The organism is uncultured Sulfitobacter sp., from assembly GCF_947502895.1.
Lineage (GTDB): Bacteria > Pseudomonadota > Alphaproteobacteria > Rhodobacterales > Rhodobacteraceae > Sulfitobacter.
Genome location: NZ_CANNBM010000001.1, coordinates 115,344 through 172,412, shown reverse-complemented (window position 1 = coordinate 172,412; position 57,069 = coordinate 115,344). Strand labels below are relative to the sequence as shown.

The window sequence follows — 57,069 nt, the reverse complement described above, 5'->3', positions numbered from 1 at the left end:
AAACGACGTTTCCGAGCCGCGTGCGAACCATTTGTCCATGCTTGCAGGCTTGTTGAACGTTTCGATGATGTGGCTCATCAACGGTGGCGGCGAGGGGCTGGACGGCACAGAGGAGCCAAGTGTCCTGAACAGCGACGCGGCTGATCTGTTAAACGAGATGCGCAGCCTGCGGGTTGAGCTGTCCCAGAGCATGAAGAAGGTGGCGCGACTGGAAAAACGTATGCGCGCTGTAATGACGGTGGGCGCTGATGTTTGAAATGCCCCGCCCAGACCGCCCCGAAAACGAGCCGCGTGAAGTACGCATCAAACGCCTTGCCATGCGTTCCATGCGGCGGGGAATTAAGGAAATGGATTTGATCCTGTCGGCATATGCGGATGAGTGCCTTGGCGACATGGAGGAGGCATCGCTGGACCTCTACGATGATCTGCTCGATGAGAACGACCATGACCTTTACCAATGGGTCACTGGACAGTTCGCACCAAAACCACCCTATGTAGAATTAATAAAGTCCATCCAAGACCATATTTCTAAAGGGTAATTTGTTTGTAAGGGTTTTAACGAAATATTCTGATTTATTCTGCACTCTGACCGCAATAGCCAACCAAAAGTCGGAGAGTAGTATGAGTATTCAGGATCCCATTGGCCTGCCAGCCAATGAGAAAGCATTCCCCCCCGAAAAAGGGTTCATGACCGGATATCTGGAGGCGCTCTCACTGGTAGAGCGGCTGCATCGGTTGTTGTTGGATGTGATCAAGGACGAGTTCGAGCGTGTCGGTGTTTTGGAGATAAACGCGGTGCAGGCGCTGTTGTTGTTCAACATCGGCGATAACGAGGTAACGGCAGGCGAGTTGAAGAGCCGTGGTTACTATCAGGGCAGCAATGTGAGCTATAACCTGAAAAAGCTGGTTGAGATGGGGTATATGCACCATCAACGTTGCGAAATTGACCGTCGCTCGGTCAGGGTGCGTTTGACAGAAAACGGTCGCTATATCAGGGATGTGGTGGCCGAACTTTTTGCACGTCATGCAGGGGGTCTGGAAGACCGCGGCGTGCTGGGGCCCGAAGGTATCATCGAGATAACAGCATCGCTCAAACGGGTTGAGCGGTATTGGACCGATCAGATACGGTACATCTACTAACCGCTCATATACTTGCGCGGGGCACGAAACTGTCCCGCGTGGCTTGGGCTATCCTTCAAGGCTATCCGCTGCTTTGCTTGGCTTGCGGTCAGCATTGGCAAATGCACTAGCAGATCCCTCCACGACAACCGCAAGGGATGCCCCGCCAAGAAACCGTATGTTCTGGGGCCGCTTTTCGTGCGGAGTAAATTCGGCGCAATGCGACAGCGATCTTTGCGCTGTGGCGGTGGTCAGCTTTTATACGCGCTTTCGAAATACGTATCGCGCTTCAACTGCGCGTTATGCTGCGCGCGCATAATTGACAGGTGCCACTTCCCCGTCCGACAGTGCAAAGAACAGCTGGTTTTGGACGGGAGATCGATATGAATACGCAAACAGCCCTCGGCGCAGGGGGATTCGACATTCCCGATCCCGCGACATTACTCAGCCTCAAAGATGTGGTGAGTGATGCCGAGTGGACCTTGCGCTGTGAGCTGGCGGCGACCTATCGGTTATGCGCGATGCATGGTTGGACAGATCTTGTGTTCACTCACATCTCCGCGCGCCTTCCTGATGAAGATGGTGAAGAACGTTTCCTGATTAACCCCTATGGGGTGATGTTTGACGAGATGACAGCCTCTTGCCTCGTGAAAATTGATCTGGACGGGAACATCTGCTCCGAAACACCCTATTTCATCAATCCAGCAGGTTTCACCATTCATAGTGCCATCCATGCTAATCGCGATGACGCGGGCTGTGTAATTCACGTGCATACACCCTATGGCGTTGCTGTCTCTGTGCAAAACGGCGGGCTGCGCCGCTATACTCAGTTTGCCATGACTGTCATCAATGATCTGGCCTATCATGACTATGAGGGTATTGCCCTTGATCTTGATGAACGCGCACGCATCGTTTCGGACATTGGCACCAAAAGTCTTTTGATGCTGCGTAATCACGGCACGCTTACTGTTGGACCCAATTGCGCCATTGCTTTCCTCCGGATGTATTTTCTGGAAAACGCCTGCAAGACCCAGATTCTTGCGCAGGCTGCGGGTGAGGGCGCGCTGCATGAAGAACCACCGGAGATGGCGGACACTGTCGCAGGGCAAGCCGCTGCCGCGTTCACGCCTGGGATGGGGGACAACCTTGTCTGGCCAGGCCTCATGCGCAAACTGGCGCGCCAGAACCCCGGACATGATAGGTGAGATTGCAGGGCGCGCTGGCGTGATCTCTGTTTGAGCAGATCAGTCTGAAACACCAATAAGGACACCCCGCTGTGCGCCGCGGGCGGGCTGTCTGCTGATGCATTCGTTTTCACTTGAAACTTGCGTCCATATAACATGAACAGACTGGTTCAGCAGGCAGCGTGCCCCGTTGGATCGAATAGTAACGCCGACACCTGAGCGGTTCAGAGGTCTACTGGCAATGCGCCATATGTTTTCAGTTGTCTTAGTATGAAAATGGTTGTCGTTGTTTTTACGACCTTCAAGCCAAGCAGATCCCGCATGATAAAATGCTCTAAACCTTCGGGGTCGGTAGCGGCGACCTTTAGCAGGTAGTCAAAATCACCCGTAATTGACGCACATTCCAGCACTTGTTCATGCCTGTCGATGAAGGCTTGGAATATGCTGATCGAAGCAGGTTCATGGTCAACGAGCGACACCTGCACATGCGCAAGGGCGCGCAGACCCAGTTTCTTGCCATCAAGGATTGCCGCGTAACGGGTGATGTAGCCATCTTCTTCGAGCCGTTTGACACGGCGCCAACATGGCGAGGGGGATAACCCAACAGACTCTGACAGCGCCTGCGTGCTTGCGCGTCCGTCACGCTGCAGAACCTTCAATATCAGCTTTTCAAAAGTGTCGAGCAAGATTTTACCTGTTCCGGTGTGATTTGAGACAGAATTTACCCAGTATAGCGCATTGCAGAACAGGTTGAAAGACTTTTCACCCACCGAAGGTGGTATCGTTTCTGTAGAAATATCACAGCAAGCAACTTGCAGAAAGGGATCCCCTCAATGAGTGGCCAGAGCTATGTCTATCAATCCATTGCGCGCGCGGTGAAAGACCACGGCAGCAAAAAGATGTTCGGCCTGATGGGGGATGCCAATTTGTTTATGGTGGATAGTTTCGTGCGCGATTTTGGGGGCGATTTCATCCCTGCGGCACACGAAGGTAGCACGATCTTGATGGCGGCCGCCTACGCCCATGTCTCGGGGCATGTTGGTGTTGCCACAGTCACTCATGGTCCTGCACTGTCAAATTGTGTGACCGCCCTTACCGAAGCTGTTCGCAGTCATGCGATGGTTGTGGTGTTGGCAGGGGACACGCCAGCTGACAATCCGCGACACTTGCAGAGTATCGACCAGCGGGAATTGGTGAAGGTCACAGGCGCGGGCTTTGTTCAGCTGCGGACGCCCGCAACCGTAGGCGAGGACGTTGCGCGCGCGTTTTACCGTGCGCGGATCGAACGCCGCCCTATCGTGTTAAACATGCCAGCTGATTTCATGTGGCAACAAGCTGACTTTGCGATTCAGGTGCTGAATGTATTCACGAAACCTGGCGGGGTGGCTGAAGGCGACGCACTGGATAATGCAATCGGCATGATCGCCTCGGCGCGGCGTCCGTTGATCCTCGCAGGGGGCGGGGCTATCCATGCGCGTGATGAATTGGTGCGACTTGCCGACCGTCTGGAAGCGCCTCTTGCGACTACTCTGCGCGCCAAGGGGCTATTTAATGACCACCCCTACAACATCGACATCTTCGGCACGTTGTCCACGCCCGAGGCGTATGACCTGATTGCAAAGTCCGATTGCATAATCTGCTTTGGCACAGCCCTGCATGATTTCACGACCGACCGTGGCAAGCTGATGCAAGACAAGCGCATCGTGCAGGTAGACAGCGACCCAAAAGCGATTGGCGGCGGGTTGCATCCAGACGTCGCTTTGATCGCAGATGCCGGGTTGACCGCGAAGACAATAGTCTACTGGCTGGACGAGGCAGAGATTCAACCAAGCGGATTTACAGCTGAGTTGGATACAGCCTCGCTCACTGCGCATCTGCCGGGATCTGGCAAAGCACCGGAGGGGTATGTGAACTATGTTGAAGCCCTTGAGCGGTTGGAGACTGCTTTGCCCAAAGACCGTGTGCTGGTCACAGATGGCGGGCGCTTTATGACGGAAGTATGGTGCCGTGTCTCGGTGCCTAATCCCCAGAGTTTTATGAACAGTGTGAATTTTGGTGCTATCGGATTGGGCCTGCAAGAAGCTGTAGGCGCAGCGGTCGCAGCGCCCGATCGGCCCGTTGTGCTGTTCAGCGGTGATGGTGGTTTTATGATGGGGGGTATTAATGAGTTCAACACAGCGGTGCGCCTAGGGCTCGATTTGATCATCATTATCGCCAACGATGCCGCTTATGGTGCCGAACATATCCAGTTTGTAGACCGGCAGATGGACCCGAGCCTGACACAGTTCGCGTGGCCATCCTTTGCGGGCATTGCAAACGCTCTTGGCGGAACAGGGTTCGAAGTGCGCTCGGGTGGGGACCTTGACGAGGCGCTTGACCAGCTTGCGCGCCGTAGCGGCCCCGTTCTGATCGAGCTTCGCCTCGACCCCGCGGATGTGCCCCGTATGCGCATTTGATCGCTAGTCGTTGATCTGGCCTGTATTAATCTTGCCCCATGACACTCTGGACCATGCCATTTCATGAAGAAAATAGGCAGCAAAACCGGCAGCGGCACCAGTAAATGCAATGCCGCTGCTGGCAGCGACAGACCCCGTGAAGACGAAACCGATCAGCATCATAGTGAAGAGACCGGCAATCTGCCATGTCACTGATTTGATAAGGAGTCTGGTTTTACTATCCATTTTTGCACCGTTCTTCATGCTGGCTTGTGTTTCCAAACTGGTAAAGCTTGAGCGCGCATATGGACATTGGGTGAATTTGCTGCGCTAACTCTATTTTGTTAACTTTAATCTGCAGAGTGAATAAGAGTGGACAAACGATATCGCGCAGACATTTTTCGCAGTCGTCTCGAAGAGGCGATGTTACGTAAAGGTGTAAGCAAAAGTGCTTTGTCTAGAGCGGCGAAGGTGGACCGTTCAACCATCGGTCAACTGCTGAAGGGTGATCATCCGCGATTGCCGAATGCTCAGCTGGCAGCTGACGTTGCTGTTGCGATGGACGTAAGTACTGACTGGCTGTTGGGGCTGACAAATCGGCCAGAGACGCCTGGTGATATCGTGGCGGCAGCGCTTTCTCTTAGTCCGGCCGAGAGGACTTCAGCAGATGAACAGCTGCTTGATTGGCACCGTGAGGCAGCAGGGTACAAGGTGCGCCACGTACCTGCCACGCTGCCAGATATTCTAAAGACAAGGCGTATGTTGGAGTGGGAGTACGCAGCCGTGCAAGAGCGTCGTCTGCCCGAAGCATACAACGCCATGCAAGACCAGCTTGAATGGCTCTCCTCGGGGGTTTCCGACTATGAAATCGCCATTCCCCTCCATGAAATCGAAGCATGCGCCGCAGGAACAGCGTATTATGCTGGCGTCGACATAGGCATTCGCCAAGAACAGTTGAACTTAATCGCAGATACATGCGAACAGATGTTTCCGAGGCTGCGAATATTCTTGTTTGATGCGCACCGTGTTTTCAGCTCTCCGATCACCGTGTTTGGGCCGAACTTGGCTGTTGTATATGTCGGCCAATGTTATCTCGCGTTTCGCGAGGTCGAACGCGTGAAATCTCTTTCAAACCACTTCGACTGGCTGGTGAGAGAAGCAACTGTTGATGCGCGCAATGTGCCGTCATTTGTTCGCGCGCTGTTGTTAAAGTGATTTGATTGGGCTGTGTACCTTTGCACCAAGCGCACGACTGGAATGCGAAACTTTGGCATCCGGAATAGAGGGGATAAGTGGAGGCGAGTAGGAGAATCGAACTCCTGTACACGGATTTGCAAGACTAGGCATGAGGTTGAATTTAAACGATATCCAGTTTAGATTTGTGCAAGTATTGGCAAGAACATAGAGTGAATGTTTAGAGGTTGTTTTGCGAGAATAGCCAAATCAACGTACCTACGAATACCTGACGGACAGCATGAATGTTTGGAAAGAATGATGGGCAAAAATAGGACAACGGTGAGAAGAAATCTTGAAAAATTCTAGGTCCGCTGTTTGTGAAAAGGATGTCTAATGCCGTCAACCAAAGGCAGACGTCGCCTTTAGACAGGGCGGAAACCGGTCGTTCGCTGCACTTTGTTTGAACGTCAGCTATAGGCCCCAAAAAACTGCCGTTCGATTGAACCGGATTTGTGACGATGCGGCATTCTAAGAGCCGACATTACCGTGAAACATTTGTACTTGTTTCATAAGGCACTTTTACCCCTACATGTTCAGAAATAGCCTTTTGGAAAACGAGTAAATCCCCTAATAAATCGTTTATGAGTAAACAAAATCTGAACACTTCGCAACGACGAGCGATTTGGACCGTTCATGGTGAGCGGTGTTACCTCTGTCATGAACTCTGTGTATTCTCTGATACTGAGATTGACCACGTAATACCGGAACGTCTTGCGGAATCAGATGATCTGCCGACGATTTTAAAAGGATTCGGCCTTGATGATGCCTTTGATCTATTCTCATACGAAAATCTCCTCCCGTCTCATAGTGCCTGCAATCAACGTAAGTCCGGTCGTGCCTTCAGGCCTTCACCCATTGTCCAACACGAGATCGAACGAGCTATAGAAAAGAAGAATTTAGTCGAACAACTGATTGTGAAGACAGACCAAAAACGTAAGAAAGACAAGGTCTTTGCTGATGCTCTTATTCTGATTGAAGCAGGGGAAATTAGCCAGAAAGATATTAAGCTTTTGCAAGAAGCCGAGCTAAGCCTGCGGGAGGTTAACGCGCCGTATCGTGAACCCGAGCGAGCTAATCAACCGCTGATGCTGACACCCCAGCTACAAATCATCCACCAAGACCAGTACAGAACGATTGTGCAACACCCGTCAGGGAGAACGGGTCATACAGCTCCAATCGGTAAGGGTAGTCATTGGAGCTGGCACTGCCCCAATTGCGGTGTTACAGGTTGGTCTGGAACTATGTGTATTCAGTGCGGTATGATGAGTGACGACTGAGAAAGAAACGTATTGGCAAATGGAGGACAAAGCTGGCCTTAGCGATATTTTTCGCCAATAGCAGATTCGAGTAATCTACAAATTTATTGGTGTGGCTGAATTCACGCATTGCTAGCATTCTTTGTGCAAGCAGAAATCAACTAATTGGCGGCAAAAACATTGAACGAAAAGCAACGGTACTGGTGAAGGCAGGTTGTTGGGGGTCCTTTCTCCCATTCTCATTACTGACCTGCTGGTAATGAGCTGGGCAATTGAAGCCTTTCGAAATGGAAGAAAGGCGCTTGCGCTAGCCCATGCTTCGATTCCGGGAGAGTTGGAGGAACATAAGATCGGAGGGAGGTATTTCATCCCACCTTGGAATATTGATGCGGTTATCAATGAGCGGCTCGTTCTTGGTATTGCACCTAATCCCAGAGGTCGACCTCTTAACCTTAAGTCCTGGGGGGCAATAGCCAAACTTCTAAATACATATAATGGCCTAGCGAATATCGAAGGTGTCAAAGACTTTGACGGCAACGAGATTATAGCTGCAATGCCGCGTCTCTTCTGGCCACAGTATGACTGGCAAATGGGGTTCGAAAACTCGTTTAGGATTGCTCGGGCGTGGTATGTATATGTGACTCCAGCTGGTAAGAAGGCTTTTGCGCGGAAACACCTGATTGATCTTGAGCTCTTCTTAAGAGTTACGTTTGCAATCTATGCTTTAACCGAACAGAATCCCGCGGCTAGAGCATCAAGCCTTGAAGATGTCGGAGCTACAAAAGCAGAGATTTTTCAGATTCGAAAGATAATTGGAGAAACCCTCAGTGGGCATGTGAACTTTGCTCAATCGATAAGAAACTCGGATATTCCAAGGGACTTTAAGAGGAGCATTGTAAAGGAACGACCGCTATTTGAAATAGATGATCGAAAAGGCCGGGTTTTCTTAGTTCCATCCCGCGAGCAATTGTTACTCAGGATAACTGACGGTCTTTACTATGATATTGTCCAAGACAGCAATGCGCGGCGAGTTTCTGGCGACTACTTCGAAGACTTGTGCTTTCAACTTATTAAACACTACTGCGGGACTTCGAGCGACGTGGACCGAGAAAAGGACACCTCATACGGAAAAAGCGCTGATCTGTTCGTTATGGACAAAGCCTCTGACTTAGGAATTGTCGTTGAATGCAAGATTAGGCGGATTCCACAGAGAATCCTCACCTCTCCTGATCCTTGGCGGGACTGCAAGGACGATTTTGGCGACCTTATCAAGGGTGTAGTACAGATTTGGCGTACGAATAGCGAGCTATTCTCAACTTCAGGTAAAAGCCTTGTAGGAGTTGTTCTGTTGTATGATCCGTGGACCGTGATGGGGAATTCTTTTCTGGAAGAGATATTCGTGCGCGCGGGGCGTTTAGCGGACGATCTGTCGGTTCCAGAACGTGACCGAATTCCTGTAACTTTTGCAGGGTTAGCCGACTTTGAGATATGCTTGAGAGCTTACAGCGTCCCGGACATACATAAAGCTGTTTCTCGTTCGAATGACGACGATTTTCATGGATACCTATTGTCGGGAGTACTCAGCAGCATCGCAGAAAAGGGAAGAAGTAAGGCTAGGTTCGATTATGTGGCCCTTGCGAAATCTGCTGTTTCTTGGTGGGGTAAGTAGTGCTGACTTGCGGGCGTCAGCGAGGTTATATTGCGTTCCTATTTCTTAGAGCTATAACTACGAAAAGCTAGTAACGCGATTCCCGAGGCTAGACACTGCAATTTCCTGCAGCGAAAGATCGCTTTCCGAACATGTGTCGAACGGCCATGTCCGCTTTGGGCTGGGAGCGGTCGTTAGACGTCCAATGCACCGAGGTCCGCAATGGGCCGTTCGTGTAACTTTGCAAAGCGCCCTTTTGGGTCCAGACCTTGGCATAAAACGTGTCGGGTGAGCTTTGCCCTCTCTCAAGGCGCTAAGCATGTTCCTAACGCAATGCAACTATCTCTGAGCCGCACGTTTTATATGCACCAGCTTCGAGCAGAGGCGAACAGAGGGGCGTTTAGATCGCTTAGGTCGCCTTGTTTGTCTGGGTACCCTGCCGCCATGGCCGGCGTGCTGCCTCTTGCCGCGAATTCGTGTGCTTTGCAGCAAAAAGGCTCAGCTGTGCAGCAAGACACTTGATAGCAGCGGGAACATCAGCCTGTCACCCTCGTAGACGTAAGTATCGAAGAGGGTGAGAGGCGAGGAAATTACTCTAACTTGGTAATATATGCTTTTAGTGACACCAAATGACGAAAAACGTTCGGATACTCTAGGGAGGCGGCATTTGTTGTCACTAATCTACGACGGGCCGGTAACAATGTTCGCCCGTCCGTAAGCTCCCCAGACATATACTGCACTCAGCACGGTTTACCGTTCGATTTATCGCGCGGTGCGGGGGTCTGGGAAGACTAACGCCTCTATGTTCTAGAACAAGTTTGATCATTTATTTACCTTCCAACGCGTGGCTGGTATTTTGCATCTGACCGGATGCTTGGCCCAGAGTTCAGTCAGAGAAACCGTCACTAGGGCGGATTTCGGTAACGAATTGTTACAAAAACCTATATGCCTTTAGTGACACCATCTGAAAAAACTCTTTGCATATTTTCGCGGTTCTCTGCCTTAGCTGCTCATATCAGCAAGGATATTTGATATGTCGGCCCCAAAGATTGAACAGCGTGCACTTAATATTCTCGATGCTTTTGAGAAGTCGGGCAGGGTGGTCAGTCGCGTTACGATTGAGGGCAGAAAGATCGAACTTGTGCTATCTAAGGAGCTAATAGTGGATGAATTTGAAAGGGTGGATATGCGCCATGACAAAACGTGAGCTTCCCAAGCACGTCTACAAGCAAAGAAACGGCCTGTATTTTCAGCGGCGTGGTTGGCCTTCGCAAAAGTTCTCAAGTGAATTTCAGACACCTGAATTTTGGAAAGAATATGCCGATATTTTAAGTGGTAAAGCCCCTCCAAAGCGCGTGATTTCTCGTGATTTTGCGGCACTTATAAAGAATTATCGCGGTTCTCACCGCTACAAACGTTTAAAGCCACGCACAGCGTTGGACTATGATAAGTATCTAGAATTCTTCCTGACAATTATGGCAGGCACGAATCCAGCAAACATGAAGCGCAAGGACGTTATCCGGCTGCGCGATGCGAATGCACAAAAGCCTTACTTTGCCAATTACTCTTTGAGGGTGTTGCGAATTGTCATGGAGCATTGCGTCGATCTGGGGTGGCGTGAGACAAACCCTGCCAAAGGTGTCCCTGAGATCAAAACCGAAAAAATAGAGCGCGATCCATGGCCTCGTGAACTGCTTGAGCTGTACCGTGCGACTTGCCCCATTGGCACCCGTGAACGGCTAGTTATGGAGCTTTGTGTCGGTACCGGACAGAGGATCGGTGACGTGCTCGAAATGCGGTGGTCTGACATTCAGGACGGCGCTTTTGTTGTAAAGCAGAACAAGACCAATAAGGAACTCTGGGTTCCGATCTTGCCTGAACTGCAAACGGCCTTGAACGTCGCCAGCCGCCATTCTGTGTTTATCTTGACCAATGAGAAAGGGACGAACCGTTGGTCTTATCGTGGGGCATCTCAGGCTATCCGTAATGTGCGGCAGCAGGTTGGTGCGCTCAACTATGATATACACAGTTGGCGCTATAACGCCGCCTGCGAGCTGCTTGAGGCCGGCTGCGAAGATGATCTCATTGCAGCTGTGACAGGGCAAAGCCCCGCGATGGTGTTGCACTACACCAAGAAGGTTCGCCAGAAGCTGCGCGCCATTCAAGCGCAGCAAAAGAGAACGGAACAAAAACAGAAAGTTTAGACGAATGTTTAGACTTTACTAAACCCGACTTGGAGGTATCTCCTAAGTCATTGAAAGTAAGTGGAGGCGAGTAGGAGAATCGAACTCCTGTACACGGATTTGCAATCCGCTGCGTAACCACTCCGCCAACTCGCCAACGGTGCCCCGCTTTAAACCAGGTCTGTGAGGGCCGCAAGGGGCAAGATGGGCTGCTTTGCTGTGCGATTGCGGTTTGCTGCAAAGCGAGGGATGCGGCGTTGCTGCTGGGTGCTGGTTGTGGCACATTGGGGCAGATCAGGATTCTGTATAGACGAGCTTTCCCCATGACCGATTTTTCCCAGCGCCGCACGATGATGGTCGACACGCAGGTGCGCCCGTCAGATGTTACCAAATTTCCCATTATTGATGCGATGCTGAGTGTCGCACGCGAGGACTTTGTTCCGACCGCCCAGCGTGAGGCAGCCTATGTGGGCGAGAACCTCGATCTTGGACAGGGGCGCGTTCTGCTAGAACCGCGCACATTGGCCAAGATGTTGGATGCGCTTGCCATCGACGGTGATGAGCTGGTTCTGGATGTTGGCTGTGGGCTGGGCTACTCAACGGCGGTTATTGCGCGCATGGCGCAAGCGGTTGTCGCAGTTGAGCAGGACGAAGACATGGCCCGAGAGGCGCAAGAGGCGCTGATGACGGCGAATGCGGATAATGCGGTCGTACACCATGGCGAGCTTGTGGCCGGTGCGGCGCAACATGGTCCGTATGACGTTATCGTAGTGCAGGGCGGCGTGACGCATATTCCCGCCAGCTTGACAGACCAGCTCAAAGAGGACGGTCGCATCGTCGCGCTTTTCATGGACGGTGTGCTGGGCGAGGTTCGGTTGGGCCACAAACGGGCAGGGCAGATCAGCTGGCGCTTGGCGTTTAATGCCACTGCACCCGTTTTGCCGGGATTTGAGCGGGAAATGACGTTTACGTTTTGACGAAGGGTGGCGTGCTGCGCGCCATACTTTGATGGCACACAAAAGGTCTATCTTGGCCGGTGCATAGTTTTGGGGGCTGATGAATGGCAATTTTGGATGTGAAGCGAGCAGGCGTCGGCGCATTGCGTATGGGCGTTTTCGGGCTGGTTGCTGCTGTGGTCACAGGGGTGAGCGCGCCAGTGGCGCGGGCGGATACATTCGCAGATGCTTTGGTAAGTGCCTACAATCATTCTGGCCTGCTGGAGCAGAACCGTGCATTGCTGCGGGCTGCTGACGAAGATGTTGCCGCCGCGGGTGCTGCCCTTAAACCCGTCCTGCGCTGGACGGCTAGCCTTACGCAACGCTTTGGTCGGGCGCAGACCTCCCTCTTGGTAGGGGCCCAAGATGCTGACAGTCTCGTTGCCAACGGGTCTTTGATTGCCGATCTTTTGCTTTATGATTTTGGCGCTACTGCGCTGGGCATTGATGTGGCCAAGGAAACTGTATTGGCGACGCGTCAGGCCCTTATTAGTATCGAGCAACAAGTTCTCCAGCGCGCGGTTCAGGCCTACATGGGTGTAATCGAATCTAACGAATTTGTGGCCCTCCGTCAGAACAACTTGCGCGTTTTGACGCAAGAATTGCGTGCTGCGCGGAACCGTTTCGAAGTAGGTGAAGTTACGCGTACCGACGTCGCATTGGCCGAGGCACAATTGGCGCAAGCCCGCAGCGGTCTGGCTTCGGCACAGGGTAACCTTGCCATTGCGATAGAGGAATATCGCAACGTGATCGGACGCAAACCAGGTCGGTTGGCCCCGCCACCGCGCTTGCCCAAGTTGAGCAAGAGTGTCGATGCTGCCAAAGCGCTGGCTGTTCGTACGCACCCCGATTTGCGCGGTGTCCAGCATCAGGTAACGGCAGCAGAGTTGGCTATCAAACGGGCTGAGGCGCAAAAACGTCCCACGGTCTCTGCGCAAGGCACACTGTCGCTCAGCAAGAACCTTGATAGCAGTAATTTCAGCACAGGTGCATCCATCGGCCTGAATGCTGGTGGGACGATCTATGCAGGCGGTGCCCGATCAGCTGCGGTGCGTCGTGCGCAGGCGCAGCGTGATGCACAGCGCGGAAATTTGCATGTTGTTCGCCACAATGTGCAGCAGAATGTCGGCATCGCCTATGCACAGCTAAGTTCTGCCCGTGCTTCGTTGGAAGCGTCAGAGCGCCAGATCAGAGCGGCGCGCATCGCGTTCCGCGGTGTGCGTGAGGAAGCAACATTGGGCGCACGGACCACACTGGACGTGCTGGATGCGGAACAGGCGCTTCTGGATGCCGAAGCCGCGCGCATTTCTGCGCAGTCACAGGTCTATGTCGCGACCTATCTCGTCCTGTCGACTCAAGGGCAGCTCACAGCGCGCGATCTGCGCTTGCCGGTGCAGCAATATGACGTGACCGAGTATTACAATCTGGTAAAAGACAGCCCGACAAAGCAGTCCGAGCAAGGCGCACAACTAGACCGGGTTTTGAAGCGCTTGCAGAAAAACTAGGTGTCTAGACTTAGCAAATAGTCAGCGGGCCGTCCTCTTGGGCGGCCCGTTTTGCTGGTACTGACCGTACGCCTGCGTTAAGGCAACAGGCTAATTTTATAATTTTTAACGATTTTCGCCCCATTGTGAGAATCCCATCTACGGGTTATCTTGGCGACTGAGTAGAGAGTGGTGAACAATGTCGAAAGCTGTCACGAATGAAGAGGTTGAAGACGTGCTGTCTTCGATCCGCCGTCTGGTATCAGAAGACAAGCGTCCGCTGGCCGGCTTACGCAACCCAAAGCCAGAGCAGGTGGCTGCTACGCCTGATCCTGTGCAAAATGATGTTGCCGCAGACCGTTTGGTGCTGACCCCTGCATTGCGTGTGGCAGACGATGCGCCGCTGCCTGAAGAAGATACGCAGCCGCTTGATCTTGGGTCGGTCGCACGGGAAACTTGGGTCGCTTCGGACGAAGACGATGCAGATGACGCGCTGGATGATGATGGCCCGATGGTTCTATTCCCGTCCAACGCCGATGAGGTGGAGGAAACTAACACATTGGATGCTTTGGTGCAGAGCGCACTGAAAGACGAAGCGCAGCACACAGAAGAATTTAACGACCATTTCGATGGGCCGCAGGACTACGCAGATTCTCAGCCGTCCGAGGGCGCGCATGAAGACCAGACGCACGAAGACCAGACGCATGAAGATCATGCACAGGCTGCTGCCTTCATGTCCGATGATGATACGCTGGAAGACGGCGACTATGGTGATGAAACGTATTGGGACGTAGAAGACGCGCCACACGCCGACATGCTAGTAGAGGATGCCGAAGAGGATGATGCGCCTGTCGAAGCTGCTGATTGGGATATCGAGGACGATACTCCCGCGCAGATTGAGCCTGTCGCTGATGAGATGCACGAGGACGAAGCCGACGATACCAGTGTTCAATATGATGATACGTCAGGTCTGGATGCCGATGACAGCACGCCTGAAGAGTTCTTTTTTGAGGCAGACGGGCAGGGCGAGTCAGAGCCTGCTGCGCAGTCTTCGACCATTCCGCTGACGGCAAAACTGGCTGCACTTGAAGCTGCGGTTGGCGAGATCGCGAATGATTGGGAACCTGACGGGGACGAGATTGAGACACTCGCCGCATCCGTGGCACCTGCAATGGCATGGGAAGATGATGTTCCGCTAGACGGCACTGGTGCGCCACTGCACAATGAAACGCCGGAGCAGGTGGATGTAACCCCTGATGCGGCCGAGACGGTCACTGCTGCTGCGGCCCCTACGGGCAGTTCAGACGATCAGCTGATGGACGAAGAAACCCTGCGCGATCTGGTGAGCGAAATTGTGCGCGCCGAATTGCAAGGTGCACTGGGAGAGCGGATCACCCGCAATGTGCGGAAACTGGTCCGCCGTGAAATTCACCGTGCACTGACAGCGCAGGAAATGGAGTAACTCAGGCCGTCTGACCTGCCAGTTCGATCAGCGCATCAATGTCAAAATAACGCTCCATATGCGCGGCCAAAGCGTCGAGTGTTTCTTCCACGCCGTCATCATAAGCAATCGTTGAGGTTGCCCCAAGCGATGCAAGATAGGCGGCGCGGAAATTGTCCGAGGCAAAAAGCCCGTGCAGATAACAGCCCCAAACGCGCCTGTTCGCAGCGGTTGCACCTTCATCTGTCCCTTCCAGCTGCAAGACAGGGCGTGTGCAGTCTGCACCTACCGTTGAGCCTATATGAATCTCGTATCCGTTTATATCTGTACCACTTTCCAGATGGGTGCCGCTGCGTTGGGCAAGATGCTTGATTGGTTCAAGCACCGTATCCACCGCCAGATGACCGAGGCCTGCAACGGTGCTTGCTTCTCCCTCGACGCCTAAGGGATCGCTGATGGTTTGGCCCAACATCTGATACCCGCCGCAGAGCCCTGCAAGGTGCCCTCCGCGCCGCACATGCGCAGCGATGTCGATGTCCCACCCTTCGCTACGCAAAGCAGCCAGATCCGCGATAGTGGATTTGCTTCCGACCAGCAGAACAAGGTCGGAATCGGCAGGGATAGGGGTTCCGCGCGTGATCATCCGTAAATCTACATTAGGTTCGGCGATCAGCGGGTCCAGGTCGTCAAAATTCGAGATGCGCGGCAATTGTGGCACCGATATCACCAACCCTGCGCCGCCCGAGCGTGCGCGCGCTGGCAGGTCCATCACATCTTCGGCGGGCAGGCGGCTGGCCTGATCGAACCATGGTAACACCCCCAGCGAGGGCCAGCCCGTACGTCGAACAATATCATCCCGACCTTCGTCAAACAGGCTGCGATCGCCGCGAAACTTGTTTACGCAAAAGCCTTTGACCATAGCCCGATCATCGGCATCCAGCACCGCGTCAGTGCCAACGATTTGCGCAATTACGCCGCCACGATCAATATCGCCCATCAGGATCACAGGCACATGCGCCGCCCGCGCAAACCCCATATTGGCAATATCCCCTGCGCGCAGGTTCGTCTCGGCGGGGGATCCTGCACCCTCAACCACGATCATGTCACACTGGCTGGCAAGGCGCGAAAAGCTTTCTAGCACAGCAGGCATAAGCGTGGTTTTTTTACTGCCAAAGGCACGTGCTTCCTGATTGCCCACGACCTTGCCTTGCACAACCACCTGCGCACCTGTCGCAGTTTGCGGTTTGAGCAACACCGGGTTCATATCGGTGTGAGGGTCCACACCACATGCACGCGCCTGCAACGCCTGCGCGCGCCCGATTTCGCCGCCATCTGCGGTTACTGCGGCGTTGTTGGACATGTTTTGCGGCTTGAATGGCCGGACCTCTAGCCCGCGAATGCGCAACGCGCGCAGCAGCCCTGCCACAACCATGGATTTTCCAACATTGCTGCCCGTACCTTGTATCATGATGGCTTTTGCCATTGCGTGTCCTTGCCGAGAGAGTGAACATCCGAAGGCGGATAATGCGCGTAAAATGCCCTCAAGGAAAAGTGGAATAGATGAACACACCGGCACATTTACTGATTGGTGCAGCCGTGATGGGCAAAAAGGGTAATCGCGCAGTCATCTGGGCCGCGATGGCGGGCGCATTGGCCCCTGACTTATCCCTTTATCTTTTGGCGGGCGGGTCGCTTTATCTGCTGGGGATATCGCCGCGCGTAGTCTTCGACGAGTTATATTTTTCCGATAGCTGGCAAACCGTTTTTGCGGTCGATAACTCGTTTTTGCTGTGGGGGGCGATGCTGGCCTTTGCACTTTGGCGGCAGATGCCGCTTGTGGTTGCATTTGCGGGCGCAGGTCTCATTCATTTGTGTCTCGACTTTCCGTTGCACCATGATGACGGACGCGCGCATTTCTGGCCGTTAAGTGATTGGGTATATGAAAGCCCTTACAGCTATTGGGACCGTGGGCATGGCGCACATTTGATTGGCCCTGTTGAGGGGGCGCTGTCGGCTGCGGCAGCGGTGCGCTTGTGGCTTTGGCGGCCCGGTTTGCTGATCGCGACCACCGCCGCTATCTTATTGATGGCAGAGCTATGGATCACGTGGATCTGGATATTTGTGTTCAGCCAATAAAAAAACGCAGCCCGAAAGCTGCGTCTTTTTTCAGTACAGGGAGAAGTGCGGTTAAGCGGCTTCGGCCTGCTGGGCGGCATTGCGACGCTCTGACTCTTCGCGTGACAGGGCGACGGAAGTCCGTACACCTTTGCCGACGAAATCCATCAGACCGGTTACAACACGCTCGTTCGGGTCAATGCCCGCACAGCTGAGTACTTCACGGCCATCGCGCGAACGCGCCCAACGGGCGATCTGCTCTGGGCCATTGCCATATTTCTTGTCATCTGCGATTGCATCATCGAGTGCAGCCAGTACTACAGCTGCGAACAGTTTACGGGCGCGGTTACCTTGTTCGTTATTAAAGGCCGTGCCATCAACGAAATCTTTCAACTCGTCGTCCTTCCATTATTCTTGCTCTTGTCATTTTCGGCGTCCGCTTCTTCTGACATATCTCGAGCGATTCGGATACCCTGTTTACGCATGGCAGCTATGCCAAATTTGCATGGCTTTTGCTGCACTCGCTACTAAACACGGCTGCTTGCGCGTGGTTTCTACGCAAGATATAGGCGTTAACAAGATTTCATCAACCTTTTGCCAGAGTTTTGCCACATGCCCAAAATCAACGGAAACGAGATTCGCCCTGGAAATGTCCTTGAACACAACGGCGGCCTTTGGGCGGCTGTAAAGGTCGATCATGTAAAACCGGGCAAAGGTGGTGCATTTGCGCAAGTCGAGATGAAGAACCTGCGCAACGGTTCCAAATTGAACGAGCGTTTTCGCAGCGCGGATAAAGTCGAGCGTGTGCGTCTGGAGCAAAAGGACCAGCAGTTCTTGTATGAAGATGCAGGGATGCTGGTACTGATGGACACCGATACCTACGATCAGGTGCAACTGGCTGCCGATCTGTTGGGCGATCGCCGCCCGTTCTTGCAAGACGGAATGATGATCGTCGTCGAGTATTATGATGATGAGGCAATCAACGCCGCACTTCCCCAGAAGGTCACCTGCAAGGTCGTCGAGACAGAACCAGTGGTGAAGGGCCAAACAGCTGCGAATTCGTTCAAGCCTGCCATTCTGGACAACGGTGTAAAGGTCAGCGTACCGCCATTCGTAGGTCAGGACGAAGACATCATCGTCAATACAGAGACATTTGAATATGTTGAGCGTGCCTAGGCATCAGGACCACATGTAAAAGTCTGAGCGCGGCCCTTCAGGCCGCGTTTTTTGTTTGTCCATCACGTAACGTGTGCAACTGACAGCTTTAGGCAAGGCGGGTGACTGTCGCGTCCTGTGCCGTCATCTCGCCAGTGGCGCGGTCATAGCGCAGATAGGCCAAGGCCTGATCGCCCGACCGGCTGAGCAGGGTGCCTGCAGGCTTTTCTCCTGACAGGATCGCTGCACCAGTTTGTGCGCTGCCCTGAACTGCAACCAAGGCCAGACCTTTGCGCAGTTCGGTTTTATGCTTCATGCGCGCGGTGACCTCTTGGCCAACATAACAGCCCTTGCGAAAATCGACGCCGTTGAGCCGTTCAAACCCCATTTCCAGAATAAAGCTGTCAGGGGTCAACTCAACCCCGCTGGAAGGGATCATGTGTGTCACATGCAGAGCTGTCCAATCGGTGTTGTCGTCTGTCTGCAGGGTTTCACGATACGCCCGCCAACCCAGCGCGTCATGGCGCGGATCAGCCATAGCATCTTCGGGTATCGCGCCAGTGCCGCGGTGAACGTACAAATCAGTCTTTTTGATCGTCACGTCAGCGCGCAGCTTGTACATGGACAGGCGTTGAACCAGCATATCGGCCTGTGCGGTGTCCGCGTCCAGCAACACCGCATCGTCCTTCGCTGACAAAAAGAAATCCGCCATGTATTTACCTTGTGGCGTGAGGATTGCGGCATAGACGAGACCACTGTCGACGCCCGAAATGTCATTGGTGATCAGGCCTTGCAAAAAATCGCGTGTATCTTTGCCTGCAAGGCGCAGGATCGTACGGGCGGGTGCGTTCATCGGACTGTCCTTTTGGCGTTCTGTTTAATATAGCAATGATCGCTTCGCTTTACAGGGGGCAGATGGTGATGAGGGCAAAGATGCGCGCGCAAATTTCAGTGGTTATCCCGACATTGGATGCTGAACCGGCCCTTGGCCCGTGTCTGGGTGCGCTGATGGAAGGCTTGGATCAGGGGCTGATCCGCGAGTTGATCGTGAGTGATGGCGGATCAACCGATGCCACAGGTGCGGTTGCCCAGGCATGGGGGGCCATAGTTCTGCATGGTCCGCCGTCGCGCGGGGGGCAACTAAAACGCGGTGTGGCTGCCGCGCAAGGAGAGTGGATACTGATCCTTCATGCGGACACAGTACTGAGCGCAGGCTGGTGCGAAGCTGTCAGCGCACATCTGTCAAAGCCAGACCGTGCAGGCTGGTTTCGGCTGGCCTTTGATCGCGGCGGGATGGCGGCGCGGTTTGTTGCTGGTTGGGCAAACCTGCGCAGCCGCGCGGGGCTGCCCTACGGGGATCAGGGGTTGTTGATCCATCGCCAGCTCTATGATGCTTCAGGTGGCTATCCTGACCAGCCTTTGATGGAGGATGTGCATATTGTCCGCCGCCTGCGCGGCAAGCTGTGCGAGATGGGCGGCGTGGCTGTTACATCAGCTGTGCGGTATCAAAAACAGGGCTGGATACGACGCGGTATTCGCAATCTTTGGACGCTGCTGCGCTACTTCGCGGGGGTCTCTCCCGAGGTGTTGGCGCAGGCCTATCGGCGATAGCGCGTGCATCTTTTTGGCAGGATTGATCCAATTTTTGGCAGGATTGATCCAAATGGCACGCCTGAGGCGTGACACCGTACTGCTGCCTTTAGCAGATGTTCTCGCAAAACCCGCTGGTTAGCTTCCGAAGAAATGTTGACCGATCCGTTGTAGCAGACTGGGCTGTTGTTCAGGCTGCGGACCATCGCTGCGGTGTGACGTGCGGCCACGACGGTCTGATACGGTTTTGCCATCTTTGAATTGTAGACGGTAGAGGTCGGCGTAAATGCCGCCACGCGCCAGCAGTTCCTCATGCGTGCCTTCGTCCACAGCGCGACCACGGTCCATCACGATGATCTTGTCCGCATTGCGGATGGTGCTGAGACGGTGTGCAATCACCAGTGTTGTGCGCCCCTCGGACAAGCGATCAAGCGCGTCTTGCACCACCTGCTCTGATTGAGCATCCAGCGCGCTTGTCGCCTCGTCCAGCAGCAACACTGGTGTGTTGCGCAGGAGGGCGCGCGCAATCACTACGCGTTGGCGTTGCCCCCCCGACAGGGCAGAGCCGCGCGGCCCGACATGCGTGTCGAGGCCGTTTTCCAGCTGTGGCAAAAAGTCAGAGACAAAGGCTGCGTCAAGGGCTGCTTGCAGTGCCTCATCCGACACATCTGTTCTGCCAAGTACGATATTTTCGCGCAGGGTTTCATCGAACAAAAGCGCCTCTTGGCTGACGACAGAGAATAGCGTTCGCAGATCGGGAATTGCCATTTCGGTCGTTGTGACACCTCCAATGCGCACCGTACCCGATGTCGGGTCCAGAAGGCGGGTCAGCAGATTGAAGATCGTTGATTTACCCGCGCCTGATGCCCCGACCAACGCGGTTGTTTGGCCCGCTGGCGCCGTAAGTGACAGATCATGCAGTACTTGTGTCTCGCCAAAGGACAGATTTACGCGATCAAGGGTAATATCCGCATCGCCCAGCGGTGCTGGCACTGGCGTTTCGGGAGACGTCAGGTGCAAGGGCGCGTCCATCAGCTCTTTTATGCGCTCAAGTGCGGCAGCGGCGGTCTGCCATTGACCACTGATCGCCCCCAGACGGCGCAGTGGATTGAAGGTAAAACCCATCGCCGTAAAGAAAGTCATGAACTGGCCGATTGTCTTGTCACCCGAGATAATCTCGGAACCTCCATAAAGGATTACAGCCATGAACCCGATCCCCGAGATGATATCAATCATAGCAGGTATGGCCGAACTGCCGAAGGCTGTGCGCACTTCGGTAGAGACAAAGCGTTTCGTTATCTCGCGGTATTGGCGGGACTGATAGCTTTCCAGTGCGTTGAGCTTGATTTGCACAATGCCGTGGAATACCTCGTCCAGCCGGGTCGACAGGCTGGCGCCCAGATCGCGCGCTTCACGCGCACGGCGGCGCACGAAGCGCTGGGCAAAGGCAGCAGGCAGGACCATGACAGGGATGCCGATACAGGCCAGCAATGCCCATACCGGATCAATGGAGATGGCCACACCCAGCAGTACCAGAAGGCCGATGAAATCGCGCCCTGCACCGGTAATGATTGCGCGCCAGACATCACCGACAGCATTTACATCCGATTGCACACGCTGGATCAGAAAGCCGGGCGGGTGGGACTGATGGAACGCGCCATCTTGCTGCATCATGCGGTCCAGCAGATCAATCCGCATATCCGCCGCTGAACGTTGGGCGATACGTGTCAGCAATACCTTTTGCGCAACACCTGATATGGCGCGGACCACAAAGATACCGATCAGCACAAACCCCACGATCAACAGCCAAGACTGCTCTCCAGCTACGAAAACGCGGTCGAACATTGGCTCCATCAATTTCGCCATAGCCCCGAGGCTCGCGCCCTCCAACACCATGAACATCACCGCAATGGCGAGCTTGCCTATGTGCTTGCGCAAGTAGTCACGCCAGAGCCAGCGCATCAGCACGCCCGAGGTATAAGTCTGTCCGCTGCTGGGAGGGGTGTCGGTTTTCATCTGGGTCGCGGTGTCCTGTTGGGCTGGCCTATAGCAATAGGCGGTGCGCCGTTCGGCAGACCTTAATGCCCGCGCAGGTAAGGAGCAAGCGCGCGGCGTGATTGACGGCGGGTCGGCGCAGGCTATGGTTGCAAGAGACGCTGTGCCCGCCCGCGCGATAAATATATAGGATTCAAACGTATGTCACCCAAAGCAAACCTGTCACATGGTCGTGGATACCTTGCCATTCCTGGCCCTTCGGTAATGCCCGAAGCGGTTTTGCAGGCCATGCACCGCCCTGCGCCCAATATTTATGCGGGTGAGTTGGTGGATATGATGCCGGGCATCATGGATGATCTCAAACGTGTCGCACGCACACAGCACTATGCTGCTATTTATATCGGCAACGGTCATGCGGCATGGGAGGCGGCACTGGCCAATGTGATCGCGCCTGGCGACCGCGTGCTGGTCCCTGCGACAGGGCGCTTTGGCATCGGTTGGGGCGAGATGGCCGAAGGCATTGGTGCCGATGTTCAACTGATTGATTTTGGTAAATCATCCCCCATGGATCTAGAGGTTATCGCGCAGGCCTTGGACGATGATAAGGATCACAAGATCAAAGCCGTGCTGGCCGTGCATGTCGATACATCAAGCTCGGTTTTGAATGATATCAAGGGGGTGCACGACGTTTTGGATGCAGCGGGCCACCCCGCACTGCTTATGGCCGATTGCATCGCTTCGCTCGGATGTGACCGTTTCGAGATGGATGACTGGGGTGTCGATGTCATGGTGACGGGCTGCCAGAAAGGTCTGATGGTACCGCCCGGATGCTCCTTTGTGTTCTTTAACGACCGTGCACAAACCGTGCGCGATGCCATGCCGCGTGTCAGCCGCTATTGGGACTGGGTGCCGCGCAGCACGGCCACGGAATTCTGGCAGTATTTCAACGGGACGGCGCCCACGCACCACCTCTATGGACTGCGTGTCGCACTAGACATGATCCATGCCGAGGGGATCGAGCAGGTTTGGGCGCGGCATACTGTCTTGGCCAACGCGATCTGGGCCGCATGTGATGCATGGGGCGTGGGTGGTGATCTGCGCATGAATATCGTCGATCCCGCTTGCCGCAGCACTGCTGTCACGTCCCTGCGTCTCAACGGGAATGACGGCACCCGCTTGCGCGATTGGGTCGAGGGCCAACTGGGGCTAACGCTGGGCATCGGGCTTGGTATGGCAGAGCCGGGGGATCCGGCGCGTGATGCCTATTTCCGTTTGGGCCACATGGGCCATGTAAACGGTCAGATGATCATGGGCCTTTTGGGGGGGATGCAGGCAGGTCTGACAGCCCTCGATATTCCGCATGGCAGTGGCGCGCTGGAGGCGGCGGCAAAAGTGATTGGCGGGCGCTAGCCGCGCCGCGCTTCGATGTAGCTGATAACGCGGTTTATGCACCAACCCGTTACAGCGACCGCAATCAAGCCCCAGATGGCCCAGATCGCCACAAAGACCCATGCGATATTGACGCCAAACATGACGATACAGGCTTGTGTGAAATTGGGCGCGCTGCCTTGTGAATGACGCATCGTTTGTCTCTCTGCTTGTCCGGTACTCAGGATAGCGCAGAAATTCCTAACGTCAGCTTTTTTCTGCTGCGGCCGTGGCATCAGAAAGGGCTTGGGGCAAATGCGCTGCCAGCCTGTTCAGCATGTCCTCCGTGCCGCAGCTGATCCGGATACAACGGTTCTGCGGGGCAACAAAGGGCATCCGCACAAAGATGCCTCGCGCGATCAATCCATCCAGAACGGCCTTGGCAAAGCCTGCATCACGTCCGCAATCAAGTGTGACAAAATTTGTGGCAGAAGGCAGTGGCACCAGCCCGTTGTCGCGCGCGATCTGAGCGATACGGTTGCGGGCAGCGTCGATCTCCTGCTGGACCTGCGCCAGATAATCCTGATCGGCAAGCGCTGCCAAAGCGCCTGCTTGGGCTGCGCGGTTCATGCCGAAGTGATTGCGTACTTTGTGAAACGCCGAGATGAGATCGGGGTGGCCGATGGCATACCCCACACGCGCACCAGCCAGTCCGTAGACTTTGGAAAATGTCCGCATCCGCATCACACGCGGATCATCTGCGGGCAGGGGCAGGGCTGTGCCTTCGGGCGCACATTCGACATAGGCCTCATCAAGCACAAGCAACGTGCCAGCGGGCAAATCCGCCATTGCAGCAGCAATGTCTGCGCCTGTGTGGTGGCTGCCCATCGGGTTGTCAGGATTGGCCAGATAGACCAGCTTTGCATCTACCTCGGCTGCTTTTGCAAATAGCTGCGCAGGAGATTCGTGATCGTCCATATAGGGGACCGTGTGCAACACACCGCCAAACCCCGCGACATGATAGTTGAATGTGGGATACGCGCCCGCTGAGGTGACAACAGCATCGCCTTGCCCCACAAACAACCGTACCAGATATCCCAAAAGCCCGTCGATGCCTTCGCCAACCATAATGTTTGCGGATGTGCAGCCGTGGTGCAGAGCAAGGGCCGCACGCAGGTCATGGCTTTCGGGGTCGCCGTACATCCATTGGGGTGTCTGTGCCATGGCCTCTGTTGCGCGGGGCGAAGGGCCAAAGACATTCTCATTTGCGCCTAGCCGCGCATCAAACGCTAGCCCGCGTGCGCGCTCCTGTGTTTCCGGCCCCACAAAGGGAACGGTGGCGGGCAAGGAATGTGCAAGCGGGGTGAGGCGAAAATCTGTCATGCGCCCAGTTAAGTCGGGCGGGGTTGCGGGGGCAAGCCCTTGTAACGGATTGAAATGCTGCCTAAATGAGAATGGATCGCAAATACGGGAGGCAGATATGGCCAAACTAACAAGACGCGGGTTTATTGGCACCGCCGCTGCGGCAGGTGCGTTGCGCGGTGCGGGTGTGGCGGTAGGTAAACCGCCGATGCGCAGGATCCTGACGCTGGTGTACGACAAAAGCCTTGGAATGATGCGCGCGGTCGAACGTGTCGTACCGCGGTAAATGCCGCTACGTTTTGCTGGTGTGGTGCGGCGGCATCTGCTGATGTGGGCAAAACCCTATCGGAGGAAAGCCCATGTCCCGCGTCTCGGTCACTTATAAAGATCACATTGCCCATGTTCGCCTGACCCGCGCGGATAAGATGAATGCGGTCGATCAGGATATGATCACGGCAGTTATTGCTGCTGGTAACGAGGTTGCGGCCTCTGACGCGCGTGCAGTGGTTGTTTCCGGCGAGGGCAAAGCGTTTTGTGCTGGCATCGATATCTCGGGGCTGTCGGGGATGATCGGCAAAGACCCTGCCGAGCTGCTGATGCCGCGCACCCACGGTGATGGTACGACAAACCAGTGGCAGGAATTTGCCATGGTCTGGTCGCGGATGGATATCCCCGTGATTGCTGCGGTGCATGGTGTCTGCTTTGGTGCGGGCATTCAGTTGGCGCTGGGGGCCGACATCCGGATAGCATCGCCAGATGCGAAATTCGCGGTGATGGAGATGAAGTGGGGTATCGTGCCGGATATGGGCGGGATGGTGTTGCTGCCCCGCCTCGTGCGCTCGGACGTATTGCGGCGTATGACCTACACAGCAGAGCCTGTGGGCGCCGGGCAAGCAGAGCGCTGGGGGTTGGTGACCGAGATTGCGGACGATCCGATGGCGGCTGCGCAAGCATTGGCGGAGACCATTGCAGGCAAGAGCCCGTCTGCCATTCGTGCGGCCAAGCGGTTGATTGATGTGGCGGAAACAGCGGATGCGGTAACAGTGCTGGACGCGGAATCGCGCGAGCAGGTGGAGCTCATCGGCAAGCCGCACCAGATGGAGGTTGTCGCGGCTGCCTTTGGGAAGCGGGCGGCGGTTTTCGACTAATTGCCGGCCGTACTTTTGGTAGGTACGGGATTGAGTTTAAAGGAAAAATAAAGAAGGGCGCAGCGGGAAGGCTGCGCCCTGAATTGTTAGCCGATCTCGGCGAGGCGGTCCATTGCAGCTTGCAGCTGGTCGGCCTCTTCTTGGCGCGCAGCGAGGTTTTCCTGAGCTTCTGCTACGACCTCAGGAGGGGCAGATGCGGCAAATTTTGGGTTCTTGAGGCGACCGTTCAGACCGCCGATTTCCTTGGCGAGTTTGTCGAGGGATTTTTGCAAACGGGTCTTTTCCTCGGCGATGTCGATGATGCCTTCGAGGGGCAAGCCGAACATCGCGCCCGCAGCAGAGATAGCGACTGTGCCCTTTGGGAATTCATCCGCTTTATCAAGGGTTTCTACCCGCGCGAGGCGTTTCATCATCGTCTCGTTGTTGTCCCATGCTGCTTGGGCTGCGGCGTCCATTTCGGTGACGATCATGGGCACTTTGAGACCTGCGGGGACGTGCATCTGGGCCCTTGCGGAGCGGATGTTTTCGATGAGGGTGATGACCCAGTTCATCTCGCGATCAGCTGCCTCGTCGAGCAGGTCGGCGGTGGTGTAGCTGGGCCAGTCGGCATGGACGAGCATCTTGTCGCGGTTGGCGGTCTCGCCCCACAGCTCTTCGGTGATGAAGGGCATGATGGGGTGCAGCAGGATCAGGCATTGATCCAGCACCCAAGCCATTGTTTCGCGTGTCTCTTTTGCCAATGCGCCTTTGCCGTCATCGTCTTGAAGTAGGGGTTTGGACAGCTCTACATACCAGTCGCAAACCTTGCCCCAGACAAAGGCATAAAGGGCGCTGGCGGCGTCGTTGAAGCGGTAGGTGTCGAGGGCGGCATCAACTTCTTCGCGGACGCGGGCCGTCTCTCCGATGATCCATTTGTTGAGCGTGGCACGGGGTGCCATTGGTACACCCCCTGTACACCCCCCGTGCACCCTTTCGGCGTCGAACACGCCGTTCATTTCGGCGAATTTATGGGCGTTCCAAACCTTGGTGCCGAAGTTGCGGTAGCCTGCGATGCGCGCGGCGTCGAGCTTGAGCGCACCGCCGAGGGACGCCATGGCGGCGTTGGTGAAGCGCAGGGCGTCTGCGCCGTACTCATTGATGATCTCAAGCGGGTCGATGACGTTGCCCACGGATTTGCTCATCTTCTTGCCTTTGGCATCGCGGACGAGGCCGTGGAGGTAGACCGTGTCGAACGGGATTTTGCCCGTGGTGTCGAGCTGCATCATCATCATGCGGGCAACCCAAAAGAACAGGATGTCCTGACCTGTGATGAGATCGGAGGTGGGGAAGTATTTTTGGAGCGCCTCCGTCTCCTTGGGCCAGCCAAGGGTGCCGATGGGCCAGAGGCCGGAGGAGAACCATGTGTCTAGGACGTCGGGGTCGCGCTTTAGGCGAACTTGAAACGGCTCGTTGCCATGCCTCATGCCTACGCTCGCCGCATCAGCGAACGCAGCGATTTTATCATCATCTTCTGCGGACCATTTCCCTTTGGCATCTACAACATTAGCGGAGGAGCCATAATGTGCTTTGGCTATTTCGATTGCTTCGTTCTCAGAAGCAGCACAGAACGGTTCCCATTTACCCAATTGAATGGCGCCATTTTCGATTACTGGCCCATACCAAACCGGAATCTGATGCCCCCACCACAGCTGGCGGGAGATGCACCATGGCTCGATGTTGTCGAGCCAGTTGTAGTACACTTTCTCGCCGCTCTCGGGCATGATTTTCACGTCGCCATTGCGCACGGCGTCGAGGGCGGGGCCTACGATTTGGTCGGTGTCCACGAACCATTGGTCGGTGAGCATCGGCTCGATCACGACTTTGGAGCGGTCGCCGAAGGGCTGCATGATGGGCTTGGACTCGACGTAAGGAACGGTCTCGGTCACGTCCGATTTGTTGCCGTCCTCGTCTTTTACCGTGCGGGTCACGTCGTGCATCACGGCGAGGCCCTCGGCGGTGATGTCTGCCACGACTTTTTCGCGGGCCTCAAAACGGTCTAGGCCACGGTATTCGTCGGGGACGAGGTTCATGGCGGCGATCATGGCCTCGTCGAACTCCTGCTCGCCGTTGGCAATTTTCTGGGCCACGGCGGCTTCCTCGGCGTAGGGTTTGCCGTCGGCGCGCATGGCGGCGCGTGTGTCCATGAGGTTGTACATCGGGATGTTGTTGCGCTTGGCCACTTGGTAGTCGTTGAAGTCATGCGCGCCTGTGATCTTTACTGCGCCCGAGCCGAAATCCTTGTCGGGGTATTCGTCGGTGATGATCGGGATCAGGCGGCGGAGTGCCTTTGGGCCGACAGGAATTTCGCAGAGTTTTCCGATTATTGGGGCGTAGCGTTCATCTGATGGGTGAACGGCAACGGCACCGTCACCGAGCATGGTTTCGGGGCGGGTTGTGGCGATAGAGATATAGTCGCGAGTCTCGCGCAGGGTCTCGTTTCCGTCCTCGTCCTTCTCGATGTATTCATAGGTTGCACCACCCGCGAGCGGGTATTTGAAGTGCCACATATGACCGGGGACTTCGGTGTTCTCGACTTCGAGATCGGAGATTGCAGTCTCGAACCGAGGGTCCCAGTTTACCAGCCGTTTGCCGCGGTAAATCTTGCCCTCGTTATACATCTGTACAAAGACTTTGATGACCGCGTCGTGGAAGTTGGGGGAGTTCTCGTGACCGACGCGCGTGTCAAAGGGCGCGCCCGACATGGTGAAGGCGTTGCGCGACCAGTCGCACGAATTGCCCAGACGTTTCATCTGGCCAATGATCGTGCCTGCTGTTTCTTCTTTGTACGCCCATGCGTGTTCCAAAAACTGCTCTCGGGAGAGATCGGTGCGTTTGATCTGGCTCTCGGCGAGTTTGTTTTCCACAGCAAGTTGCAGGGCGATGCCCGCGTGGTCCTGACCCGGCTGCCAGAGCGTGTCAAAGCCGCGCATACGGTGCCAGCGCACGCGGATATCCTGCAAAACATGGTTGAAGGCGTGGCCCACGTGTAGCGAGCCGTTGACGTTGGGCGGCGGGATCATGACGCAGTATGTTTCGTCGCGCGAGGCGTTGGCGCCTGCTTTGAATGCGCCTGACTGTTCCCAAGCGGCGTAAATGCGGGCTTCGGCCTGCTGTGCGTCGAATTTTTTGTCCAGTGCCATGGTGTGGCTCCCGTCGGTTGCGTTTGGTCGTTGATGTAGCCGAGGTTGGAGCAGAGGGGAAGGGTGTGCGGCGCTGCTGCTGCCCCGCGGGCCGCAGATCGCCCCGCCCACCGTCCCCAGCCGCATTCGTGACGTTATGTGGTGACTGGACACGGGGGGCTGGGCCGCTAAGTTCTGGGCAACAGACGGACGCAACACTTTTGGGAGCAGACACATGGAAAAATTCGGCAAAAGCCAACCGATCAAGCGGGTCGAGGATGTGCGGTTTCTGACAGGTGAGGGGCGTTACGTGGATGATATCGCGCCGAAGGATGCGCTGCATGCCTATGTCTTCCGCTCGTCCGTTGCGCATGGGGATATTGCCGAGCTGGATGTGAGTGAAGCGCGCGAGGCCGAGGGAGTGCATCTGGTGTTCACCTGTGCGGATCTGGAAGCGGCGGGGGTGAACATCGCCATGAGCGGTGCGATCCTGAAGAACCGTGATGGCAGCGATGCGGCATCGCCGCTGCGGCCGATGTTGGCCAAGGGGCGTGTGCGGTATGTGGGCGAGCCTGTGGCGATGGTGGTCGCTGATACCTACGAGCAAGCGCGGGACGCAGCCGAGTTGATCATGTTCGACGTGGACGAGCTGCCCGCCAAGATCGCGCTGGAGCGTGGCGGCGAGGCGTTGCATGCGGAGGCAGGGGACAACTGTGCGTTTGACTGGGGCATGGGCGATGAGCTTGCCACGGAGGCTGCGTTCAAAAAGGCGGCGCGGACGGTGGCGCTGGAAGTGGATGACAACCGGATTATCGTCAATTCGATCGAGCCGCGCGGGTGTTACGCGGAGTGGGACGGCACACGTCTGCATCTGGCCAACAACGGGCAGGGTGTCTGGGTGCATAAGGGCAATCTTGTCAAGGCGTTCGGTCTGGACGAAGAGGACGTGCGTGTGACCAACCCTGATACAGGCGGCGCTTTCGGAATGAAGGCAATGGCCTATCCCGAGTACTACCTGATCAGCCATGCCACGCGAGAGCTTGGCCGCCCTGTGCGCTGGATGTCCGAGCGGACCGAAGCGATGCTGAGTGACAACGGGGGGCGTGATCTGGTCTCGGTCGCGGAGCTGGCGTTCGATGAGAACAACAAGATCACCGCCTACCGCGTGCGGACCAAGTGTAATCTGGGCGCATACAACAGCCAGTTCGGCCAGCCGATCCAGACCACGCTTTTCAGCCGTGTTTTGATGGGTTGCTATGACGTGCAGACGACATGGTTGCAGGTTGAGGGATACTATACCAACACAGTGCAGGTTGACGCCTACCGCGGCGCGGGGCGGCCCGAAGCGATTTATGTGCTGGAGCGCGTGATGGACCGTGCGGCACGTGAGTTGGGTGTTGATCCGTGGGAGCTGCGGCGCATCAACTTTATCAAGCCGGACCAGTTTCCCTATGCCACCGCCACGGGCGAGACCTATGACGTGGGCGATTTTGACAAGGTGCTGACGCGCGGCGCGGCCGAGGCAGATGCGGGCGGGTTTGAGGCGCGCAAGGCGCAGGATGCCAAGCGCGGGTTGCTGCGCGGACAGGGGATTTGTTACTACATCGAGAGTATTCTGGGCGATCCGACCGAGGGGGCGAAGGTCAACTTCCTTGAGGACGGGACTGTTGAAATCCTTGTGGGGACGCAATCGGGCGGGCAGGGGCATGAGACGGTCTATGCCAAATTCCTGAGCGACCAGACGGGCATTCCGCTGGAAGCGATCCGTGTGATCCAGGGCGACAGTGACCTGATCAAGACAGGTGGCGGCACGGGCGGATCCCGCTCTGTCACAACACAGAACAATGCAACGCTGGCCACGGTGAGCAAGATCAAGGAAGAGTTCACCGCGTTTCTGGCCGAGGAAATGGGTGTGCCTGCTGCCGAGATCAGCTTTGATGATGAGCGGTTCCGTGCAGATGGTTCCAACCTGACGCCTACGATGCTGGAAGTGGCAGACATGGCGCGCGAAAAAGGCCGCGACGATCTGCTGACCCAGCATGAGCGGGCAACACTGGATGGCCGCAGCTTCCCCAACGGGGTGCATATCTGCGAAGTTGTGATCGACCCCGAGACGGGGATTGTCACCACCGACCGCTACACTGTCGTTGACGATTTCGGAAACCTTATCAATCCCTTGCTGGCCGAAGGCCAAGTGCATGGTGGCGTGGTTCAGGGCATCGGGCAGGCCGTGCAGGAGCGTGTAGTCTATGACGAAGACGGTCAGCTGCTCACGGCATCGTTTATGGACTATGCCATGCCAAGGGCGGCTGATGTTCCCTATATCTCGTTCACGAGCGAGCCTGTCCCCTCTACGGCCAATATCATGGGCATGAAGGGCTGCGGCGAGGCGGGAACGGTTGGCGCGCTGGCGGCTGTCTCCAATGCTGTGCAGGACGCGTTGTGGGACAAGGGCGTGCGACAGGCGGACATGCCGTTTACGCCGCATAAGGTTTGGGAGTTGCTGCAAGGTGAGGTCATCGCTGCCGAATAAATCTGACGGGTCTTGGGTGGCGCGGCTGTTTGGCCGTCTGTGGCGGCGGCCTGACAGCGACACCACAACGCGGCGTCCGCAGGGCGGGCGCGGGCCGCAGACCCATCTGGTGATCTTGGACGGGACGATGTCCACGCTCAAACCCGGATGCGAGACGAACGCAGGCCTGACGTACCGATTGGCGCAAGAGTTGGGCAGTGCGGTTTCGATTTACTATGAACCGGGATTGCAATGGCGCGACTGGCGCAGTCTGCGCGATGTGGCCATGGGGCGCGGCATCAACCGTCAAATCAAGCGCGCCTATGGCTATCTGGCCTCGCGGTATCGTGCGGGGGATCGCATCTATCTGATGGGGTATTCGCGTGGCGCTTATGCGGTACGTTCGCTTGCGGGGATCATTGACCGCGTGGGGTTGCTGCGCAGCGATTGTGCGACCGAACGGAACATCCGCCAAGCCTACCGTCTGTATGAATGTGACCCTGACAGTGAAGTCGCGCAGGCGTTCGGGCGGCTGCATTGCCATGACGAGGTTCCGATAGAGCTGATTGGCGTTTGGGATACGGTGAAATCACTAGGGCTGAACGCGCCTGTGCTGTGGCGGCTGAGCGTGGCGCGCCATGCGTTTCACAATCACGCGCTGGGTGCTTGTGTGAAACGCGGCGCCCATGCACTGGCCCACGACGAGACGCGTGTGGCCTATAGACCTGTGCTATGGGACAGTGACCCCGACCACCCTGCGCAGATCACGCAGGTCTGGTTTCGGGGCAGTCATGGGGATGTGGGCGGACATCTGAACGGGCGGCATGCAGCGCGGCCTTTGTCCAACATTCCGCTGGTCTGGATGCTGGAGCAGGCGGCGGAGGCGGGTTTGCCGCTGCCAGTGGGCTGGGAGGGGCGATTTGTCTGTGACCCCGCTGCGCCCTCTATCGGTACATGGGCGGGCTGGGCCAAGCTGTTTGTGACACGGCGCAAGCGGGTGGTGGGGGCTGACCCGTCCGAAACGGTGCATCATACGGTGCAACAGGCACCGTCACGCAGAGCCAAGATAGCAGCCGCGTCAGTGTAACGCCCAAGTGGGTAGTCCGGAGTTTTTGAAAAATCCGGTCAGTCTGTCAGGTGATTTTCATCACGATGCATGTGGTGGAGCCTGTGGCGTAGAGCTTGCCATCCTCCACGCCTCTGATCTCGCCATGGGCGACACCTGTGGAGCGACCCACGTGATCGGCGGTGCCGATGCAATCTATCTGCATGCCCAGCGGGATGGAGCGCAGGATATTCACCTTGTATTCCAACGTCGTATAGACCGAGCCGCGCGGCACGCGTGTCATCACGGCGCAGGCCATCGCGGAATCGAGCAAGGTGCCGTACCAGCCGCCGTGCACGGTGCCCATGGGGTTGGTCACGTTGAACTGGGGCGCGCCGCGAAACACGCAGCTGCCTTCGTCAACGCTGTGGAGCGTATAGCCCATGGTGGCCCCGATGGGTGGCCCCGGATTGGTGCCGTCGAGGATTTTCTGCATGAATTCCAGCCCCGAGAGGGCCAATGCTTCGGACTGGCTGAGCAGCTCGTCGGGTGAGGTGGCGCGGCGTGGCATAGGGTGGCTCCGGCTGGGGGTGTTGGGCCAAGCCTAGAGCCAGTCAGCGCCGACGTGCAAGGTGTGACGCGGCGTTGGATTGCCACGCCACAGTGTCTGTTGAAGGAGTGGTCAGGCCACGTTGGCCAGCGAGGACTGCGGCGTGACCCCCAATGCGCGGCAGACATTTCGCGTCAGGTCGGGACGGTTAAGCGTGTAGAAATGCAGCGCATCCACGCCTTCATCCATCAAGGTGCTGCACATCTCGGCGCATAGCGCAGTCGAGAGCAATTCGGTCCTGTCATCACGCTCGGCCTTTGCATAGGCATCCTCCATCCATGCGGGGATTTTGGTGCCGCAGCGGATCGCGAATTTGCGGGCGGCGGCCCAGTTGGTGATGGGCAGGATGCCCGGAATAATCGGCTGGGTGATGCCCGCGGCGGCGCATTGATCGCGAAAGCGCAGAAAGCTCTCTGGCTCAAAGAAGAACTGGGTAATCGCCTCATCCGCGCCGGCGTCGAATTTGCGTTTGAGGTATTGGATGTTGGCGTGCTGGCTGGCCGCATCGGGGTGGCAATCGGGGTAGGCACCGACGCGGATGGTGAATTTATCCAGCAGGGCCAGCGCCTCGATCAGCTCTACCGAGTTTTTGAAGCCGTCCGGATGGGGGATAAAACGGTCGGTGCCGTCTTGGGGATCGCCGCGCAGGGCGACGATGTCGGTCACGCCTGCGGCGTGGAATTTCTCGGCCTGTTCCATCGTTTCAGCGACACTTGCGCCCACGCAAGTGAGATGCGCCGAGACAGGGAGTTTGGACGTGCGGTGCAGCACATGGGCAGCATCGTGGGTCAGATCGCGGGTGGTGCCGCCTGCGCCGTAGGTGACGGAGAAAAAGCGCGGAGCCAGCGGGGCAAGGGCCTGCGCCGTGTCCCACAGGCGGAAGGCAGCATCGACGGTTTTCGGCGGGAAGACTTCGAACGAGACGGCAGGCAGGTGCATGGTGCTGTTCCTTGTTGAATTACCCTCTTGTCGCATGGGACGCCCTGTGAGACAAATTCATAACATTCATCTTTTACATGAGGCGCGCCTCATATCGGGAGCAGCTATGCACATCGAGTTTCGGCATTTGCGAACCATTCAGGCAATTCACCGTGCGGGAGGTCTGGCACGGGCGGCAGAGATGATGAACATCACCCAGTCCGCGCTGAGCCATCAGGTAAAGGGGCTGGAGGATCAGGCGGGCGTCGAGCTGTTTGTGCGCCGCTCCAAGCCATTGAAGCTGTCTCCCGCAGGGCAGCGGCTGCTGAAACTGGCCGAGCAGGTTTTGCCTCAGGTCGCGGCCTTGCAGGAGGAGTTCAGCGGGCTGCGCGATGGCAGTGCCGGGCGGATGCATATCGCGATTGAGTGTCATGCCTGTTTCGAATGGCTTTTCCCTGTGCTGGAACAATTTCGGCGCAGCTTTGGCGAGGTGGATGTGGATATCCGCCCCGGTCTGGCGTTCGAGGCATTGCCTGCGCTGTTGCGCGAGGAGGTCGATCTGGTGATTTCAAGCGACCCTGAAGAGATCGAGGGGGTCGAGTTTATTGAACTGTTTGATTATCGCGCTGTTTTTGTGGCCTCCAGTACGCACCCGCTTGCGCAAAAAGAGTTTGTCGAGGCAGAGGATTTTCGTGGCCAGACCTTGATCACCTATCCTGTGGAGCGCACGCGGCTGGATGTGTTCAGCCAGTTGTTGATCCCCGCCAAGGTGGAGCCTGCAAGCATCCGTCAGGTTGAACTTACAGCGGTGATCTTGCTGCTGGTGGCGAGCAATCGTGGCGTTTCGGTATTGCCCGACTGGGTGGTGCGGGAGGTGAAATATTCGTCCGATTATGTCACGCGTCCCCTGACGCGCGATGGCATCACCCGCAGGCTATATGCGGCGATCCGCAAGGATGATCGCGAAAAGGCCTATATGCAGGAACTGCTGGGGCTGGCGGGTAAAGAGGCGCGCAAGCTGCAAGCGGTGTAACGGTGCGCAGTGGTATAGCCGTGAAGGCGCAAGTGCTGTCTGCATGAGCCGCCCGAGGCAGTTCGGGGGAGTAGATCTTGGGCGGGCTTTGTGCGGCGCAGTTATTTCAAGGATCACAGGTCCAGCACCAGCTTTTTGGTTTTAGAGCGTGAGCAGCATACGGTTATCTGAGTGTTCGAGGCTTTCTCAAGATCGGTCTGCACCAGATCGCGGTGATCTGGCATGCCTTCTGCCACGGCTGTCAGGCAGGTACCGCACACGCCTGATTGGCAAGAGACCCGCACGTGGATGCCGTTTTCCTGAAGTTTTTGCGAGATCGTTTCGCCCGGTTGCACATCAAAGGTTTTGCCTGATCTGCGTGCAACCACAGTAAAGGCTGCGCCATCGGTGTTCACTTCGGCGCCGAAACGCTCAAGATGGATACACCCCGCTGCCCATTGCTTATTCTCGGCTGACTGCACTATGAAATCCATAAACCCGTTAGGCCCGCAAACATAAAGGTGATGGTCGTGCGCGGGCGATGAGAGTACTGCGTTGATGTCCATTTTTTGATCATCCGGGCCAGTGTCGATATGCACCTGCACCTTGCTGCCAAACTGTGCCAGCTCATCCATAAAGGCCAGCCTGTCAGCCGTGCGCCCGCAATAGTGCATTTCCCATGACGCGCCCGACGCCTCTAGTGCGTAGGCCATATTCAGCATCGGTGTGATGCCGATCCCGCCTGCAAATAGCACCGTATGCGCCACGTGTCTGACCATGGGAAAGTTGTTGCGGGGGCGGCCGATCCTTATGCTCTGGCCTTGGGTGAAATCCGTGTGAACAGCTGTTGATCCGCCACGCGATTTCGGATCGAGCAGGATGCCGAGACGGTATTTTGATCTGTCCGCAGGATTACCTGTGAGGGAATATTGCCGGATCAGTCCGGATTTCACATAAACATCCACATGCGCGCCAGCGTCATAGGCGGGCAGGGCGCTGCCATCAGTGCCGACCAGTTCCAGCCCGATAATATCGGTGGCCACATCGGTGCGTTTTGCCACTGTCACATCCAGCCACGCAGAGGTTTCGGCTGTGGTTTCCTTTTTGTCGTCTTGCAGGATTTCCGCAGCCAGATGGACCTTTACGGGCATACTGGCGAAAGCGCGGATTGTGTTGTTCATCGCGACAACCGGCTCTGACAACATCTCGAACCGCGTGACACGGCGGCGCAGCGCCTCGATCAGCAGAATAATCTCGCGGCGGGCGAGGTGCATGCCCATGCACATATGCACACCTTGGCCGAAACCGAGGTGGTCATGCACATCACGGGTCACGTCATAACGGTCAGGGTCGGGGAATTTGCGGTGGTCGCGGTTGGCCGAGGCATAGATGACGATCACGCGCTTGCCTGCGGTTATGGTATGGCCTGCGATTGTGCTGTCCTCAACCGTGTAGCGGGTAAAGGCGCGGATCGGGGTCGCCATACGCACGGCCTCTTCGACGGCATTGGGGATAAGGCTGGCATCCTTGCGGATCAGGTCCCATTGGTCGGGATGATCGGCGAAGAATTTGATGATCTGGCCTGTGGTGGAGATGGTCGTGTCGAGCGAGGGATTGATATAGTCGCGCATCAGTTGCGCGCATGTCTCGTAGGAGATGCCGCGCTCGGGGCCGACCTCAAAGATACGTTTGGCCCAGCCGCCGTCTTTCAGTTTTTCGGGGCGGCCGTATTCGAGGAGGAAATCGCGCAGGTTTGTGAGGTCTTTGAAGGCCTGATCCGTACGGGCATTTTCGGTGCCGAACAGGTTGAAGGTGGCCGACGCCCATTTGAGCATCTGGTCGCTGTCCACGGGCAGGCCCACCAGTTCGGCCACGATGGTGACAGGCAGAAATTGGGCAAAATCCGCGATGGCGTCAAATTCGCCCCGCTGGCAGAGCGTGTCGATCAGCCCGTTGGCGGAGGAGACGAGCAGCGGTTCGATGTCCTTAAGTGCGCCAGGCAACAGTGGTTCGGAGGTCACGGCGCGGGTTTTGTCATGCTCTGGCGGGTCGGAATTGAGGGTAGAGCCGACGAGGATGTCGTTCACCTTCTGGATCGGCGACACCCCGCGCGAGCTGACAAACCGCAGGGGCTGGCGCAACACTTCGCTGACCTCGTTGTAGCGGGGCAGCGCGTACATGTCGTGTCGCGGCAGATAGACGACGGCCCCCATTTCGCGCATTTGCGCATAGACGGGGTAGGGATCAAGGATCACGTCATCGGAGTAGAAATCAATATCGAGGGAGGGCGTTTTCATGGGGCATCGTGTTGCGTAGACTGGCGAAGCACGTCCAGACCCATGGCATCGGACTGATTGAACGACCCCATGCCACCGTCAATCGCGATATCCGCACCTTTGAGCCAGTTGGCGGCGGGCGAGAGGACAAAGGCGGCGATTTGTGCGATTTCTTCGGGCGCACCGGGGCGGCCTGCGCGGGCCACGTTCCTGGCCATCTTGTCGCCGAAGGCTTTTTGGAAATCTGCCAGAATACCTGTGGCAATGCCGCCCGGACTGAGGGAATTGATGCGCAGGCCCCTGTTCACCATCGCTTCGCTTTCGGCGACGGTCCACAGGATCATCGCCTCTTTGCTCAGGTTATAGCAGCGCGTGGCGTCGATGCCTTCGGCGGCGATGAACGCAGCAAGCTGGCTTGTGCTGGTCAGTGCGCTGAGGCGTTTGACCTGTTCAACCCCTGTGGGCCAGCCATGGCCTGCGCGGCTGGCCATGTTCACAATCGACGCGCCTGCGCGCATATGCGGGACCATTGCTGCGGTAAAGGCGCGCGTCCCGAGGAAGTTGACCTGCAAAATCGCCGCTTCCAGCCCGTCGCGCGGGGGCAGGCCAGCATTGTTGCACAACCCGTCTAGAGGCGTGTCGATGGCCGCAGCCGCCGTGGCGATGCTGCTTGGGTCGCTGAGATCCAGCGGAATAAAGCGGTCTATGTTGGTTTGTGTCTTGTGGATGTCAAAACCGATGACTGTGTGGCCCTGCTCTTTCAGGATACGGGCCAGCTGCGCGCCGATGCCACTTGCCACACCTGTCACTGCGTATGTTGATAGTCTCATTTTGCGCCTCCCTTGGTCCTTGCACGACAATAGGGGCAGACGGGTGAAAATTGACAGCAATGAAAGCGCAAGGTGGGAACGCGAAGAAGGGAGCGAGAGTGGTGCTGCTCTATGCAGGCAAAGCGATCTGGGACGAGGCGGTAGCGCGGGGGGGCTGGCTGTTGTCTGGCAGGCAGGGGGGCTATGTTGCGCCAGCGCTGGGCGCAGTCCGGTGACCTGAACGCACGATCTAATCCGCCGCGTTATCATTTTGCATTCGCAATGGTGGAAATTACCATTTCAGGTATCTAAAAATTTATGAAAGATGCAACCTGCAAAGACGGGGGAACGATATGAAAACGCAGGTGGCAATTATTGGTGGTGGGCCGTCCGGCCTGCTTTTGTCGCAGCTATTACACACACGCGGCATCGACAGCGTGGTGCTGGAACGCAAGACCAAGGATTATGTTCTGGGCCGCATCCGTGCCGGCGTGTTGGAGCAGGGGCTGGTAAAGCTGATGGAGGAGGCTGGCTGTGCTGCGCGTCTACATGCGGAGGGAATCGTGCATGACGGCACGCTGGTGTCTTATGGCGACGAGATGTTCCGCGTTGATTTCACCGAACACACAGGCACACCGGTTATCGTTTATGGCCAGACCGAGGTGACGCGGGATCTGTATGATGCGCGCGAAAAAGCGGGCGGGAAGATCGAGTTTAACGTCGAGAGCGTGGTGATTGAGGGCGCGGATACGGATGCGCCGCGCATCCGCTATACAGTCGAGGGAGACGAGCGGCAGATCGAGTGCGACTATATCGCGGGGTGCGACGGCTTTCACGGGGTCAGCCGTCAGGCCATCCCGCTGGATGTGCGCAAGGAGTATGAAAAGGTTTATCCGTTTGGCTGGCTCGGTATCTTGTCGGAAACGCCACCTGTGAACCATGAATTGATCTATGCCAATTCGCCGCGCGGCTTTGCCCTATGCTCCATGCGCAACGAGAACCTGAGCCGCTATTACATACAGTGTTCGCTGAGCGACAAACCCGATGACTGGACGGACGAGGCGTTCTGGCAAGAGTTGAAACGCCGTATTCCTACCGAGCAGGCAGATGTTCTGGTCACGGGACCGAGCATCGAGAAATCCATCGCGCCGCTGCGGTCTTTTGTGACCGAACCGATGCGCTGGGGACGGTTGTTTTTATGCGGTGACGCAGCCCATATCGTGCCGCCTACGGGTGCAAAAGGGCTGAACACTGCTGCGTCTGACGTGCATTACCTGTTCAACGGCCTGTGCGATTTTTATGAAAATGACAGCACTGCGGGGATCGACAGCTATTCCGAAAGAGCACTGGCGCGCGTCTGGAAAGCCGAGAGGTTTAGCTGGTGGTTCTCGTCGCTGATGCATACCTATCCCGATCAATCGGAGTTTGATCTGAAGATGCAGTTGGCCGAGATCGAATTTTTGCGCTCCAACAAGGCAGCGCAGCAATCTATGGCCGAGAATTATGTGGGGTTGCCCTACTGATGCTGGGTTTTCATGCCTCTCATCCCGCCTATATTTTCGCGCCACTACATAAGGAGCACGCCGATGCATGACCGTTTCAAACAGGGGATGGCCACAAGGCGCGCGGTGTTGGGGGACGCGCATGTAGATCGTGCCGAGGCAGGCAAAAGCGATTTTGATGCACCTTTCCAGACGATGATAACCGAAGGGGCGTGGGGGACGCTGTGGTCTGACGATACGATCACAAAACGCGAGCGGTCGATGCTGACGCTGTCGCTGTTGGCGGCAACGGGCAATTTCGACGAAATCCCCATGCACATCCGCGCCACGGCCAATACCGGTGCTGCTCCGCAGGATGTATTGCAGGCCTTTATGCATGTTGCTGTCTATGCGGGGGTGCCAAAGGCCAACCACGCCATCAAGCTGGCCAAGCAAACCTATGCAGAAATGGGGATTGAACTATGAGCACACGCAAGACACCGTCAAGCGTGGGGGGATTTATCCCGCGGGATCGTAACTGGCAGCCTGATGCGCTGACGCCGCCCTACAAAACCAGCATCAAACGCAGCCCTCAATCGGCGCTGCTGTCGTTTCCCACTACGTTGAGCGAAGAGACATCGCCGGTGTTCGGGCAGAGCATGTTGGGGGAGCTGGACAACGACTTGATCCACAATTTCGCCCAGCCTGGCGAAAGCGCTATCGGCCCGCGTATCATCGTGCATGGACGGGTGATGGACGAAAACGGGCGCGCTGTGCCTGACGCATTGCTGGAGTTCTGGCAGGCGAACGCGGGGGGGCGCTACCGCCACAAAAAAGAGAGTTATCTGGCCCCGCTGGACCCAAATTTTGGCGGCTGCGGGCGCACGATTACGGACGGGGACGGCAATTACGAGTTTCGCACCATCCAGCCCGGCCCGTATCCGTGGCCCAATGGTATGAACGACTGGCGGCCCGCGCATATCCATTTTTCGGTTTTTGGCCACAGCTTTGCCCAGCGTCTGATCACCCAGATGTATTTCGAGGGTGATCCGCATATCAAGCTGTGTCCCATTGTGGGCGTGCTTAAAACCCAAGAGGCGATTGATGCTTTGACCGCACCGCTGGACATGAACCGCACGGTGCCGATGGACAGCCGTGCCTACAAGTTCGACATCGTGCTGCGTGGACGGCGGCAAACCTATTTCGAGAACCGTAAGGAGGGGATGTGAGCATGGCACAGAAACTGGAGTATTTGCGCGAAAGCCCAAGCCAGACAGCGGGCCCTTATGTGCATATCGGCTGCACGCCCAATTTTGCGGGGCTGGACATGTATGGCGGTGATCTGGGGGCCACGATGAAGACCGGCCCTGTGCAGGGTACTGAAATCACCCTGAAAGGGGCGGTTTTTGACGGGTTTGATACTCCGCTGCGCGATGCAATGATCGAAATCTGGCAGGCGGATGCGGCAGGGCTTTTCCCCTCTGTCAACGAAACGCGTGGCACTGCCGACCGCAATTTCACGGGCTGGGGCCGCTCGGCCGGGCATATGGACACGGGTGAATTTATGTTCGATACGGTAAAGCCCGGGGCGGTGCCTTTCCCTGATGGACGGATGCAAGCGCCCCATATTACCGCGTGGGTCGTGGCGCGGGGCATCAACATCGGCCTGCACACCCGCATCTATTTCGAGGACGAGCGCGAGGCGAATGCCGCAGACCCCATTCTGACGCGTCTTGAGCACCAAGGCCGTATCCCGACCTTGCTGGCCACGAAAGAAGCGGACGGCGTTTACCGCTTTGATATTCATCTTCAAGGTCCCAAAGAGACTGTCTTTTTCGACATGTAAATCTGAGGTGCTGATTGCATTCAGGTGAAGCCGACCTGACGGACTGTCTGTGTTGCGTGGCGCGGCAGCTGCCTGTCGTGCCTTGGGGTATGAGTCGGGCGCGCGGGCTGCAAGGGCTTGCATTCAATCCGTTGGTGATTGCGCTAAGTTATTGTCAGGGAATGTATTTTTGTAACTCCAAGGTGCCTTGAATTATAAATCCCCGCGTGTATCGTCAAGGGGTCACACAAATGATGCGGGGGCTGTCCCCAAAGCATCAAAACGACACAGCACCGATTTGGTGCATGGGAGGAACAATGAAAAAATCTATTCTCGGCGCGCTCGCCGTATCCACAATGCTGTCGCCGGTTGCGGCCATGGCGCAAACCGAAGTGCAGTTCTGGCACGCCTTCACGGGCCGTCTGGGCGAGTTGGTCAAGGCGCAGGTTGAAGAATTCAACGCAAGCCAGACCGACTATGTTGTGGTGGAAAGCCATAAGGGCAATTATTCGGAAACGCTCAACGCGGGGATCGCTGCGTTTCGTGCGGGCGAACAGCCCCAGATTTTGATGGTTTTCGAGGTCGGCACGGCCACGATGATGGCTGCTGGCGGGGCTGTGCGCCCCATGTACGAGGTCATGGCGCAAAGTGGTGCGGAATTTAATCCCGACAGCTATATCGGTGCTGTGAAGGGGTACTACACGACCACCGAAGGCGACATGCTATCGCTGCCGTTCAATGCCTCGACACCTGTGCTGTGGGTGAACCGTGATGCAATGACTGCGGCGGGAGTTGACCCCGATACCGATTTGTCCACATGGCAAAAGGTCGGCGAGACGCTGGACGCGCTAAAGGCAGGGGGCGAGGAATGTCCGCTGGTTACAGCATGGCAGAGCTGGATCCACCTTGAGAATTTCTCGGCTTACCATGATGTGCCATTTGCATCCAAAGACAACGGTTTTGCTGGTGTGGATACCGAGCTGATGCTGAATGGCGAGGCGCAGGTTGCGCACCTGACGGCCATGGGCCAATGGGCGCAGGACGGCAAATTTATCTACACAGGCCGCCGCAATGAGGGGGGTGCAAACTTCCGCTCTGGCGAATGTGCGCTGTTTACCGAAAGCTCTGCTGGCTATGCAGGGATCAAGGCCGAGGCCGAGTTCGCCTTTGATGTGCGTCCGCTTCCCTATTGGGAAGGTGTCGGAAACGCACCCCAGAATACCATCATCGGTGGTGCGTCCCTGTGGGTCATGGAGGGCCATGAAGAGGACGAATACAAAGGCGCAGGCGAATTCCTGAGCTTCCTTTCATCTTCGGATGTGCAGGCCAAATGGCATCAGGATACAGGCTATCTGCCGATCACTGCCGAAGCGGGCGAGGCCACCCGTGCTGCGGGTTTCTATGATGCGAACCCCGGAACGGACATCGCAGTGATCCAGATGACTACAAACGAGCCTACGGCAAATTCCAAAGGTCTGCGGCTTGGCTCGTTTGACCAGATCCGCGGGATCATTGACGAAGAGCTGGAAGGCATCTGGTCGGGCGACAAGACCGCCCAAGAAGCGATGGACAGCGCGAAAGAGCGCGGCGATGCCCTGCTGCGCCGTTTCGAGAGCGCCAACCGCTAAGTAACTTTGAAGGCAGGCCTGATTTCGGCCTGCCTTTTACATCAAGGGGGCAGACACATGGAAAAACGCGTCACGTTTCGCGGCTGGTTGCTGCCTTTGCTATTGATCGCGCCGCAGGTTGTAATCTCGGCTGTGTTCTTTTTCTATCCGGCAGGGCAGGCGATCTGGCAGTCGCTGTTTATCCCTGATCCGTTTGGCCTGTCCTCGCAATATGTGGGCATGGGCAATTTCGAGTTTTTGCTGGGCGACAAGTTCTACCGTGGGGCGTTTTTGACCACAGCTATATTTTCGATCCTTGTGACGTTATGCTCTATGATCCCTGCGCTGTTTCTGGCCGTGATGGCGGACAGGTTGATTAAGGGATCGGGCGTCTACCGCACCATGTTGATCTGGCCCTATGCGGTGGCCCCTGCGATTGCGGGGGTGCTGTGGCTGTTCATGTTCAACACCCGCGTGGGCGTGATATCGTGGTATCTGGGCACGCTTGGCTATGACTGGAACCATGTGCTGAACGGGGGCGAGGCGATGGGCCTTGTTGTCGTCGCCTCTGCCTGGGGGCGGATCAGCTATAACTTTTTGTTCTTCTTTGCAGCGTTACAGGCGGTGCCGAAATCGGTAATCGAGGCGGCCGCGATTGACGGCGCACGGTTCTGGCGGCGCTTCTGGACGATTGTGCTGCCGCTGCTGTCGCCGACCACGTTCTTTTTGCTGGTGGTCAATGTGGTCTATTCATTTTTCGAGACGTTTGGTGTGATCCACACGATCACGTCCGGTGGGCCGCAACAGTCAACGACGGTGCTGGTCTATAAGGTGTTTTCGGATGGTTTTGTGGGTCAGGATCTCGGCTCCTCCTCGGCGCAGTCGGTGATTTTGCTGCTTGTGGTGGGGTTGCTGACGATCATCCAGTTCAAATTCATTGAAAAGCGGGTGCATTACTGATGGCCAAAGAATTGCATGGCATGGTGGAGAAGCGTGGCTCGGGCCTGTGGCTGACACATGTGGTAATGATCTTGGGCGTGCTGGTGATTTTCTTTCCGATCTGGCTGGCCTTTGTTGCCTCGACCGTCACGCAGGCGGATATCGTAAAGCCGCCGATGCCGCTGTGGCCCGGTGACCAGTTTGTCGAGAATTACAGCCGTGCGTTGTTTGACGGAGTGAACGTACCTGTCGCCACGATGCTGTTCAACAGCATGGTGATGGCGATCGGCATTGCGGTGGGCAAGATCGCGATTTCGCTGCTGAGCGCCTTTGCCATCGTGTATTTCAGATTTCCGGGCAAGATGATTTTCTTTTGGATGATCTTTCTGACGCTGATGCTGCCTGTCGAAGTGCGGATCGTGCCGACCTACGAGGTGGTGGCGGGCTTTGGGATGCTGAACAGTTACGGCGGGCTGATCTTACCGCTTATCGCATCGGCCACGGCGACATTTCTGTTCCGTCAGTTCTTTCTCACCATACCCGATGAGCTGGCAGAGGCCGCGCGCGTGGACGGTGCCAGCCCGATGCAGTTTTTCCGCGATATCGTTGTGCCGATGAGCCGCACCAACATAGCGGCGCTGTTTGTTATCCTGTTTATCTACGGCTGGAACCAGTATCTCTGGCCGCTGCTGATCACCACGGACCCAGAGATGAACACCATCGTGATGGGCATCAAGCAGATGTTTCCGTCCGGGGATGACTTTGCCCATTGGCCCACGATCATGGCCACTTCGATTCTTGCGATGATCCCTCCGGTGATTGTCGTGGTCAGTATGCAACGGCTGTTTATCCGCGGCCTCGTCGATAGCGAGAAGTAAAATATGGCAACGGTTTCCCTGCGGGATGTGAAGAAAAGCTTTGGTGCGACGGATGTGATCCACGGGATCACTACCGATATTGCGGATGGCGAGTTTATCGTGATTGTCGGCCCGTCGGGCTGTGGGAAATCCACGCTGCTGCGCATGGTCGCTGGGCTGGAGCGGGTGAGCGCGGGCGATGTGATGATCGGTGGCGAGCGGGCCAACGACAAAGAGCCGATGGACCGTGATATCGCCATGGTGTTCCAGAACTACGCGCTCTATCCGCATATGTCGGTGCGCCAGAACATGGGGTACGGGCTGAAAATCGCGGGGCTGGCCAAGGACCAGATCAAGGCCAAGGTGGAAGAGGCGGCCAAGCTGTTACAGCTGGAGCCGCTGCTGGATCGCAAGCCGCGCGAGCTGTCGGGTGGTCAGCGCCAGCGGGTGGCCATGGGCCGTGCGATTGTGCGCGAACCTGCTGTGTTTTTGTTCGATGAGCCGCTGTCAAATCTGGATGCCAAGCTGCGGGTGCAGATGCGCCTTGAGATCAAGGAGTTGCAATCAAAGCTGGGGATTACCGCGCTGTATGTGACCCACGATCAGGTCGAGGCCATGACCATGGCGGACCGTATGATCGTGATGAACGGTGGCGTGGCCGAGCAGATAGGCACGCCGCTGGAGGTCTACGAGACGCCGCGCACGCTGTTTTCCGCGCAGTTTATCGGCAGCCCTGCGATGAACATCGTTGATGCGCAGGTGCAGGGGGGGCGTGTGATGGTGGGCGGTGTGGCTGTGGCAGATGCAGTAGGCGCTGATGGCCCCGTAAAGCTGGGCGTGCGGCCAGAACATCTGGTGTTTGACGGCGCGGGACCGATCTGTGTGAATGTCGCGATGGCAGAGCCGCTGGGCGCCAACACGCTTCTGCATGGCAAACTGGACGGTACGGACGAGAGCTTTACCGCCAGTATGCAAGGCGTGCATCTGCTGAGCGATGACACACGCGTGCTGCGGTTCGGCATCCAGCCCGGCAAGGCGCATCTGTTTGATGCGGCAACAGGGCTGCGCCGAACAGGCTAGCCGCGCTTAGGCAGGGCGCTGGAAGTCGGGGATGATCTGGACATAGGTCACATCTGCCGCCGTCAGGTCAGGTACGCCTTGGACGACTGCCACGACTGCATCGTCGATCACAACTTCGGAGGCCGTGCCATCAATGGTATTGCGCACGATCAGGGCGTCATTGTCAGGCAATGTACCAGGGACGGCCAGCGCGAGGATGAAGTCTTCGCTGGGGTCATAGTCTGTAATCAGGGCAGGGGCGAACAGACCTGCCTCACGGCTGTCCTGTATTGCAAAGATATCGGCCCCTTCGCCGCCTGTCAGTTCACCTGCGCGGGCAAGGGTCAGATCATCATCGCCTGCGCCGCCAATGAGCGTGTCAGGCTCTGGCGTGATCCGTTCAAACCGGTTGCCGTCTGAGTCCAGATCATCGGTATCGGAGATGAAGTAGTCTCCGCCCACGGCGATCAGGGTATCGTTGCCTTCGCCGCCCACCAGACTGTCACTGCCGCCAAAGGTGCCGTCGATCCGGTCGGCACCATCGCTGCCGATGATCGTATCGTCGCCGTAACTGCCCAATACATCCGTGCCGATGCCGCTGGCGCTGTTGCCGATGGTATAGGTGTTGGCGTAGTTTTCGGACTGGTTGTCGTTGTATTCCAGCGAGATATTCAGCTCAAAATCATCCAGTGTGACAGGGCTGTTGCCCAGAAACTCGACGATTAGATCGTCCCCCAAGAACAGATTGCTGCCCTGACCGTCACTGCGGGGCTGTAGGGTTATCTCGCCGCCATCGCCATTACCTGCGGTCAAATCTATGCGCAGGGTATCGACGGTCGGGTCAAAATCGGTGATCTGTGCGACAAGATCGTCGGTAATGCTTTCCTCAAGCTGCATGGTATCTGCACCAAGGCCGCCCGTCAGGGTGCTGCCACTATCTGCGCGCAAGCTGTCGTCGCCTGCGCCGCCGTCCAGCAGATCATTGTTGGGGCCTTGTTCCGCGCCTGCGATCGGGCGGAAGTTCAGCACATCATCGCCATCGCCGCCCAGCAGCGTGTCGGAGCCGCGCCCGCCATTCAGGCTGTCTTCGCCTGCGCCGCCGTCGAGCAGATCATCACCTTCCATGGCGCGCAGGGTATCGTTTCCTTCCCAGCCCAAGAGCGTGTCATTGCCAAAGTCAGCCCAAATGATGTCATTTCCGATACCGCCATCAAGGCTGTCGTCGCTGTTAAAGCCGCGCAGATAATCATCGCCTGCACCGCCCAGGATGGTATCTGCATCTTCAAAATCGGTTGCGCTGCTACTTTCAAAGCCACTGCCGTGCAGGCTGTCATCCCCTGCGCCGCCCTCGATCAGATCTGCGTCGCCGCCCGCTGTGATGCTGTCATCGCCGTTCTGGCCCAGAATGGTATCCGCGCCGCCGTTGCCAAAGATGGTGTCATTGCCATCGCCGCCCTCGATCCGTTCGGCCTGCGCGGTGCCGAGGTAATCGTCATTGGCGCCGTCCAGAATGATAGGGCCTGTTACCGGCGGTGTCGGGGGGGCAGGTGGTTCTGGTGTGAGCGGCGTTTCATCTACGGGCAGGCTGGGCGTTTCTGGTTCGGGGACCTCGGGATCGACAGGAACCTCGGGATCGACGGGCGTATCGGGATCGACGGGCATATCGGGCGCGTCGTCGGTATCACCGCCAGAGGCAAAGGCCGCAATCATGCCTACGCCAGCGAGCAAAAGGATCAGTTCCATGGCACTATGCCCCCCAGCAGGAAGTTTTGGTTTTTAAAACCTTATCTTAGCAGGGGGGCGGAGTCGAATGGCACAAATGGAAACAGTTTGTTTCCAGATATCAGTCGCGGGTTCCGGCAAAGCGCGCGGCCCATTCATCGCGCTGGTCGTCGGTGATTTTGGCAAACAACACCTCTGGCACCTCGAACACATGGCCTGCGGGCAATTGCGCCACCGCTGCTGCTACATCATTGGGCCAGCCTGCATCGGCGATCTTCATACCTGCCAGCATTTTTGCCGCCGCATCAGGAATAAACGGGGCTGCCAGCGTCGCGTAAAGCGGGATGAGGTTGAGCGCGAGGCGCGTCTGCGCCGCTGCGCGGTCAGGGTCTGTTTTGAAGGTGGTCCATGGTGCTTGGGCTTGTAAATATTCGTTGCCTGCCGCCCAGATCGCGCGCAGCTCGGCGGCGGATTTGCGGACCTCCATCGCGTCCATATGATCCGCGTATTTGGCCACGCGGGCGGTCAGATCGGCGATAAGGGCGTGTTCAGCCTCGCCGTATTCGCCAGCACTTGGCACCGCCTCGCCGAATTTGGAGCGGCAGAATTTTGTGATGCGGCTGACAAAGTTGCCCAAGACATCGGCAAGGTCCTTGTTGGCGGAGGATTGGAAGTTTTCCCACGTGAATTCTGCATCCGATGTCTCGGGCGCGTGGGACAGCAGCCACCAGCGCCAGTAGTCGGCGGGCAGGATTTCCAGCGCCTGATCCATAAACACACCGCGCCCGCGCGAGGTCGAGAACTGGCCGCCGTCATAGTTGAGGTAGTTGAAGGACTTGATGTAATCGACCAGCTTCCACGGCTCGTTTGACCCCATGATCGTGGCGGGAAAGCTGAGTGTGTGGAAGGGCACGTTGTCTTTGCCCATGAACTGGGTGTAGCGGACATCGTCCGCGCCCTTGTCGGTGCGCCACCAGCGTTCCCAGTTTTCCCCTTTGCCCGCATCGACCCATTCCTGCGCGCAGGCGATGTATTCGATGGGGGCGTCGAACCAGACATAAAAGACCTTGCCTTCCATCCCCGGCCACGGTGCGTCACCGCGTTTGACGGGGACGCCCCATTTGAGGTCACGGGTAATGCCGCGATCCTGCAAGCCGTCGCCATCATGCAGCCATTTTTTCGCGATGGAAGTGGTGAGAACAGGCCAGTCGGTTTTGCTCTCGATCCAGTCGTTCAGGCGGTCTTTCATCTTGGATTGTTTGAGAAAGAGATGTTTTGTGGCGCGCATTTCCAGATCGGTTGCCCCTGACACGGTGGAGCGGGGGTTGATAAGATCTTCGGGGTCAAGCTGTTTGGTGCAGTTGTCGCATTGATCGCCGCGCGCGTCCTCGAATCCGCAGTTGGGGCAGGTGCCTTCGACATAACGGTCTGGCAGGAAGCGGCCATCGGTCTGAGAATAAATCTGGCTTTGCTCGATTTCCTCGATCAATCCCTCATCGGCCAGCGCACCTGCGAAATGCTGGGTAAGGCGCTTGTTCTGCTCGGACGACGAGCGGCCGAAGTGATCGAACGACAGGCCGAAGTCTGCCGCGATCTTGGCTTGCACCGCGTACATCTCGGCGCAATATTCCTCAACGGGTTTGCCTGCCTTGGCCGCGGCCAGCTCGGCGGGGGTGCCGTGTTCGTCCGTGGCGCAAAGAAACAGAACCTCGTAGCCTCTGCCGCGCAGGTAGCGGGCATAGAGATCGGCAGGCAGCTGGCTGCCCACCAGATTGCCGAGGTGCTTGATCCCGTTGATGTAGGGAATGGCGGAGGTGATGAGGTGACGGGTCATAAAGGGTATTCCTTGCGGTGTTCCCCCTCCCATAGCTGCATGCGCTGTGAGGATCAATCAGTGCAGTAGAACGGTGACCGATTTGCGCAGGTCTGCATAGGCTTCGGACGGCAGGCTGCCTTGCCAGTTTGCGACGAAAACACTGCCATTTGTTCCCATGACAAACAGCGCGCCGATGCGCCGCGCGGGTGTTTTGCTGCGCCACAGGCCCGAGTGGTTCAAAGTATGCGTGCCTTTGCCGGTGCGGTGGAAGACGCCAAGGCCAGCGCCGCTGTCGGGATTATAGGCGAAATCGGCGGGACGCTGCATCCAGGGGCGCGCAGGGGCGTACCAGTGCATCGCGAAACGCGCGTAATCTGCGGCAGATATGGACCAGCCACCAAAGCCTGCGGTGGCCCACATGCGCCCTGCGACCTGTGCAGTTCTGGCATCTGCGGGAGCCATAACTGCCGCTTGGCAATAATCGCCATAGGACTGGCCCGTAAAGCCTTCGATGATCTGACCCAGCAAGGCAAAATTCACGTTTGAATAGAGATGCCCGCGGCTTGCGGGCAGGTGGGCCGGATCGCGCAGGGCGGCGCGGGCAAAATTGGCTTGGGTATACATATTGCGCCCTTCGCCAGCGGTGCCGTCCGACCCGATGTTTTTGGGCAGGCCACTGGTGTGCGTGACAAGGGCGCTGAGCGGTAGCTTTGCCAGTTCTGCGTGGGGCGCCATGCCAAGTGTGTTCCAGACGGGCGTCAATTCCGACAGGGGGGTATCCCAGCTGTGATCGCTCTGTGCGAGAATTGTGTTTAGGCACATGGCGGTGACGGCTTTGGACAGGCTGGCGACAGGATAGGCCTGATCGGACGTGCGGCCTTGGCCAGCGCCTGTAATTATGGCGCCGTTCATACCGATCGCGATTGCGCTTGTGTCGACGCCGTGGCGGGTCATCCATGCGCGCCATGCGGTTTCAATTGCTGTGGTGTCGGGTACGGACGTTTGTGCCAAGGGGATCGGAGCGGAGACAGCAGGCGGTGCGGTCAATAGCGGGTTTGCAGCTGCCGTTTGCGCATGTTCCTTGGCATTGGGTGCAGACTGCAATGCTGACGTGCTTTGCGGCAGCATCGTAGAGAGTGCGACAAGACCGAAAAGTGCAAACAGGCCACCCGCAGCCAGCTGTATGATCCGCATCTTTTGATCTCCTATGTCCCGTAACTGTCTCTGGATGCAGGGAAAGGAGGGCAGGATTAGGGCTTTTTGTGGTATTTCTCGCGGTCACGACGAAACAGGCGGCCAACCAGAAAGGAGGTGCGGGGGGCATAGACATATGCGGTGCGGCGTTCGGCGATGCGGCCAACGCCGATACGGGCGACGCCGAATACGATCAGGGCGGCGTGGCCTGTGGCCAGCATGATGAACAGGGCTTGGGGGCCGTAGTTTTCAATGAGGATGGATGCGCCGTAGGGGGCGGCGATAGCGCCCATGGCGAACCAGAACATCAGCGCCGCTGAAAGCTCGACCCGCTCTTCCGAGCTGGCAAAGTCATGGGCGTGGGCGGCGGCGACGGAATAGATCGGGAAGGTCGTGAGACCAAAAAGGCCTGCCGACAGCAATATACCCGTTACGCCCCATTCGGCGGTGGACATGGTCACGCCGCAGCTGCCGATGGCAGCGACCGAGAGCCAGATCAGCACCTTGCGGCGATCGAACCTGTCTGCCAGCCAGCCGATGGGCAGTTGTGCCAACGCGCCGCCGATCACAAACGCCGAGAGAAACCAAGCGATCTGTCCTGCGCTCAGGCCCAGCTCTTGGCCGTAGATCGGGCCGACCATCCGGAAGGAGGCGCTGGAGAGCGCCGCGACAATTACCCCCGCGACCGCCAGCGGTGAACGAACGTAGGCCAGCATCGGGCGCAGGCGCGGGGATTTGGGGGTATCGGGCTGCGATGCTGTTGTGAGGGTGATGGGAAGCAAGGCGGCACAGCACAGGATTGCAAGGATGTTGTAGGAGATATAATCAGCAGGGGCGAGAATGCCGATGATACCCTGCGCCGCGAGGCTGCCTGTCATGTCGACCATCCGGTAGGTGCCCATGGCGCGGCCGCGCGTCTCGTTGGTGACTTTGGCTTGCAACCATGCCTCGACCACCGTGTAACAGCCTGCCACGCACAGCCCAGAGGCCACCCGCATCAACGCCCATGCGTAGGGATTGATTACCATCATATGAGCGATCAGGCCGATGCTGCCTGCGGCTGTGAACGCGGCAAAAGCACGGCTGTGCCCGACCGATCCCAGAAGCCGTGGCGCAAACCAGCAGCCGATGAAAAACCCCACAAAATGCGCCGAGCCGAGCATGCCGATTTCTTGCCGTGTAAACCCCAGCGCCGTGCCGGAAAGCACATCAAGCGGGCCAACCCCGCCCGACGAGAGCTGTAGCAAGACGACCGAGAAAAACAGCGCCGCAAAGGAAATCATCATACGCATAGGTTCTGAATGATCCTGTTAGGCGCAGAAATATAGAGAAATCCGACAATTCAGGTCTGTTTGCGGCGGAATTTATCGTTGCAAGGCCACCGCGTGTACTGAAAACGGTTGCGACCGCGCGGCGGGTGGCTAGGGTCTGGCGCAGGAAAACGCGGGAGCATGCCATGCAGATGACGAAACTGGGCCGCACGGATATCGAGGTCTCAAAATTCTGTCTGGGGTCGATGACCTGGGGCACACAGAACACCACAGCCGAGGGCCACGCGCAGATTGAGTGCGCACTGGACGCAGGGATAAACTTTGTCGACACGGCCGAGATGTATCCCGTCAATCCGCTGAGCGCGGAGACACAGGGGCGCACCGAGGAGGTGATTGGCGACTGGTTTGCGGCGACGGGGCGGCGCAACGACATGGTGCTGGCAACAAAGCATTCGGGCGAGGGGATCGCATATGTGCGAGATGGCGGTCCCATCACGGCGGCGTCCATTCCGCAGGCCATCGACGGATCACTGGCGCGGCTCAAGACTGACTACATCGACCTGTATCAGTTCCACTGGCCCAATCGCGGCAGCTATATGTTCCGCAAGAACTGGCTATATGATCCGTCCGCGCAGGACCGCGCCGAAACGATCCAGAACATCGAGGATTGTTTGGGCGCCCTGCAGATCGAGGTGGATCGGGGGCGTATCCGCGCCTTTGGCATGAGCAATGACAGTGCGTGGGGGCTTACCCAATGGGCCAATGCGGCCGAGCGTGTGGGCGGGCCGCGCATCGCCACTGTACAAAACGAATATTCGCTGATGTGTCGCATGGCCGATACGGATGTGGCCGAAGCCTGCCATAACGAAGACATCGGAATGCTGTCATTCTCGCCGCTGGCTACAGGGCTGTTGACGGGCAAGTATCAGGGCGGGGCGGTGCCGGATGGATCGCGTCTATCGCTCTCGCCTGAATTGGGCGGGCGCAAGACGCCGCGCGCATTCGAGGCGGTGGCGGCTTATCTGGGGGTCGCGGAAAAGCACGGGCTTGATCCGGTGCATATGGCCATGGCCTTTGTGCGCGACCGCCCCTTTATGGCCAGTGCAATTTTTGGTGCAACGACCATGGCCCAACTGACCCATATCATCGCGGGTGCCGATCTGGTGCTGTCGGAGGCGGTGATGGCAGATATCGACACGGCACACCGCGCCCACCCCATGCCCTATTAGGACCAAACACGACACGGACAGGACGTTTTCGAGGGTGGAAACACAGGCCCGCAAGCGTAGTACCGTGTCAGAATATCAAAGGAGAGACACATGCCATTAGCCATGAACCGCGAGGTTTTCATTACCTGCGCTGTCACCGGATCGGGCGCCACACAAGACCGCAGCCATCATGTGCCACGGTCACCAGAGCAGATCGCCGATAGCGCCATACAAGCGGCCAAGGCTGGGGCGGCTGTGGTGCATTGCCATGTGCGCGACCCCGAGACAGGCGCGCCGAGCCGTGATCTCGCCCTGTACCGCGAAGTGACTGACCGTATCCGCGACAGTGATACAGATGTAGTGTTGAACCTGACAGCGGGCATGGGGGGCGATATTGTTTTTGGCAGTGTCGAAAACCCGATGGACCTGAACGAGGCCGCCACCGATATGGCGGGTGCGACCGAGCGGATGGCCCATATAACCGAATGTCTGCCCGAGATTTGCACGCTGGATTGCGGCACGATGAATTTTGCCGAGGCCGACTATGTCATGACCAACACCCCCGGCATGTTGGTGGCGATGGGGCAGATGATGACCGATCTGGGCGTAAAGCCCGAGATCGAGGCCTTTGACACAGGCCACCTGTGGTACGCCAAGGAGTTGGTTGCACAAGGCGTGCTGGACAGCCCCGCGCTTGTACAGCTTTGCATGGGTGTGAAATGGGGCGCACCTGACGACCTCAATACCTTTATGGCGATGGCCAATAACGTGCCTGACGACTGGACGTTCTCGGCTTTTGGTCTGGGGCGGAACCAGATGGCCTATGTGGCAGCATCCGTACTGGCGGGCGGCCATGTGCGGGTGGGGCTGGAGGACAATCTGTGGCTCGACAAGGGGGTCTTGGCCGAGAACCACCAGCTTGTCACCCGTGCGCGCGGCATCATCGAAGGAATGGGCGCCACGCTGATCGGGCCTGCGCAAGTGCGCGAAAAGCTGGGCCTGCAAAAGCGGATGCCGCGGTGATCCGTAGCCTTGCCCTTGCGGCTCTGTTGGCGCTGGGCGGATGTGTGGCTGCGCCACCTGCGCCCGTGCCGCTTGGCCCTACATACCGTGATGCTGATGCGCTGATCGGCGTGACATCGCGGTATGACGCGCAGAAATTTGCAGGCGTCTGGTACATCCGTGCGGGCTTTGACCCTGCGTTGGGGCGCATGGCGTTTCGCATGATCGACACACCCAAGGGCCGCGTGATGCGGCTGGGTGCGTTTGTCTGTGATCCTGCGGGCATTTGTGGTGACTTTTCCGAGGACTTGCCAGTGACCCGCTTGGGCAAGGGGCAGTTCCGCGTGACAATGCCTGATGGTGGTACCCGCGACTTTTGGGTGCTGTGGGTGGATGAAGGTTTCCGGACTGCGGTGCTGGGCAACAAGCAGGGCGATTTTGGCTGGATCGTGGACCGCAGCACAAAGGGCGGGGCAGACCGGATCAAGGCAGCCCGCGAGATATTGGATTTTAATGGCTACGATGTGAGCCGACTTAAGGTGATACGATGAAGACAGCGGCGATTATTGGCGGTGGTGTAATTGGCGGCGGTTGGGCCGCACGGTTCATGCTCAACGGGTGGGATGTTCGGATATTCGACCCTGATCCGGAGGCCGAGCGCAAGATCGGCGAAGTGATCGACAATGCGCGCCGCGCCTTGCCTGGATTGACCGACATTGTGCTGCCCGCCGAGGGGGCAGTGACATTTTGCGACAGCATCGCAACTGCCGCGCAGGATGCCGCGTTCATCGTGGAAGCAGTGCCGGAGCGTGTCGAGATCAAGCACAGAGTCTATTCCGAGATCGAGGCGGTGAATACAAAAGGGCTGATCGCGTCCTCAACCTCGGGGATCATGCCAACGGATTTGCAGGCTGGCATGGCGCACCCTGAACGCCTGATCGTGGGGCATCCGTTTAATCCGGTTTATCTGCTGCCGCTGGTCGAGTTGGTGGCAGGGAAACAGACTGATCCGGCCCATATCGAAACGGCGCGTGGCATCTATGCCTCGCTGGGAATGCACCCGCTGCACTGCCGCGTCGAGATTGAGGGGTTTCTGTCGGACCGTTTGCAAGAGGCGCTATGGCGCGAGGCGCTTTGGCTGCTCAAAGACGGGGTGGCCACGGCGGAAGAACTGGATGCGGCGATTGCCTATGGTCCCGGTTTGCGCTGGGCGCAGATGGGCACCATGCAGACCTTTCATCTGGCAGGTGGCGAGGGCGGCATGCGCGCGATGCTGGCGATGTTTGGCCCCTGCCTGAAATGGCCGTGGACCAAGCTGATGGATGTGCCAGAGCTGACAGATGATTTCGTGGAAATGGTAGGCGATCAGTGTGATACGCAGTCGGGCGATCTGACGCCGCGCGCATTGGAGCATATTCGCGACGACAATCTTGTAGGCATTCTGCGCAGTCTCAAGGCGAATGGTTGGGGTGCAGGAGCCACACTACAATCGCATGAAGCTGTGCTGCGCAAAGATACTGTGCATGGTGCAGAGGCTGCTGATCTGGCTGCGGATGCATTGGTAGAGACTGCGCAACGCACCGTGCCGCTGGATTGGACAGATTATAACGGCCACATGACGGAATCGCGTTATTTGCATGCCTTTGCCGATGCGACCGACCGCTTCATGCAGATCATCGGTTGCGACGCGGCGTATATCAAATCGGGTGGCAGCTATTTCACCGCCGAGACACATATCCGCCATATCGACGAAGTCCATGCTGGGGCGACCATCACCATACGCACCCGTGTGGTGATGGGGGAGGGCAAGAAGATGCATTTGTTCCACGAGATGTACGAGGGCGGGCGCTTGTTGGCGACGGGCGAGCATTTCTTGCTGCATGTGAGCCTCGAGACACGCAAACCCACGCCGCCAGCGCCGCATATCGAAGCGGCATTGGTGCGCTTTGCCACGGGCCACGCGGGCCTGCCTGCGCCAGAGGGGGTTGGCCGTGCCATCGGCGCGCCGCGTTGAGGAAGGTCCTGATTACGGCGGGGGCTTCTGGCATCGGCCGCGCCATGGGCGAGGCGTTTGCCGCTGAAGGCTGCGAGGTCTGGGTGACAGATGTGGATGCCGAGGCGCTGGCGTGTTTGCCAGACGCTTGGCAGAGCCATCACGCCGATGCGGTAGACGAGGTGGCGATGGCGGCGGTGATTGCGCAGATGGGGCAAATTGACGTGCTCTGTGCCAATGCAGGCATTGCCGGACCAACAGCACTGGTCGAGGATATCGCGCTGGATGACTGGCGCGCCTGTGTGAGCGTTAATCTGGAGGGGGCCTTTGTTGCGGTTAAGTACGCGGCCCCTTTGATGAAGGCTGCGGGGGCCGGTGCGATCATCCTTACCTCCTCTACTGCTGGCATCTACGGCTATCCGAACCGTGCGCCTTATGCGGCGGCGAAATGGGCGGTGATCGGCCTGATGAAAACCCTCGCAATGGAGTTGGGGCCGCATGGCATTCGCGCAAATGCCATATGCCCCGGTGCGGTAGAGGGCGCGCGGATGGAGGGTGTTCTGGAGCGCGAGGCGGCGGCCAAGGGCATGACACGCGATCAGGTCTATGAGGGCTATGCGGTAGGCACATCCATGCGCAGATTTGTCGAGGCGCAAGATGTTGCGAATATGGCTGTTTTCCTCGGCTCTGACGCGGCGCGGCTTGTATCGGGGCAGGTGATTGCGGTGGACGGTCATACCGAAAACCCCGATCCGAAGGTGTGATTGGCGCGCGTTTGCGCACCTAGGCCCAAAATTCTGGCTTCATGTCGTTTTGAGAACAGGCAGCGCGGTGTTTTAGCGCTATCGGTTGGGTATATGTAACAGCGCCGAGACCCTTTTCTGCATGCAACCTTCCCCAGCTGACCCCCGAGAGGCCGCGCAGCCTTTGACGCGCGTGTGCTGGCCTACGGTCCTGCTGATTTTGGCGTTCGGGGGGGTATGGGCTGGTGCCTTGATGCTGCCCACGGGCTGGGGTCCGATCGCCTTTGTGCTTCTGGTT

General features: G+C 57.3%; 53 protein-coding genes and 1 tRNA gene (2 of these 54 running past the window's edge). 36 read left to right on the top strand and 18 right to left on the bottom strand.

The window, feature by feature from the left end; all coding sequences use genetic code 11:
* The 4 genes from Q0903_RS00795 to Q0903_RS00780 all read left to right on the top strand — a co-directional run.
* Positions 1-256 carry the 3' portion of a helix-turn-helix domain-containing protein gene (locus Q0903_RS00795; protein WP_299024122.1) on the top strand. Its footprint begins 161 nt before the window's first position, so only the last 256 of its 417 coding nucleotides appear in the window; its start codon lies off the left edge, out of view; its stop codon occupies positions 254-256.
* On the top strand, positions 249-539 hold the full coding sequence (locus Q0903_RS00790) for a succinate dehydrogenase assembly factor 2 (protein ID WP_299024120.1): 291 nt from the start codon (positions 249-251) through the stop codon (positions 537-539). Before Q0903_RS00795 ends, Q0903_RS00790 begins: the two co-directional genes overlap by 8 nt.
* An 82-nt stretch (positions 540-621) precedes the next feature.
* Positions 622-1,140: a winged helix DNA-binding protein gene (locus Q0903_RS00785; protein ID WP_299024118.1), complete on the top strand. Its 519-nt coding sequence runs from the start codon at positions 622-624 to the stop codon at positions 1,138-1,140.
* 362 nt (positions 1,141-1,502) lie between these two features.
* Positions 1,503-2,324, top strand: coding sequence for a class II aldolase/adducin family protein (locus Q0903_RS00780; protein ID WP_299411943.1), 822 nt, complete (start codon positions 1,503-1,505; stop codon positions 2,322-2,324).
* A 203-nt stretch (positions 2,325-2,527) separates the two neighbouring features.
* Here Q0903_RS00780 and Q0903_RS00775 read toward each other — a convergent pair whose 3' ends face one another.
* Positions 2,528-2,989 (bottom strand): Lrp/AsnC family transcriptional regulator, encoded by a 462-nt coding sequence (locus Q0903_RS00775; protein WP_299411940.1) that lies wholly within the window; start codon positions 2,987-2,989, stop codon positions 2,528-2,530.
* Positions 2,990-3,136: 147 nt separating this feature from the next.
* Here Q0903_RS00775 and Q0903_RS00770 point away from each other — a divergent pair, with 147 nt between their 5' ends.
* Positions 3,137-4,759, top strand: coding sequence for a thiamine pyrophosphate-binding protein (locus tag Q0903_RS00770; RefSeq protein WP_299411938.1), 1,623 nt, complete (start codon positions 3,137-3,139; stop codon positions 4,757-4,759).
* A gap of 3 nt (positions 4,760-4,762) precedes the next feature.
* On the opposite strand, the gene Q0903_RS00765 is transcribed toward Q0903_RS00770, so the two are convergent.
* A complete protein-coding gene (locus Q0903_RS00765; protein ID WP_299411936.1) occupies positions 4,763-5,020 on the bottom strand; it encodes a DUF2061 domain-containing protein in 258 nt (85 codons plus the stop codon).
* 90 nt (positions 5,021-5,110) lie between these two features.
* On the opposite strand from Q0903_RS00765, the gene Q0903_RS00760 reads away from it, so the two are divergent.
* The 5 genes from Q0903_RS00760 to Q0903_RS00740 all read left to right on the top strand — a co-directional run bounded on the left by Q0903_RS00760 (position 5,111) and on the right by Q0903_RS00740 (position 11,082).
* Positions 5,111-5,953: a helix-turn-helix transcriptional regulator gene (locus Q0903_RS00760; RefSeq protein WP_299411933.1), complete on the top strand. Its 843-nt coding sequence runs from the start codon at positions 5,111-5,113 to the stop codon at positions 5,951-5,953.
* 602 nt (positions 5,954-6,555) lie between these two features.
* Positions 6,556-7,251, top strand: coding sequence for an HNH endonuclease signature motif containing protein (locus Q0903_RS00755; protein WP_299411931.1), 696 nt, complete (start codon positions 6,556-6,558; stop codon positions 7,249-7,251).
* Positions 7,252-7,489: 238 nt separating this feature from the next.
* Positions 7,490-8,899, top strand: a complete 1,410-nt coding sequence (locus tag Q0903_RS00750) for a hypothetical protein (protein WP_299411928.1) — start codon at positions 7,490-7,492, stop codon at positions 8,897-8,899.
* A 1,012-nt stretch (positions 8,900-9,911) separates the two neighbouring features.
* A complete protein-coding gene (locus tag Q0903_RS00745) occupies positions 9,912-10,085 on the top strand; it encodes a hypothetical protein (RefSeq protein WP_299411926.1) in 174 nt (57 codons plus the stop codon).
* Positions 10,072-11,082: a tyrosine-type recombinase/integrase gene (locus Q0903_RS00740; RefSeq protein ID WP_299411923.1), complete on the top strand. Its 1,011-nt coding sequence runs from the start codon at positions 10,072-10,074 to the stop codon at positions 11,080-11,082. The genes Q0903_RS00745 and Q0903_RS00740 overlap by 14 nt, the downstream gene beginning before the upstream one ends.
* Positions 11,083-11,143: 61 nt before the next feature.
* Here the strand turns inward: Q0903_RS00740 and Q0903_RS00735 are convergent.
* Positions 11,144-11,217, bottom strand: a tRNA-Cys gene (locus Q0903_RS00735).
* A 167-nt stretch (positions 11,218-11,384) separates the two neighbouring features.
* Here Q0903_RS00735 and Q0903_RS00730 point away from each other — a divergent pair.
* The 3 genes from Q0903_RS00730 to Q0903_RS00720 all read left to right on the top strand — a co-directional run bounded on the left by Q0903_RS00730 (position 11,385) and on the right by Q0903_RS00720 (position 15,002).
* Positions 11,385-12,038 (top strand): protein-L-isoaspartate O-methyltransferase, encoded by a 654-nt coding sequence (locus Q0903_RS00730; protein ID WP_299024106.1) that lies wholly within the window; start codon positions 11,385-11,387, stop codon positions 12,036-12,038.
* 83 nt (positions 12,039-12,121) lie between these two features.
* On the top strand, positions 12,122-13,561 hold the full coding sequence (locus Q0903_RS00725) for a TolC family outer membrane protein (RefSeq protein ID WP_299024104.1): 1,440 nt from the start codon (positions 12,122-12,124) through the stop codon (positions 13,559-13,561).
* A gap of 178 nt (positions 13,562-13,739) precedes the next feature.
* Positions 13,740-15,002: a hypothetical protein gene (locus Q0903_RS00720; protein ID WP_299411919.1), complete on the top strand. Its 1,263-nt coding sequence runs from the start codon at positions 13,740-13,742 to the stop codon at positions 15,000-15,002.
* Position 15,003: 1 nt separating this feature from the next.
* Here Q0903_RS00720 and Q0903_RS00715 read toward each other — a convergent pair whose 3' ends face one another.
* Entirely contained in the window at positions 15,004-16,464 is a 1,461-nt protein-coding gene (locus Q0903_RS00715; RefSeq protein WP_299411916.1) for a cobyric acid synthase, read from the bottom strand.
* Positions 16,465-16,541: 77 nt separating this feature from the next.
* Between Q0903_RS00715 and Q0903_RS00710 the strand changes: the two genes are divergently transcribed.
* Positions 16,542-17,117: a cobalamin biosynthesis protein CobQ gene (locus Q0903_RS00710; RefSeq protein WP_299411914.1), complete on the top strand. Its 576-nt coding sequence runs from the start codon at positions 16,542-16,544 to the stop codon at positions 17,115-17,117.
* A gap of 51 nt (positions 17,118-17,168) precedes the next feature.
* Here Q0903_RS00710 and Q0903_RS00705 read toward each other — a convergent pair whose 3' ends face one another.
* Complete coding sequence (locus tag Q0903_RS00705; RefSeq protein ID WP_008228933.1) at positions 17,169-17,489, bottom strand: DUF6280 family protein; 321 nt, start codon at positions 17,487-17,489, stop codon at positions 17,169-17,171.
* Positions 17,490-17,708: 219 nt separating this feature from the next.
* Between Q0903_RS00705 and efp the strand changes: the two genes are divergently transcribed.
* On the top strand, positions 17,709-18,272 hold the full coding sequence (gene efp, locus Q0903_RS00700; RefSeq protein ID WP_299024099.1) for an elongation factor P: 564 nt from the start codon (positions 17,709-17,711) through the stop codon (positions 18,270-18,272).
* A gap of 88 nt (positions 18,273-18,360) precedes the next feature.
* Here efp and Q0903_RS00695 read toward each other — a convergent pair whose 3' ends face one another.
* The gene (locus Q0903_RS00695; protein ID WP_299411910.1) at positions 18,361-19,104 is read right to left on the bottom strand and encodes a folate-binding protein; all 744 of its coding nucleotides are present in this window, start codon (positions 19,102-19,104) and stop codon (positions 18,361-18,363) included.
* Positions 19,105-19,184: 80 nt separating this feature from the next.
* Here Q0903_RS00695 and Q0903_RS00690 point away from each other — a divergent pair, with 80 nt between their 5' ends.
* Positions 19,185-19,862, top strand: a complete 678-nt coding sequence (locus tag Q0903_RS00690; protein WP_299411908.1) for a TIGR04283 family arsenosugar biosynthesis glycosyltransferase — start codon at positions 19,185-19,187, stop codon at positions 19,860-19,862.
* Between the two features lie 117 nt (positions 19,863-19,979).
* On the opposite strand, the gene Q0903_RS00685 is transcribed toward Q0903_RS00690, so the two are convergent.
* Positions 19,980-21,857 carry an ABC transporter ATP-binding protein gene (locus tag Q0903_RS00685; protein ID WP_299411906.1) on the bottom strand — a complete coding sequence of 626 codons (1,878 nt, stop codon included), beginning with the start codon at positions 21,855-21,857 and terminating at the stop codon, positions 19,980-19,982.
* Between the two features lie 180 nt (positions 21,858-22,037).
* Between Q0903_RS00685 and Q0903_RS00680 the strand changes: the two genes are divergently transcribed.
* Positions 22,038-23,246: an aminotransferase class V-fold PLP-dependent enzyme gene (locus Q0903_RS00680; RefSeq protein WP_299411903.1), complete on the top strand. Its 1,209-nt coding sequence runs from the start codon at positions 22,038-22,040 to the stop codon at positions 23,244-23,246.
* On the opposite strand, the gene Q0903_RS00675 is transcribed toward Q0903_RS00680, so the two are convergent.
* Positions 23,243-23,419, bottom strand: coding sequence for a hypothetical protein (locus Q0903_RS00675; protein ID WP_299024092.1), 177 nt, complete (start codon positions 23,417-23,419; stop codon positions 23,243-23,245). The genes Q0903_RS00680 and Q0903_RS00675 overlap by 4 nt on opposite strands.
* 52 nt (positions 23,420-23,471) lie before the next feature.
* The gene (locus Q0903_RS00670) at positions 23,472-24,587 is read right to left on the bottom strand and encodes a pyridoxal phosphate-dependent aminotransferase (protein ID WP_299411901.1); all 1,116 of its coding nucleotides are present in this window, start codon (positions 24,585-24,587) and stop codon (positions 23,472-23,474) included.
* A 97-nt stretch (positions 24,588-24,684) separates the two neighbouring features.
* On the opposite strand from Q0903_RS00670, the gene Q0903_RS00665 reads away from it, so the two are divergent.
* Positions 24,685-24,852 (top strand): twin-arginine translocation signal domain-containing protein, encoded by a 168-nt coding sequence (locus Q0903_RS00665; RefSeq protein WP_299411898.1) that lies wholly within the window; start codon positions 24,685-24,687, stop codon positions 24,850-24,852.
* A 73-nt stretch (positions 24,853-24,925) separates the two neighbouring features.
* Positions 24,926-25,714 carry a crotonase/enoyl-CoA hydratase family protein gene (locus tag Q0903_RS00660; protein WP_299411896.1) on the top strand — a complete coding sequence of 263 codons (789 nt, stop codon included), beginning with the start codon at positions 24,926-24,928 and terminating at the stop codon, positions 25,712-25,714.
* An 86-nt stretch (positions 25,715-25,800) separates the two neighbouring features.
* Here Q0903_RS00660 and Q0903_RS00655 read toward each other — a convergent pair whose 3' ends face one another.
* Positions 25,801-28,893, bottom strand: a complete 3,093-nt coding sequence (locus Q0903_RS00655; RefSeq protein WP_299411894.1) for a valine--tRNA ligase — start codon at positions 28,891-28,893, stop codon at positions 25,801-25,803.
* A gap of 214 nt (positions 28,894-29,107) precedes the next feature.
* Between Q0903_RS00655 and Q0903_RS00650 the strand changes: the two genes are divergently transcribed.
* Complete coding sequence (locus Q0903_RS00650; protein WP_299411891.1) at positions 29,108-31,405, top strand: xanthine dehydrogenase family protein molybdopterin-binding subunit; 2,298 nt, start codon at positions 29,108-29,110, stop codon at positions 31,403-31,405.
* 37 nt (positions 31,406-31,442) lie between these two features.
* Complete coding sequence (locus Q0903_RS00645) at positions 31,443-32,471, top strand: DUF2235 domain-containing protein (RefSeq protein ID WP_299414441.1); 1,029 nt, start codon at positions 31,443-31,445, stop codon at positions 32,469-32,471.
* A 46-nt stretch (positions 32,472-32,517) separates the two neighbouring features.
* On the opposite strand, the gene Q0903_RS00640 is transcribed toward Q0903_RS00645, so the two are convergent.
* Together Q0903_RS00640 and metF are read right to left on the bottom strand one after the other, a co-directional pair.
* Entirely contained in the window at positions 32,518-33,000 is a 483-nt protein-coding gene (locus tag Q0903_RS00640; RefSeq protein WP_299411889.1) for a PaaI family thioesterase, read from the bottom strand.
* A 111-nt stretch (positions 33,001-33,111) separates the two neighbouring features.
* The gene (metF, locus tag Q0903_RS00635) at positions 33,112-33,978 is read right to left on the bottom strand and encodes a methylenetetrahydrofolate reductase [NAD(P)H] (protein ID WP_299411886.1); all 867 of its coding nucleotides are present in this window, start codon (positions 33,976-33,978) and stop codon (positions 33,112-33,114) included.
* 106 nt (positions 33,979-34,084) lie between these two features.
* On the opposite strand from metF, the gene Q0903_RS00630 reads away from it, so the two are divergent.
* Positions 34,085-34,990: a LysR family transcriptional regulator gene (locus Q0903_RS00630; protein WP_299411884.1), complete on the top strand. Its 906-nt coding sequence runs from the start codon at positions 34,085-34,087 to the stop codon at positions 34,988-34,990.
* A 113-nt stretch (positions 34,991-35,103) separates the two neighbouring features.
* On the opposite strand, the gene Q0903_RS00625 is transcribed toward Q0903_RS00630, so the two are convergent.
* Positions 35,104-37,266, bottom strand: a complete 2,163-nt coding sequence (locus tag Q0903_RS00625; RefSeq protein ID WP_299411882.1) for a cytochrome P450/oxidoreductase — start codon at positions 37,264-37,266, stop codon at positions 35,104-35,106.
* Complete coding sequence (locus tag Q0903_RS00620) at positions 37,263-38,075, bottom strand: coniferyl-alcohol dehydrogenase (RefSeq protein ID WP_299411880.1); 813 nt, start codon at positions 38,073-38,075, stop codon at positions 37,263-37,265. The genes Q0903_RS00625 and Q0903_RS00620 overlap by 4 nt, the downstream gene beginning before the upstream one ends.
* A 332-nt stretch (positions 38,076-38,407) precedes the next feature.
* On the opposite strand from Q0903_RS00620, the gene pobA reads away from it, so the two are divergent.
* From pobA to ugpC, 8 genes are all read left to right on the top strand, one after another.
* Positions 38,408-39,577 (top strand): 4-hydroxybenzoate 3-monooxygenase, encoded by a 1,170-nt coding sequence (gene pobA, locus Q0903_RS00615; protein WP_299411878.1) that lies wholly within the window; start codon positions 38,408-38,410, stop codon positions 39,575-39,577.
* A 63-nt stretch (positions 39,578-39,640) separates the two neighbouring features.
* Positions 39,641-40,021: a 4-carboxymuconolactone decarboxylase gene (gene pcaC, locus Q0903_RS00610; RefSeq protein WP_299024071.1), complete on the top strand. Its 381-nt coding sequence runs from the start codon at positions 39,641-39,643 to the stop codon at positions 40,019-40,021.
* Positions 40,018-40,764 (top strand): protocatechuate 3,4-dioxygenase subunit beta, encoded by a 747-nt coding sequence (gene pcaH, locus Q0903_RS00605; protein WP_299411877.1) that lies wholly within the window; start codon positions 40,018-40,020, stop codon positions 40,762-40,764. The genes pcaC and pcaH overlap by 4 nt, the downstream gene beginning before the upstream one ends.
* Before the next feature lie 2 nt (positions 40,765-40,766).
* Positions 40,767-41,381: a protocatechuate 3,4-dioxygenase subunit alpha gene (gene pcaG / locus Q0903_RS00600; protein WP_299411875.1), complete on the top strand. Its 615-nt coding sequence runs from the start codon at positions 40,767-40,769 to the stop codon at positions 41,379-41,381.
* Positions 41,382-41,677: 296 nt separating this feature from the next.
* On the top strand, positions 41,678-42,988 hold the full coding sequence (gene ugpB / locus Q0903_RS00595; RefSeq protein WP_299411873.1) for a sn-glycerol-3-phosphate ABC transporter substrate-binding protein UgpB: 1,311 nt from the start codon (positions 41,678-41,680) through the stop codon (positions 42,986-42,988).
* A 57-nt stretch (positions 42,989-43,045) separates the two neighbouring features.
* The gene (gene ugpA, locus Q0903_RS00590) at positions 43,046-43,927 is read left to right on the top strand and encodes a sn-glycerol-3-phosphate ABC transporter permease UgpA (protein WP_299024064.1); all 882 of its coding nucleotides are present in this window, start codon (positions 43,046-43,048) and stop codon (positions 43,925-43,927) included.
* A gap of 20 nt (positions 43,928-43,947) precedes the next feature.
* Positions 43,948-44,784 carry a sn-glycerol-3-phosphate ABC transporter permease UgpE gene (gene ugpE / locus Q0903_RS00585; protein ID WP_299027621.1) on the top strand — a complete coding sequence of 279 codons (837 nt, stop codon included), beginning with the start codon at positions 43,948-43,950 and terminating at the stop codon, positions 44,782-44,784.
* A gap of 3 nt (positions 44,785-44,787) precedes the next feature.
* Positions 44,788-45,843 (top strand): sn-glycerol-3-phosphate ABC transporter ATP-binding protein UgpC, encoded by a 1,056-nt coding sequence (gene ugpC, locus Q0903_RS00580; protein ID WP_299024062.1) that lies wholly within the window; start codon positions 44,788-44,790, stop codon positions 45,841-45,843.
* 6 nt (positions 45,844-45,849) lie between these two features.
* Here ugpC and Q0903_RS00575 read toward each other — a convergent pair whose 3' ends face one another.
* The 4 genes from Q0903_RS00575 to Q0903_RS00560 form a co-directional block, all read right to left on the bottom strand.
* The gene (locus tag Q0903_RS00575) at positions 45,850-47,565 is read right to left on the bottom strand and encodes a calcium-binding protein (protein ID WP_299411871.1); all 1,716 of its coding nucleotides are present in this window, start codon (positions 47,563-47,565) and stop codon (positions 45,850-45,852) included.
* A gap of 100 nt (positions 47,566-47,665) precedes the next feature.
* Positions 47,666-49,378, bottom strand: a complete 1,713-nt coding sequence (metG, locus tag Q0903_RS00570) for a methionine--tRNA ligase (RefSeq protein WP_299411869.1) — start codon at positions 49,376-49,378, stop codon at positions 47,666-47,668.
* A gap of 57 nt (positions 49,379-49,435) precedes the next feature.
* On the bottom strand, positions 49,436-50,554 hold the full coding sequence (locus Q0903_RS00565; protein ID WP_299411867.1) for a serine hydrolase domain-containing protein: 1,119 nt from the start codon (positions 50,552-50,554) through the stop codon (positions 49,436-49,438).
* Positions 50,555-50,610: 56 nt separating this feature from the next.
* Positions 50,611-51,846, bottom strand: coding sequence for an MFS transporter (locus Q0903_RS00560; protein ID WP_299411865.1), 1,236 nt, complete (start codon positions 51,844-51,846; stop codon positions 50,611-50,613).
* A 164-nt stretch (positions 51,847-52,010) separates the two neighbouring features.
* Here Q0903_RS00560 and Q0903_RS00555 point away from each other — a divergent pair, with 164 nt between their 5' ends.
* The 6 genes from Q0903_RS00555 to Q0903_RS00530 all read left to right on the top strand — a co-directional run.
* Positions 52,011-53,054 (top strand): aldo/keto reductase, encoded by a 1,044-nt coding sequence (locus Q0903_RS00555; protein WP_299411863.1) that lies wholly within the window; start codon positions 52,011-52,013, stop codon positions 53,052-53,054.
* Between the two features lie 90 nt (positions 53,055-53,144).
* Complete coding sequence (locus Q0903_RS00550) at positions 53,145-54,056, top strand: 3-keto-5-aminohexanoate cleavage protein (RefSeq protein WP_299411861.1); 912 nt, start codon at positions 53,145-53,147, stop codon at positions 54,054-54,056.
* The gene (locus Q0903_RS00545) at positions 54,053-54,586 is read left to right on the top strand and encodes a lipocalin family protein (protein WP_299024048.1); all 534 of its coding nucleotides are present in this window, start codon (positions 54,053-54,055) and stop codon (positions 54,584-54,586) included. Before Q0903_RS00550 ends, Q0903_RS00545 begins: the two co-directional genes overlap by 4 nt.
* Positions 54,583-56,049, top strand: a complete 1,467-nt coding sequence (locus tag Q0903_RS00540; RefSeq protein ID WP_299411859.1) for a carnitine 3-dehydrogenase — start codon at positions 54,583-54,585, stop codon at positions 56,047-56,049. The genes Q0903_RS00545 and Q0903_RS00540 overlap by 4 nt, the downstream gene beginning before the upstream one ends.
* The gene (locus tag Q0903_RS00535) at positions 56,046-56,792 is read left to right on the top strand and encodes an SDR family NAD(P)-dependent oxidoreductase (RefSeq protein ID WP_299411857.1); all 747 of its coding nucleotides are present in this window, start codon (positions 56,046-56,048) and stop codon (positions 56,790-56,792) included. Before Q0903_RS00540 ends, Q0903_RS00535 begins: the two co-directional genes overlap by 4 nt.
* Positions 56,793-57,024: 232 nt before the next feature.
* Positions 57,025-57,069: the 5' end (the start) of a fatty acid desaturase gene (locus Q0903_RS00530; protein ID WP_299414438.1), read on the top strand. 774 nt of this gene lie beyond the right edge of the window; the window shows 45 of its 819 coding nt (coding positions 1-45); the start codon lies at positions 57,025-57,027; its stop codon lies off the right edge, out of view.

Excerpts from the sequence above, each read along its gene's own strand:
- Q0903_RS00665 (WP_299411898.1), top strand. The coding sequence starts at position 24,685 with ATGGCCAAACTAACAAGACGCGGGTTTATTGGCACCGCCGCTGCGGCA.
- Q0903_RS00720 (WP_299411919.1), top strand. The coding sequence starts at position 13,740 with ATGTCGAAAGCTGTCACGAATGAAGAGGTTGAAGACGTGCTGTCTTCG.
- pcaH (WP_299411877.1), top strand. The coding sequence starts at position 40,018 with ATGAGCACACGCAAGACACCGTCAAGCGTGGGGGGATTTATCCCGCGG.
- Q0903_RS00625 (WP_299411882.1), bottom strand. The coding sequence starts at position 37,266 with ATGAAAACGCCCTCCCTCGATATTGATTTCTACTCCGATGACGTGATC.
- Q0903_RS00770 (WP_299411938.1), top strand. The coding sequence starts at position 3,137 with ATGAGTGGCCAGAGCTATGTCTATCAATCCATTGCGCGCGCGGTGAAA.
- Q0903_RS00730 (WP_299024106.1), top strand. The coding sequence starts at position 11,385 with ATGACCGATTTTTCCCAGCGCCGCACGATGATGGTCGACACGCAGGTG.
- Q0903_RS00675 (WP_299024092.1), bottom strand. The coding sequence starts at position 23,419 with ATGCGTCATTCACAAGGCAGCGCGCCCAATTTCACACAAGCCTGTATC.
- Q0903_RS00740 (WP_299411923.1), top strand. The coding sequence starts at position 10,072 with ATGACAAAACGTGAGCTTCCCAAGCACGTCTACAAGCAAAGAAACGGC.
- Q0903_RS00660 (WP_299411896.1), top strand. The coding sequence starts at position 24,926 with ATGTCCCGCGTCTCGGTCACTTATAAAGATCACATTGCCCATGTTCGC.
- Q0903_RS00540 (WP_299411859.1), top strand. The coding sequence starts at position 54,583 with ATGAAGACAGCGGCGATTATTGGCGGTGGTGTAATTGGCGGCGGTTGG.
- Q0903_RS00725 (WP_299024104.1), top strand. The coding sequence starts at position 12,122 with ATGGCAATTTTGGATGTGAAGCGAGCAGGCGTCGGCGCATTGCGTATG.
- Q0903_RS00650 (WP_299411891.1), top strand. The coding sequence starts at position 29,108 with ATGGAAAAATTCGGCAAAAGCCAACCGATCAAGCGGGTCGAGGATGTG.
- Q0903_RS00555 (WP_299411863.1), top strand. The coding sequence starts at position 52,011 with ATGCAGATGACGAAACTGGGCCGCACGGATATCGAGGTCTCAAAATTC.
- Q0903_RS00690 (WP_299411908.1), top strand. The coding sequence starts at position 19,185 with ATGCGCGCGCAAATTTCAGTGGTTATCCCGACATTGGATGCTGAACCG.
- Q0903_RS00655 (WP_299411894.1), bottom strand. The coding sequence starts at position 28,893 with ATGGCACTGGACAAAAAATTCGACGCACAGCAGGCCGAAGCCCGCATT.
- Q0903_RS00755 (WP_299411931.1), top strand. The coding sequence starts at position 6,556 with ATGAGTAAACAAAATCTGAACACTTCGCAACGACGAGCGATTTGGACC.
- Q0903_RS00750 (WP_299411928.1), top strand. The coding sequence starts at position 7,490 with ATGAGCTGGGCAATTGAAGCCTTTCGAAATGGAAGAAAGGCGCTTGCG.
- ugpE (WP_299027621.1), top strand. The coding sequence starts at position 43,948 with ATGGTGGAGAAGCGTGGCTCGGGCCTGTGGCTGACACATGTGGTAATG.
- Q0903_RS00710 (WP_299411914.1), top strand. The coding sequence starts at position 16,542 with ATGAACACACCGGCACATTTACTGATTGGTGCAGCCGTGATGGGCAAA.
- Q0903_RS00560 (WP_299411865.1), bottom strand. The coding sequence starts at position 51,846 with ATGCGTATGATGATTTCCTTTGCGGCGCTGTTTTTCTCGGTCGTCTTG.
- Q0903_RS00620 (WP_299411880.1), bottom strand. The coding sequence starts at position 38,075 with ATGAGACTATCAACATACGCAGTGACAGGTGTGGCAAGTGGCATCGGC.
- ugpC (WP_299024062.1), top strand. The coding sequence starts at position 44,788 with ATGGCAACGGTTTCCCTGCGGGATGTGAAGAAAAGCTTTGGTGCGACG.
- pobA (WP_299411878.1), top strand. The coding sequence starts at position 38,408 with ATGAAAACGCAGGTGGCAATTATTGGTGGTGGGCCGTCCGGCCTGCTT.
- Q0903_RS00575 (WP_299411871.1), bottom strand. The coding sequence starts at position 47,565 with ATGGAACTGATCCTTTTGCTCGCTGGCGTAGGCATGATTGCGGCCTTT.
- Q0903_RS00640 (WP_299411889.1), bottom strand. The coding sequence starts at position 33,000 with ATGCCACGCCGCGCCACCTCACCCGACGAGCTGCTCAGCCAGTCCGAA.
- Q0903_RS00550 (WP_299411861.1), top strand. The coding sequence starts at position 53,145 with ATGCCATTAGCCATGAACCGCGAGGTTTTCATTACCTGCGCTGTCACC.
- metF (WP_299411886.1), bottom strand. The coding sequence starts at position 33,978 with ATGCACCTGCCTGCCGTCTCGTTCGAAGTCTTCCCGCCGAAAACCGTC.
- ugpB (WP_299411873.1), top strand. The coding sequence starts at position 41,678 with ATGAAAAAATCTATTCTCGGCGCGCTCGCCGTATCCACAATGCTGTCG.
- Q0903_RS00715 (WP_299411916.1), bottom strand. The coding sequence starts at position 16,464 with ATGGCAAAAGCCATCATGATACAAGGTACGGGCAGCAATGTTGGAAAA.
- Q0903_RS00745 (WP_299411926.1), top strand. The coding sequence starts at position 9,912 with ATGTCGGCCCCAAAGATTGAACAGCGTGCACTTAATATTCTCGATGCT.
- metG (WP_299411869.1), bottom strand. The coding sequence starts at position 49,378 with ATGACCCGTCACCTCATCACCTCCGCCATTCCCTACATCAACGGGATC.
- Q0903_RS00785 (WP_299024118.1), top strand. The coding sequence starts at position 622 with ATGAGTATTCAGGATCCCATTGGCCTGCCAGCCAATGAGAAAGCATTC.
- Q0903_RS00685 (WP_299411906.1), bottom strand. The coding sequence starts at position 21,857 with ATGAAAACCGACACCCCTCCCAGCAGCGGACAGACTTATACCTCGGGC.
- Q0903_RS00680 (WP_299411903.1), top strand. The coding sequence starts at position 22,038 with ATGTCACCCAAAGCAAACCTGTCACATGGTCGTGGATACCTTGCCATT.
- ugpA (WP_299024064.1), top strand. The coding sequence starts at position 43,046 with ATGGAAAAACGCGTCACGTTTCGCGGCTGGTTGCTGCCTTTGCTATTG.
- Q0903_RS00790 (WP_299024120.1), top strand. The coding sequence starts at position 249 with ATGTTTGAAATGCCCCGCCCAGACCGCCCCGAAAACGAGCCGCGTGAA.
- Q0903_RS00695 (WP_299411910.1), bottom strand. The coding sequence starts at position 19,104 with ATGAACGCACCCGCCCGTACGATCCTGCGCCTTGCAGGCAAAGATACA.
- Q0903_RS00565 (WP_299411867.1), bottom strand. The coding sequence starts at position 50,554 with ATGCGGATCATACAGCTGGCTGCGGGTGGCCTGTTTGCACTTTTCGGT.
- efp (WP_299024099.1), top strand. The coding sequence starts at position 17,709 with ATGCCCAAAATCAACGGAAACGAGATTCGCCCTGGAAATGTCCTTGAA.
- Q0903_RS00670 (WP_299411901.1), bottom strand. The coding sequence starts at position 24,587 with ATGACAGATTTTCGCCTCACCCCGCTTGCACATTCCTTGCCCGCCACC.
- pcaC (WP_299024071.1), top strand. The coding sequence starts at position 39,641 with ATGCATGACCGTTTCAAACAGGGGATGGCCACAAGGCGCGCGGTGTTG.
- Q0903_RS00630 (WP_299411884.1), top strand. The coding sequence starts at position 34,085 with ATGCACATCGAGTTTCGGCATTTGCGAACCATTCAGGCAATTCACCGT.
- Q0903_RS00780 (WP_299411943.1), top strand. The coding sequence starts at position 1,503 with ATGAATACGCAAACAGCCCTCGGCGCAGGGGGATTCGACATTCCCGAT.
- pcaG (WP_299411875.1), top strand. The coding sequence starts at position 40,767 with ATGGCACAGAAACTGGAGTATTTGCGCGAAAGCCCAAGCCAGACAGCG.